Here is a 57,671-nt window from a genome sequence, read left to right as displayed (position 1 = left end):
ATGGAAGATTTCTCTGAGATCATCAGTTTTATATTTCATAAGACAATTAGCCAGACAGGAAAAAGAAGCTTAGAGTTTTCGAATGAGACATTGGACTACTTGAACAATTACCGATGGCCAGGCAATATACGTGAACTTCAAAACGTTATTCAGGCGGCTGTTTATTTAACAAGCGGTGATACGATTACACCGGATGCCTTGCCGCCACAAGTTAAACAGCGCAAGATTAAGTATTCCCCTAGCTCAAGGACACTTGCCGAATCCATAGAAGAAGTGGAACGAACGATTCTTCTCGATACGTTAGCACAATTTCCGAATAAAAAAGAGGCCGCACTCATACTAGGTTTGAGTAAAAGTACGCTTTACGAAAAATTAAAAAAATATGATATTTGAACTATTTTCCAACAAACCGGAATTTATTCCGATAATCCGGACTACCACTCTATTATTTTCAAGCTATAATTCCGAATATCCGGAATTCATTTCAATAAAAAACATGCAAACCTTGCTATTTAGCGGTTTGCATGTTTTTTTATAATCTGTTTTAATACATGAAAGCGCTTCACTTGTAACATTTTAGACAAACTATTAAACAAAATGGAGGTAGACGAATGGGCATATTAGGGATGATTGGACTTATCGGTGGTTTGGCCTTGCTTATTGTTTTAACGATGAGAGGTGTGAACATTTTAATCGCTGGACCGGTTTCTGCTTTATTTGTAGCATTAATGAGCGGTATGACATTATTTCCTCAACTTGCTGGCGAAGGTGAAGAGAACTTCGTCACTAGTTATATGACAGGATTCACAAGTTTTATCATGTCGTGGTATTTAATGTTCCTGCTTGGGGCAATATTTGGTAAAGTAATGGAAGATAGCGGAGCAGCAGACGCTGTTGCAAAATGGTTCGTAGAAAAGCTCGGTATGAAGTTCGCTGTACTCGCGATTGTGATGGCCTGTGCAATCCTGACGTATGGTGGCGTGAGCTTGTTCGTCGTAGCCTTCTCTGTATATCCAATGGCTATTTCATTATTTAAGCAAGCGGATTTACCAAGACGTTTCATACCTGCGACATTAGGACTGGGCTCCGTCACGTTCACGATGACGTCTGCGGGATCACCTGAAATTCAAAACTGGATTCCAATCGAATTCCTTGGAACCAATGCTTATGCAGGCTGGGAAGTGAGTCTCCTTGTCGCATTGTTCATGGCCTTCTTCGGCTACTGGTGGCTCAAGCGAATCATCACAAAAGCGGTCAAGAAAGGCGAACGTTTCATTGATAGATCATCAGACCCTACATTCGATACGACTCGTGCATTGCCGAACCCTTTCCTTTCTATGATTCCGTTGGCAATCGTATTGATCATTTCGTATGTATTCCATGATAAACTAGCACAATCTGCATTAATTATAGCTTTACTAGGCGGGATCATCTCCACGTATTTCGTTGGCAAAAAATATTCACAAAGCTACAGTGCAGCTGTTTCAGCGGGTACACTCGGTGCAATGGTCGCAATTGGGAATACAGCAGCTGTAGTTGGATTTGGTGGCGTAGCAAAAGCCGTACCGGCATTTCAAGACGCAGTCGCAGTGATGACCAATATCCCTGGATCTCCGTTGATCGGGGCAGCGATCGCAGTATCTGTTATCGCTGGTATGACAGGATCCGCTTCTGGCGGGCAAGCTATTGCTCTGCCGCTAATCGCACCACACTATATGGATATGGGGGTCGATCCGGAAGCACTTCACCGCGTCGTTGCCATTTCATCCGGAGCCCTTGATTCATTGCCACATAACGGCTATGTTGTCACGACGATTCAGTCCATCGCTGGAGAAACGCATCGTGCAGCTTACGGCGCAATGGCGGCTGTTACAGTCATTGTACCCGTCATCGGTGTCATCATCGCAATCGTTTTATTCTCACTAGGATTCGGTATTTAATAGATCAAGGAGGAAGTCATCATGGTAAAAGATCGAGTACTACTCATCACTGGCGCTGCTCAAGGAATCGGATTCGAAATATCAAAAGCATTCGCAGAAGCTGGCGCCATCGTCGTGTTGACGGATGTGAATGAAGAAAAAGTAAAAGATGCGGCTGTCACGTTGGGTGGCCGCGCAATCGGCTTGAAATGTGATGTGACGAAAGAGGAAGATATTCAACAAGCAATCGATGGAGCGATCTCCCACTTCGGCAGAATCGACATCTTGATTAACAATGCAGGCTTGCAGCATGTATCAAAGCTCGAAGACTTCCCTACTGCAAGATTTGAACTGCTTGTAAAAGTCATGCTCACTGCCCCATTCATTGCGACTAAGCTTGTCTTACCTCATATGAAGAAACAGCAATTCGGCCGAATTTTAAATATGGCATCGATCAACGGATTGGTCGGATTCGCAGGTAAAGCTGCTTACAACTCTTCCAAACACGGCGTCATTGGATTGACGAAAGTAGCGGCACTCGAAACGGCAGCTGACGGGATTACGGTTAATGCGATTTGCCCTGGCTACGTGGACACCCCCCTCGTCCGCAATCAATTTGAAGACTTAGCGGAAGTTCGTGGTGTGCCGCTCGAATCTGTACTAGAGGAAATTATTTATCCCCTAGTGCCACAGAAACGTTTGTTGGACGTAAAAGAAGTCGCGGATCTTGCGCTATATCTTTCAAGTGATAGCGCGAAAGGGATTACCGGCCAAGCCGTTGTGCTCGACGGTGGATATACCGTGCAATAAGGTCTAAATAAATATTTCGTGAATGAATACTAGCCAATAAAAACCAAAAAAGTTCTCAACCGACGACTCGTCACGTTGAGAACTTTTTTCTTACAAAACACTAAGCTCCGAATCTTTCCTATCACTAATAAACATACAACCCGGAGAATGCGTGATCATAATGGACGGCTTACTTTGCATCGCTACCGCTTGCGGCGTCACACCACACGCCCAGAACACGGGGATCTCGCCTTCATTAATCGTAACGGCATCTCCAAAGTCCGGTGCGGAAATATCGTCAATTCCAATCAAACTAGGATCTCCGAGATGAATCGGTGCCCCATGAACGTCAGGGAAACGCGTTGTAATTTGAATTGCTCGAATCGCGTCTTGCGCCTTCATCGGTCGCATGCTGACGACGGTCGGCCCTTCGAAAATACCGGACTTTGTGCATGCAATATTCGTCTTATACATCGGAACATTGCGATTTTCTTCGATATGCCGAATAGGAATTCCGCCCGCCAGTAACGGTGCTTCAAACGTGAAACTGCAGCCGATTAAAAAGCCCACCATATCGTCTTCCCAGTAGTCTGTGATATCGTTCACTTCTTCGGCCAGCACACCATCTCTATAAATACGGTAACTCGGTAGTTCACTGCGAATGTCTGCACCTTCAGCAAGCTTAGCCGGACGATACGAACCCGGCTCTGTAACATCTAGTAACGGACAAGACTTCGGATTACGCTGGCAAAACAGCAGGAAATCAAGGGCGTGCTCTTGTTTTAAGATAACCAAATTCGCTTGCGTAAAGCCTGTAGCCATCCCAGACGTCTGTCCTGTAATGACTTGCTCTCGGATCAACTTCCGAACTTCTTGCGCTTTCATGGAACGATACGCTTCCATCAATACAACCTCCTACCCATCAATCAAAGAGTAATGGAATCTGTTCAATCAACGTCATGACACTCAACACGCCCATTACGACGACAACGACCACGCCGCCAATCGTAAGCCATAGTGGATGCTTGTATTCACCGACAATATTCTTCTTATACGCCGCAACGAGCAACGTACCTAGTGCTAGTGGCAGAATCAACGCATTCAATGCCCCTACTAATAAAAGAATCGTGACTGGCTTTCCAACGAATGCGAACGTTGACGTCGAGACGATGATGAATAAAATAATAATCCAGTTGTGATATTTTTCGATGAATGGGTGGAATGATCGGATGAATGAAACCGATGTATACGCTGCACCGACAACAGACGTGATCGCTGCTACCCACATGATGACACCGAATAATCTCAACCCAAGTTCTCCTGCACCTAGCTGGAACACAGATGCTGGTGGATTGTCTGGATCAATCTGCAACCCTTGTGAAACGATGCCGAGTACTGCTAAGAATAATGCCACTCGGATGATGCCCGTAACGACAATACCTGTAACGGAACTTCTCGTAACTAATGGAACGGAATCAATTCCTTTAATGCCCGCATCTAACAAACGGTGTCCACCAGCGAACGTAATGTACCCACCGACTGTACCTCCGACTAACGTAACGATCGCGAAGAAGCTGATTTCAGAAGGATTAAACGTTCTGACGATTGCCTCTCCAACTGGCGGAGACGTTTTGAAAGCAACGAATACGACCAAAATAATCATGATCACACCCGCAACGGCAACGACCTTGTCCATCACCTTGCCTGCTTCTTTTACCATGAATATCAAAATCGCAAAGACCGCACTGATGACCGCACCCATGATTGGATCGATTCCAACCATCGCGTTAAGCCCTAAACCTGCACCTGCGACGTTTCCTATATTGAACGCAAGACCTCCCGCAACAATGAGGAAGGCCAGAACGAAACCTAGACCCGGCAACACTTTATTGGCAATTTCCTGTCCACGTAAGCCGGACACCGCGATAACTCGCCAAATATTCATTTGAGCAAAGACATCTAGAATTAATGAAATTAAAATAACGAAACCAAAACTTGCTGCGAGTTGCTCAGTAAATACGGTTGTCTGTGTTAAGAAACCTGGTCCAACAGACGAAGTAGCCATTAGGAAGGCGGCGCCAAGTAAGACGCCACGAGTTACTTTTTTCTGTTCCTGCTCATGAGTCAATCCTAACTTCTCATTTTTCATACAGAGCCCTCCCGATCAGCAATAGCCGTCACAGTAATCTCTTCACCGTTCAGCCGGTCTGTAATGTATTTTGCGAACTCGACTGCATGCTCTCCATCTCCATGTATACAGATTGTGTCTGCGCGTAGAGCGACATCCGTCCCTTGTTGAGAATGTACTTTTCCTTCTTTGACCATCATAATGACTTGCGCTGCAGACTGATCTTGATCGGTAATCATCGCATCATCTTGCGAACGAGAAGTGAGCATGCCGTTTGATTGATACGTACGATCGGCAAATACTTCATGCGCCGTCACGAGTCCAATCGCTTCCCCCGCTTTCGATAATTCACTATCCGCAAGGGCGAACAATACAAGTGACGGGGATACATCATAGACAGCTTTGGCGATCGCTTCTGCAATTCCTTGATCTCTTGACGCCATCTGATACAGTGCGCCATGCGGCTTCACATGCTGCATCGGTTCTTGATGTACAGCGAGGAAGGCTTGCAGTGCGCCGATTTGATAGACGACCATGTCGTACGCTTCTTCGGGAGTAATGTTCATATCTCTACGCCCGAATCCAACTAAATCAGGCAACCCCGGATGTGCGCCGATTCGTACTCCGTTATCGATCGCAAGTTGTACCGTCTCGCGCATCACGGAAGGATCTCCTGCGTGAAATCCGCACGCTATATTAGCAGAGGTTACATATTTCAATATCTCTTTTTGTTCCCCTAATGTATACCGACCAAAGCTTTCTCCTAAATCACTATTCAAATCTACTTTTACCATGTGTATGACCCCCTTTATTTTTTAAAATGAATCAAACCCATAAAAATCTGGATGATTCATCTAATTTACCGACGTGAAGTAAGCGTTTGCATATCGCTTAGTTTCGAAATTCGAAACCAAGGTTTTGAACTTGAAACTTAGTCTATCATAAAATTCTTTTATTGAATAGACCATTGTCGAAATATGGTGAGTATTTTTACTAACTGAATAATAAGCTTGTATTTTATTTTTAGAAATCTATAATAGAACTACGATTCGTTTTTCAGAATAACGGTTTCGAATTTCGGAATTTGAAGGAGATGTTACGATGAGTGATCAGAAATCTCTCGATATAAAAGTACTTGGCGATTCCGCCATCATTATAAAACTAGGGGAAGGCATCCATCCTTCCATTCACCAGCAAGTGAAAAACCTGTCTTTCCTTTTGGATGAATACCCATTTGACGGATTCATCGAGTCGGTTCCTGCCTATAATAGCTTGGCAGTATACTACTCTCCGTTTCTCGTCTATCAATCAAACAATGGATTTCAGATTGACGGCACACCTATTGAAAAAGTGACCCATTATATCAATACGCTAGCTGTGCAAATATCCGAACTTCCTGTTACCGAAGGAAGGTTAGTAGAAATTCCTGTTCTCTATGGTGGAGAATTCGGCCCTGATCTGCAGATTGTGGCGGAGACCCATGGCATGTCTATCGAAGAAGTAATTAAAATTCATACGACACCTGAATACCTCGTCTACATGATTGGCTTCGCACCAGGATTTCCGTTTCTCGGCGGCCTCGATGAACGAATTGCGACACCGAGAAAATTAACGCCACGGACATCGATTCCTCCTGGCTCTGTCGGGATCGCTGGCAAGCAAACCGGTGTCTATCCACTCGAAACACCAGGCGGATGGCAAATTATCGGACGCACACCAACGGATCTATTCGTTCCGGATATGTCTCCCCCGTCTTTATTGCAGTCGGGAGATAAAATTAAGTTTTGTCCGATGACACAAGAAGAGTATGATGAGCAAAAGAAGGTGACGACATGTCAGTAAACGTATTGAATGCTGGACTCTTGACTACTATTCAAGATATTGGTCGGACCGGTTCACAAAAGTTCGGTGTTCTTGTAAGCGGTGCCATGGATAGCTATTCCATGCGAATTGCGAACTTACTTGTAGGCAACGATGAGCGTGAAGGCGTTCTAGAAATCACGTTATTTGGAACGAAGCTGCAGTTTGAAGAAGATACATTAATCGCGATTACGGGCGGCGATCTTCAAACGACGATTGACGGGATACCGGTGGCGAATTGGCGGCCTCTCATTGTCAAAAAAGGCTCGATTCTAAAATTCGGCTTTGCAATTGAAGGTTGCCGAGCGTATTTGGCAATTGCCGGTGGGCTTGACATTCCTGTTGTGATGGAGAGTAAAAGTACGTATATGGTCGCGGGTATTGGCGGATTCAAAGGTAGAGCCTTGAAGCAAAACGACCAGCTTTCATTCGGTCAATTAACGGAATCAAACAAGAAAGTCTTTACGTTGATTGAACAAGAAGGCACGCCAGACTGGGCTGTACCGCATCATCCGTTAATCAGTCTAGAATCCACACAAACTATACGAATTATTGAAGGCACTGAGTATAAGCACTTTGATGATGCGAGTAAACAACTACTTGTACGCGAGCCGTATGTCGTCACGCCGCAATCTAACCGGATGGGCTTACGACTCGAAGGACAGGCACTTTCATTAACAGAAAAACTGGAACTACTATCGGAAGGCGTGACGTTCGGAACGATTCAAATCCCCCCTAACGGCAAGCCGATTATTTTAATGGCGGACAGACAAACGGCTGGCGGCTATCCGAAAATCGGACAAGTTATCACCGCCGACTTAGGCAGCCTGTCGCAAGTGAAACCTAACGCGAAACTCTATTTCAAGCTCATCACACATGCAGAAGCAGAACGTGAACTCATCGCAAAAGAAGAGCTGATTAATCAAATCAAAATTGGCATCCAACATACACTTCAGTATTGAAGCACAATAAAAAACCTTGCGTTTCAGTATCACTCTACTGAAATACAAGGTTTCATTCATTCTGTATATCCGAGCTGCCTGGAAATCTCCAAGGCAGCTTCTTTCACTTTTGGAACGAGTGTTTTCAAATTCTCTTCTTGATAATTGGCTTCAATACCCGCGATACTAATCCCTGCAATCACATCACCACTAAAATCAAAGATCGGTGCCGCAACAGCTGAAGTGAAATTCTCAAGCTCCGAATTACTAAGCGTATAGCCATTCCGTCGCGTCTCCTCAATAGAAGCGAGCAGCAACTTCCGATCCGTAAACGTACCGTTACCAAACCGCTGTAATTCCGTCTTATCCAAATACTCGGCAATATAGCTATCCGATTGATGGGACAAAATGATCCGCGAACAAGCCCCCGCATACAACGGACTACTTCTACCAATCGCCGTATACAAACGAACCTTCTGGAACGTATCGATCTTCTCCACATAAATCGCCTGATCCCCTTGCCGGACAATCAAATTAATCGCTTCCTTCACATCTTGGTGAAGCTCTTCCATAATCGGATAGGCAATCTTGCGAATATCTAACCGTTTCGAAACGAGACTGCCGTATTTCAAAAACAACAGACCTAGACGATACCGTGAATCCGCGCCCTTTTCGAGGAACTTCATTTCTTCGAGTGAAGACAGCATGCGGTAGACGGAGGATTTTGGGATACCGGATAGGTCGATAATTTCTTGGAATGTTAGGGCTGGATGATCGACGAATAAGTTTAGTATGTCCAGAGAGCGGACGACTGTTTTGTTGTTTGTGCTCATTTTGGCTCCTTTCCAAACGTAATAGTTTATATAGATTCTATGGACGAGTATACCATTATTATCCTACCTACGCATTACACTCTTTCGAACCTCTCATATCCTTGGATCTTCATTTTCCATTCATAATCGGCAGTCCTTCCACCTATCGTTCACATCATGTTATACTAGTACTTATTGTAAAAAAAGGAGGTTTCTTTATGCCATACGACGTATTATTATTCGATCTAGACGATACATTATTCGATTTTGCTGAAACAGAAAAACATGCACTCGGCAATACATTCAACACGTTCGGACTACCAAACGGCCTAGAAGCTTACCGCGATACGTACCGTGCGATCAGCTCCGTCATCTGGGATGATCTCGAACAAGGACGCATCACAATTGAAGAGTTAAAAGTAGAACGCTTCCGTCGGTTATTCGCACATCATGAACTACAACTTGACGCTGCACATTTCGGAGAGCTATACATCGAAAACCTAGGCTATGAATCTCATTTGATCGACGGCGTTGAAGAAATGATTTCAAAGCTATCTGAATACCGATTGGCAATCTTAACGAACGGCTTCACACTCGCTCAACACGCGCGCATAGCCGGCTCAACTTTACGCAATACGTTCGAAGCCATCATTGCTTCTGAAGAAACAGGATTCAAGAAGCCACAACCTGAAATTTTCGACTATACTTTTCAGAAACTAGGCATTACCGATCCTTCTCGTGTACTAATGATTGGCGATTCTCTAACTTCCGACATTCAAGGCGGAATCAACGCTGGTATCGACACGTGCTGGTTCAATCCAAATCGTCGCGAAAACCATACGGGAATTCAGCCGACATATGAAATTCATTCATGGGCAGAATTCAGCGTTGGCCGTACGACAGTAAAGAACAACTAATCTAAAACCAACACCCCCTCCAATACATTTCGTTGGAGGGGGTTTCTCATATACCTATTAAGCTAGCAATGAAATGACCTAAAGACTTCTGCAGAAAATCCCTTACCTTTTCTCGCTTGCCGCCTCAATAAACTGCTCAAATAACTTCAACGACAAAGGATCTTCCCTCTTCACCATCGCTTCAGGATGCCACTGAACGCCTACCACAAAACGATGCGCAGTACTCTCAAAAGCTTCAATGACACCATCCTTCGCAAACGCGGTCACAACAAGTGGTGCACGTACTTCCCTCACGGCTTGGTGATGCAGCGAATTCACGCGGACTTCCGAAGTGCCTGCCCACTCCACCAACTTACTATCTCCAACAATATCAATTGAATGAAAAGCAAATTCTAAATCGGTCAGTTGATGATGCTGCAACAAATCCTCTGATAGCTGCGCATATATGTCCTGATAAATCGTTCCACCAAACGCCACATTGATCAACTGATACCCTCGACAAATCCCAAACACCGGCTTATCCTGATCCGCCATTGTTTTAATTAACGCAAGCTCCGACTCATCTCGCTCTGGCAACACTTTCCCAAGCTGTCGATGCGGCTCTTCACCATACAAAAATGGATCCACATCTTCCCCACCGATTAGCAATACACCATCTAACCGATTGCAAACTTCTTCAATCGCTTCCAGTCCTACCGGCAACATGACGGGTACGCCACCTGCTTGCCGAACTGCTCGTACATATCTAGTCTGAACTAGTGTATCCCCGTTCTGATCTATATCTGACGTTACACCAATTAATGGTTTCATGTAGTACACTCTCCCTTTTACATTCCTACAAGTGATGAAATAGTGTATACCCGAATTTGCTGGAAGCTACTCAGGGATCGTTGCATTATTGAACAAGTAAATAGAAAACCCAGATCTCAATTCATGCATCGAATGGAAGATCTGGGATAGGTGGAGTATGGTTCTGTTCTGTTAAGAATGTTTTTGTGTATATGTGAATTAAATTAAAAATAAAAAATCAGCCGGATCCCTGTTGAAATGATTGGTCTGCGTTCTATTTTGTTATCAAACACAACGCTTTCACAAAGACGTTAATTACATAGTCTCTTCTAAAGAATTAATCGATATTTTTTCTTCTATTCTATAATACTAGCCACTAATTTGAAAGCGCATACAAATAGAACGTAAACATATGCTTATATAGTAGAGATTCAACACATTCTCATCAGGTACCCGTTACAGCAAACAGTTTTCTTTTACGACGTCTTCTTCCGGCAGAATAATTTTATATGGAATAGGCGACGACAATACAATAGAAGTCGTTAACGTACCGAATGGGATCAGCCGGTCGATTAGCTCACTCATTTTGCCCATGCTAGACGTTGCGGCTTTCAAGATATAATTTGTCGTTCCGGTCACACGGTGACATTCAAGAATCGAATTTTCTTCTTTAATTTGTTCCTCAAACTCGTTGGGCCTCTTTTTCAATTCACTTACTTGGATGAATAGTAATGTGTCCAGTCCGAGTGCCTGCAATGATATTCGCGCAGTAAATTCTTCTATAATACCTTTTTCCTGCAGACGCAGCAAACGTTCCGAAACACTAGGACGACTGAGAGATAATTGTTTAGAAAGATCGCTGATTGTCACACGGCTGTTTTCTTGCAATAGTTCCAATAATTTAATGTCCGTTTTGTCCAAAATCCCACCTCTTTCCAAAATGAAGGATAAATGCTCTAAAGTAATTCAAAGTTGTGTCTTTTTTGTGAAAACCACTTTTTTCTGACATGTAAATAAATTATAACTTACTCTATTATTAAGTCAAAGGGAAAACGGCAGACAAAGGAGGCATGAAACAGACTACATGTATCCCAAACCCAATGTATAAATAAATAGGTATTTTTTTCACACAAAAATGTAAGCGATTACAAAATCCCAAAATTCTTTTCCCATCAATGAAAACTATAACACAAAAGGAACGTGACGCATGCATACTAACAATCAGTGGTCTTCTAAATTAGGTTTTATTTTAGCAGCAGCGGGCTCTGCAATAGGTTTAGGTGCCATATGGAAATTTCCTTATGTAGCAGGCACAAGTGGCGGTGGAGCATTTTTATTAATCTTTTTACTTTTCACCTTCCTAATCGGACTTCCGCTACTCATGGGAGAATTCATTATTGGACGAAGTACTCAGAAGGATGCAATTGATTCATATAAAACAATCGCACCAGGTACATCCTGGCATCTGATCGGAAGACTGGGAATTGTTACGTGTTTCATCCTTCTATCATTTTACAGCGTGGTGGGCGGCTGGGTGCTCATCTACATCTGGAAAGCTGCAACGGGCAGTCTGAGTGGTCTAACGCAGGCTGACTATGGTGATTTATTCGGCAGCATTGTATCCAGTCCCTACGTGAGTGTAGGTGCTCAGCTCCTATTCATGATTATGACTACATTTGTCATAGCTAGAGGGGTTACAAGCGGTATAGAAAAGGCCAGTAAATATATGATGCCTGCACTGTTCGTATTATTCATCATCTTGACTATACGTTCATTCACTCTCGACGGAGCGATGGCAGGTGTCAGCTTCTTCCTAAAACCGGACTTTGGCAACATTACTTCTGAAACGATCTTGTTTGCGATGGGTCAATCATTCTTTGCACTCAGTATCGGTGTTTCCGTAATGGTTACATACAGTTCGTATTTATCCAAGAAGGAGAGTTTGCCACAATCCGCTATTTCCATCGTATTAATGAACCTACTCGTGGCCGTTCTGGCCGGATTGGTTATTTTCCCAGCGGTCTTTGCATTCGGTCTCGAACCGGACGCTGGCCCTACATTACTCTTTAATGTATTGCCCACCATTTTCGGGCAACTGCCGTTTGGCACATTGTTCTTCCTAGCATTCTTGATTCTGTTCCTGTTTGCCGCGCTGACTTCCGCATTTTCCATGTTGGAAATCATTGTAGCGGCTACTTCCAAAGGGGATCACAAGAAGAGGAAAAATCACGCCTGGTTGATTGGCGCGGCCATCTTTATCGTCGGTGTCCCATCCGCGTTATCGTACGGCATCTTATCCGACTTTACGATTTTCGGTATGATTCTGTTTGACGCCTTCGACTTTTTAGTAAGTAATATTCTCATGCCACTTGGTGCGTTGTTGATCGCTCTATTCATCCCAATAAAAATACCGAAAGAAAAGCTCTACGAAGAATTGAAGGCCGGCTCCAACATCAGCACAAAATTATTTTCTGCCTGGTTTTTATTAATTCGTTACCTTGCACCGGTAGCTATTCTCATCGTGTTTGCAGACGTACTTGGACTATTGAACTTCTTGAAATAAATAGAGAGATTGCTGATGCCCTCTTATAGGTTCACAGCAATAAAATAGAGGAGGAAATGATTTTGGTAACTTTTGAACAGACTTTACAAGACGACAAGGCAAGTGTATTGGATAAAATGGTCGAGCATGAACAAATTCTATTCTGTCATGATAAAGCAACCGGTCTTCAAGCCATCATTGCAGTTCACGATACGACTATGGGACCTGCACTCGGTGGATGTCGCATGGCGCCGTATAAAACTATGGATCTCGCATTAAAAGATGTTCTTCGCCTTTCTAAAGGGATGACATATAAATGTGCGGCAGCTGATGTAGACTTTGGCGGCGGAAAATCCGTCATCATCGGAGATCCGTTAACAGATAAAACTCCTGAGAAATTCCGTGCTTTCGGTCAATTCATCGAATCATTGAACGGACGCTTTTATACAGGGACAGATATGGGCACAACGCTTGAAGACTTTGTGCATGCCATGAAAGAAACAAACTACATCGTGGGCAAGCCGGTCGAATATGGTGGCGGCGGAGACTCATCGATCCCTACTGCACTCGGAGTCTTCTATGGCATTAAAGCGACAAACCAGAATCTGTTTGGCGACGACAAAGTAGAAGGCCGAAAATACAGTATCCAAGGTCTTGGAAAAGTCGGTTACAAAGTAGCTGAACATATTATCAATGAAGGTGGAAACGTGATCGTCACAGATATTAATGAGCAAGCGATTGCAGATATTCAGAAGCTCGGTGGAAACGCTGTCAAAGTCGTATCAAGTGAGGAGATTTACAGTCAGCAAGCAGACGTTTTTGTTCCTTGTGCATTTGGTGGCGTGATCAATGACGACACGCTCAAGGTGCTGAAAGTACGAGGAATCTCCGGTTCAGCCAACAACCAGCTCGCGGAAAGCCGCCATGGAGAGCTGCTACGTGAAAAGGGTATTTTGTACGCTCCAGACTATATCGTCAACGGTGGCGGTTTAATCCAAGTGGCGGATGAATTGTACGGAACGAATCCTGCACGTGTACTCGCTAAAACTGAAAACATCTATACCTCACTGCTTGAAGTATTCCATCAGGCAGAACAGGATCATATGACAACTGCCACTGCCGCAGACCGTATGTGCGAAAAGCGTATTGCGGATGCCAAAAATCGCAACAGCTTCTTCACACAGGCAAACCGACCGAAATGGAATTTTCATCAGTAATAAAAATAGCTGAATGAGGTGATGAATTCATGGAAGAATTATATCCAATTATACAATATGTGAATGAAGAAGGAACATTCTCGGATGACTCGATTAAAGAAGAGATCACAGCCGAATTAGTTCAGTCCTTTTACTATCATATGCTACGGATTAGAACTTTTGACCGCAAAGCGAAGAGCCTACAACGTCAAGGCCGCCTTGGAACATATGCCCTTTTCGAAGGGCAGGAGGCTGCACAGGTAGGAAGCGCTCTTTCTTTAAAGAAAGATGACTGGGTGTTTCCTACCTACCGTGATCACGGCGCCCTGTTGACATTCGGCGCGAATATGCCGAAAGTTCTGCTGTACTGGAACGGGCGCGCGGAAGGTAATTTGCACCCTGACCGCAATATCTTCCCTCCGGCCGTTCCCATTGCCACACAACTCCCGCATGCAGCAGGTGCTGCGTGGGCAGATAAGCGCAAGGGCAATAAAAATGTCTCTATCGCCTATTTTGGCGACGGGGCGACATCTGAAGGTGACTTCCACGAGGGCATGAACTTTGCCAGCGTATTTAAATTACCTGTCGTTTTCTTTAACCAGAACAATGGATATGCCATCTCGGTGCCAATCGAGAAGCAAATGAACTCCAAAACAATTGCTCAAAAAAGTGTCGCCTACGGCATGCCTGGCATCCGTGTGGACGGAAACGATATTTTCGCAGTGTATATTGAAACGAAAAAAGCATTCGACAGAGCGAGAAATGGTGACGGACCCACTTTAATCGAAGCCGTAACCCAGCGATTCGGTGCGCATACAACAGCTGACGATCCGACAAAATACCGCGATCAACACGAGGTGGATTCTACACGTGATCAACTGGATCCCCTGCTACGCTTAGAACGTTTCATGAAAGACCAAACATATTGGGACGAAAAATGGGTTCAAGAAATCAGTACACAGATCAACGAGGAGATCGAAGAAGCAATCGTTGAAATGGAAAACTTCCCGAAAGCGAATGTGGAAGATTTATTCGACCATGTATTTGAAGAGTTGCCGTGGCCACTACAGGAACAGAAAGAACAGTATCTACAATCAGTTAGGAGGGATCAGTAATGAATCCAGTCGCTGAAACATCAACAATGGAAACGAGTAAAACGACACGTTCATTAACGCTCGTTCAAGCTGTGACAGATGCACTTGGCACGATGCTTGCGGAAGACGACCGGGTCATGCTGCTCGGAGAAGACATTGGAAAAAATGGCGGTGTATTCCGCGCAACCGAAGGACTGCAGGAAAAATTCGGCGAAGACCGTGTCATTGACACACCGTTAAGTGAAGCTGGCATTGTCGGCTCCTCTGTCGGACTGGCAGTGAACGGGATGATTCCGATCGTAGAAATACAATTTCTCGGCTTTGTCTATCCGGCATACGAACAAATTGCCACGCATGTGACCCGTGTCAGAATGCGAACGATGAGCAAATATACGGTGCCGATGGTGATTCGTGCGCCGTACGGAGCGGGCGTGCGCGCACCGGAAATTCACTCAGACAGTCCGGAATCTCTTTTCACACATATGCCAGGCATTAAAGTCGTCTGCCCTTCATCCCCTGCCGATGCGAAAGGTTTGCTAATCGCAGCGATTAAAGATCCGGATCCGGTATTGTTCATGGAGCCAATGCGCTTATACCGCGCTGTTCGTGAAGAGGTTCCAGAAGGGATGTATGAAGTCGAAATCGGAAAAGGTAAGAAAGTGACTGAAGGTGATGATGTAACTGTCATCACCTGGGGCTCCATGGTACCTGTCGCGAAGAAAGCGGTTGAAAAAGCGAAAGCAAAAGGAATTCAGTGTGACTTAATTGATATCCGCACTCTGTTTCCTTTAGATAAAGACATCATTGCAGAATCCGTACAAAAAACTGGTCGCGTAGTAGTGGTGCATGAAGCACATGAAACGACAGGCGTCGGAAACGATATTCTGTCCATTATCAATAAAACTTCATTCTTATATATGAAAGCACCGATTGAAAAAGTAACAGGATTTGATGTACCAGTACCCTTCTTCGCACTGGAAGATGAGTATCTGCCAACTCCTAAACGGGTAGAAGAAGCAATCGAAAAAGTGTATACATTCTAAGGGGGTCTTCAATTGTTAGAGGTGAAACTGCATGATATAGGAGAAGGGATGACGGAAGCGGAAATTCTTCACTACTTCGTGAAGCCCGGCGACTCCGTTGTTGCTGATCAAGCACTTGTAGAAGTACAGACCGATAAAATGGTGGCGGAATTACCGTCACCCGCAACCGGAGTTGTAAGAGAACTATTAATCAATACCGCCTCTACTGTAGAAGTAGGGACCACAATCTTGCTGATAGAAGCAGAAAACCGATCCGGACTGGTGGATCAAAGCGTGGCTACCACCGAGACAGCGCCAGCAGCAAAGGTCGAACCTATAAAAACTACACCTGCCGCAAACATCAAAGGACCACGTCGCATCATGGCAGCTCCGTACACACGCAAAATCGCCAGAGAAAACGACGTCGATATTACACTAGTCAGCGGAACAGGTCCTGCAGGCCGTATTTTAGTACAGGACGTGTTCCACTTCATGGAAGAAGTCAATAACCAAACTTCCGTAGCGCAGGAAACGGCTGCAACGGACACCACCGAGCCCGCTCCCCCCTCCCCTGCAGCTAAAGTAGCATCGGTTCGGACAGAAGCGGAGACGATCCCTTTCACAGGCATCCGAAAGCACATCGCAAAGAAAATGACCCAGTCACTGACGACGATCCCGCATGTGACGCATTTCGAGGAAATCGATATGACGAATCTCCTTGCGCTACGCCAGGAATTAAAAGCAGACGGTGTCTCTGTTTCCGCGGTCGCATTTTTCATCAAGGCACTCGTCGTTGCCTTGAAAGACTTCCCTGTATTTAACGCTAAGTTGGATGAGGAAAATGAAGTCATCATTCTTGAAAAAGACTATCATATCGGACTTGCTGTCGATTCAACACTTGGGCTGATTGTGCCTGTTTTGAAAAACGCTCACAAGAAAACGTTGCTAGAAGTCCACGCTGAAATGAAAGAGCTGAATGAAAAAGCACGGCTCGGTACATTGTCAGGTAATGAAATGCGAGGTGGCACGATGACAATCACGAACGTCGGACCACTTGGGAGTACTGGAGCGACGCCAATCATCAACCATCCTGAAACGGCAATTATCGCATTCCATAAGACGAAGAAATGCGCAGTAGTCACGGATGATGACGAAATTGTGATCCGCTCGATGATGAATATTTCCATGTCATTTGACCACCGGGTAGCAGACGGTGCCACGGCGGTAGCCTTTACAAATCGCTTTGCAGAATTAATTGAAAATCCTAAGAAGCTTTGGCTGGAATTGATATAATCAATAGTAGATGAAATCATCCACGAAAAAGAGCTGATTATTGGTGGCGGTCCGGGCGGCTATACTGCTGCAATCCGTGCCGCTCAGCTCGGTGTGTATGCATCAAAAAACCTTTCCCGTGTTACCGAAAAAGGTTTTTAGAAAGCATTTTCACAAAGCAATAAAACCGCTTAAATAATCTGTACATAAACGCTAAGTGGACTTCTCTTTGCAGTACTGGTTCAACTTACTTAGCCAAGATCATGACAGAAGAAACGACGTCCCCGACTTTCTTATCATGTTGATACAGGCTAGCCACAACGTAAGCCATCTTGCGTCCGAGCCGCTCTACACGTGCTTCCACCTTTACCGTCCCCGCGAATACCGGTCGGTGGAACGTCGTATGTATATCCACAGAAGCAAATGTCTGATCTTCGGTAATTTTTGAAGCAATCGCATAAGCCATCATAATATCTGCCGCAGATGTTAAAAAGCCGCCCATCGACACCCCGTTTCCGTTCATGAACTTTTCATCCACTGTCCAAACACCACGTGCCACTCCATCCTCTGCTGACAATACTTCAATCTGCAATGTTACATCACAATTCGGTGGTGTCGCATTCCCCTTTACTACCTCCATCAAATCCACTGTCTTCGACTGTGCCATAAATTCATTCACTCCTTTCCACTAGTCTACTATCTAATTATTCCCATACACACGATAATACTGCTCTAACCCCTCGAGCAAGCGCTCCGTCCGCTTCGCTGTATACTGTTCAAACGAAGGATCTTCTATTTCTTTAACGAGCGACCATAACGACCAAAGAAAATCTGACTTCAACTTCTGCAGATCAAGCGACTGTTTCGAAGAAGCTGGCAAACCGTAATAACTGAGTAACTCTTGCTCTTGTTGCTCACTTAACTCACGCTCCAAAATAAATGCCGCCAAATCCCACTCCGGCAAATAATTCCCACTGTACTCCCAGTCGATCAACAGCAGCTGCTTCGCATCATTCAGAATAAAATTAGCCGACACCGTATCCATATGACACGGCACATACTCCTGCCGCTCCCCTTGCGTCAAATTCCTCAACCGCTCCTCCAACAACACATAAAGCGAAGGGATTTCCGTTAACGCAATTTTATACTTCTCAACCTCACCCCAATAATTAAAGCGATTCGGGAACTCCTTTTTCGACGAATGAAGTGTAGACAACACACCTGCAATCTTCTCCAAATATTCTTTCGTCACAATCAAATCTCGCGTTAAATTAGCCGTCGCATCATAATACGGAGTCATTTTAATGCCTTCATCGGTAAACACCACGTTGCCGACCGTTACTCCAATTTCTGCTGCAATGCGCTGATTTTCTTTTTCATGGTGGCGGTTAATAATATCTTCGAACTCATGCGCTGGAAAACGTAAGACGTATTTTTGTCCTTTGTGTGCGACGAGGAAGTTTAGATTAGTGAGACCGCCTAGTCTTTTTATGTATTTTAGATCTTCAATTAGAAACACTTTATAACACCCCTGTTTTTCGTACTGTAGTATGTACGGTTCTTCTAGTAAATTTCCGATTTCAACATACTTATTAATTATTCGGAAAATTAATCAGAAATCCGTAAATTCAAATCAATCGTTTTACCGAATAGATCTTTTCTTATCACTATATATATCAAGCATCCACTTACGAATAAGACACACCTATTACGTTATTATCTTTCAACGCTCCATTTAAATCAATAGTAATACTAGATTCACTATAGTCCATTGGAAATTGAATTGGCGAAATCTATTCACATAGTCTTGCAGTATCACCGCATCCTGTGTGGATTCGCTTTGCATGTCCTCTCTCATTTGTCATATAGAGCTTTTTTCCGAAAAGGATACACACTGTAGCAATTATTTTTGAAATCGATATGATTTCTAATTTCGTCACTCATGCACTGCATAAAGAAATGTGCAACGTCGAGATTCATCTCGACACTATTCTTATTTCTTAAGATTCTTTAAGTTCTTTAGTTATTGGCTTGGCGGTTTTAGGCAAGTGCACTTGCTCAATGTCGTCAGGTACACCTGTCGACTTTAGGCAGACCACCTGTAACTATTGGGCAATGCTTTTTTGTTTGCCTGTGCATCATACAACTCCAAAATAATTCAGAATTGCATCTAAACCGTTTGATGGACAGGTAGGCTACACTTTGACACATAATTCTTGACGATCTCATAACCTGCAACCAACCACTTTGATGCAACAACTGTTACATAAAGTGGTTGGCTTAAATAACCCCTAATTGGATATTCTTCGAAAATGTTATATGTGATATCATAATAACGTATGGAACAAAGGAATTTATTTTTAAAAGGAGGACTTCATCAACTTGGGCCTTATCGTAGCCATGATTCTCGTTATTATTGTTTTAGTTGTCGGATTGATTTTGACCCTATCCGTTGCCAATTCCAGTACTACTTCCAAGAATAAAAATTACAGTAGTAAAAAAAGTTTTTCCAATTTGCTGTGGATTTATGTTTTATCAGTACCCGTGATTATTATATTGACTGTTATCGCTATATTTATATTTTATTAAGACTGGAGGACGGTTTGGTAGTACTGAAGAAACACATGTTTTTTCGATTCTTAGTAACCGTCTAAACCACTTCTTGTTTACCTGTCCATCACACAATTCTGACACTATTTAGAATCGTTACTAAGTTGTGTGATGCACAGCGTTTAATGTGAAATAAGTCAAGCGCCACGTTATACGAATTTTAGCCGCACGAAACTAAAGCCTCAAGATACTATTTTTTTGAAACTCGACAATCACAGAACACTCTATGATGGCGTCTTTCCGCAGCGGGAAAGGTCTCGCTTTTTTCATTCCACAGGGATACATCCTATTAAATCCAAACTATATGCTTTTACGTTTTATCCGTATTTGTGGAACTAGACCCATAACGCTGTGCACCGAGGTCCTCTACGGCCTCAAGGTAGGTTTCTTTGTGATCTACGCTCCGGAGAGACGCCTTTTTTAGGAAGAGAGATACATTTCGTCTTTTATACACTGACAAAGTGATTGAAGAAGACCGCTTGTTTCGCTTTATTTCTCAATTTCCCGGCAATTACTGTCAGTAAGACATAATCCGGATTCGTGCTCTGGTAAAGTGATTGATGTTTTCTCATCGCATAGGCAAGGCGTAAGATTCGATTCCCCAGTGCGATATAGGCTTGGCCTGAAAGCTTTCCCTGCTCTTTCATCTGTTGATACCGGGCGTTCATTTCAGGATTATGGGTAGCTACACACTCTCCTGCTTGGTAGACAACGCTTCGAAATGCCGCTCGCCCCTGCTTCGAGATAGCGAAATGCGAGGCTTGTTTACCACCCGATTGCTTCACTACGGGATTTGTACCGGCCATCTTAATGAGTTGACCTGAATGGGTGAACGCGTTCAGGTCTCCCATTTCCGCTGTCAATTCCGCTGCCAGTGTCACGCCGATTCCCGGGATACTTAATAAGATTCCGCCGTCGGTTTCCAAAAGCAGTTCTTCAATGACTTCCTTTAATTCAGCTGTGTGCCGGGAAAGGAGTTCGTATTCATCCAACTTGAGCCTCAGAAGAAAGAGTTCGGCAGCTAATGCCTCTTTCGGCTTGGAGATACTTTCTTTTGCGTATGCCAACAGTCGATCAATCGTGGCGTCACGCAATTTTAGGTTGTGTTCAATAGACAGGTTGCGCAGTCCATCGGCCCCGAGCTCCAAGATATCTGTCGTATGCGGATAATACCTCATGAGGAAGAGGGAAGCATTGGACGTGAATTCAGAAAATACCTTCACCACTTGGTTCTTTCCGTCTTTTCGTACATTCTTGCCCTGAAATTCACGAAAGATGTGATCCATATACACACTCATCACATTCATACAGCGGGTCTGCTCATTAATCAACCGCCTTCTTGCCCGAGTCAGTGTTTGAAGCCTTTCTAGGTCGTGTGCCTTCTTCTTGCTGCTTTCTCCACGCCCTTGGAGGATAGATTGTACTATCGCCTGTAAATCCACTCGGTCGGTCTTGGTATAGTTCAGCATCTTTTTACGTTCTTCCGCTGTAGTCGCCGCATTAATTACGCGCACCATATAGCCTTGCTGATCACATACTCTAACCAGGTCTTCATAGTAATGGGCAGTAGTTTCAATGCCCAAGATAACACGAGTTAATTGATAGGCTTCTCGCGTCTGGTCAATTTCCTTCTTTAATACTTGAAACCCTGTTTGAGATCCGTCAAATTCGAAAGGTCCTCTTAAAATATCTCCAAAAATGGTACAGATCATCGCCGTATTCACATACTTGGCAGCGTCAATCGCTACGATACAGTACTTGTCTGCTTTTTGGCTCCTCATCAAGTGACTCCAATTACTTCCGTTTCTTCCCTGAATATGATTAAATGTTGACATAACCATTGTTTTCAGCTCCTCTTTTACTAGTGAGGTTGGGTAGGAAGTTCTGTGATTGGTACTCTCCTATACCCTGAAAACAATGGTTTCTTCGCGTTTTACTAAATCTATTTCATATAATAGCTCAATATTGAAATGGAATAAAGATAACTTTGATATAAAAGATTTTTAGGCGGCACAAAACTTTCCATTCCTACTTTATAACTCAAAGTGCCGTAAGATGAATTGAGCATCATTACAGCATGCTCTCTATGCCATTTCAGTGAATAAGGCCGCTGTCCTTCCATATGTTGATCTAAGAGCCTTTCATCCATACAAACAGCCCCTTAGTGTAATTTGTTTTTTCATTTGTTTTTTCATTCATTTATCCTACGGTAATAGAAAATTAATATCCAGAAACCACAAAAACAGGTAATCCATTTGAATAGTCAATGTTTATTTTTGTATTTGCAATAATAACTTCGTCCTCATTTTTAAACTCTCTTTTCATTTTTCTCATTTTATCTTTTTCGTCAAATACTTTATACGCGAATTTAAACATTTCAAGAAAATCAGCATTTAAGCCATGAGTATTTGACTTATACTTTATTCCATCAACATCTTTTTCATCTATTAAAATAAATTTAGTATTTGGAATGGAAGAAAATATTTTCTGTTTGTATTCATGATCTATTAAGTTATCATTTGTGCCTTGAAAAGTAAGTATGTTGGCTTGGTTTTCAAAGTTATTATACAACTTGTCCAGACTAAAAATCATTTCGGTAGGGACAATCCTTTTTGCTAAGTAATCAAATTCTATTTGCAAAGTCATTTCGCTGAATTTCTGAAATAAATATCTATTCGACTTTAGATAAGCGGGCTCTATCCATCCAGAATTGTCTATTATATTTGACAGGAGGTTAGGAGCAATACGATTTACTAGATGTAATAGATAGGCTCCATGGGAATGCCCATAGCCAATAATCTGATCAGAATTATACTCCAAATCATTTCCATCCAATAGTATTTTTACAGCTTCTAAAGTAGTAATTAAATCAATCGCTTGCATAATACCCATATCATTAAATATATTTTCTGTTTCTGTTAATTTCGCTTTAACTGGTAAAATGAAATCTATTGTTGATAACCGCTGAATCATTTTATCTGTATTGCCTACTACATAAGCTTTCTCTTCTTCAGTTAAATATTTTTGGGCATACGCTTCTATATCCTCAACGATAAAATCCTCTGAACTTTGCATGAATTGATCTCCAAAGAATGCAGATTGGACAGTCAGCATATTGAAGCCATCGGACAATTCTTCACGCATTTTCTTATAAACCTTGGAATCAATATTCCCTCCAAACCCTGGAACTAATAGTATTATACCGGTTTGTGCATTCATACCAGCGGAAGGTAACGAAAAATCTATTCTTAGTTCTCTACCTATGTAGCCATTGTAAATTGTGGGATGCGCCCCTATTAATATGCTTTGATTTTCCGCCATGATTTCCGCCCTTTACTAATTTAATTTTAAATATTTGTACCTTATGTATACTGCCTATGTAATCCACTATTTGCTGCTTACTCACATCTAGTTCTGCAAACGTTTAATATACTCTTTAGTATGGAAGATACGGAATTGCATGTAGGTATTATATCGGTTTTAATTGGAGGAGTTTCACTGGTAGAAAATCTTTCATGGAGTAATTAAATACGTGATATGTAGAAGCGTATATTTTATTAATATGATATAAGTCGCTTGATACAAGATTCTCTTAAGAAAATAAGTTATAATAAGAACAAGCATTCGTAAGGGGGGTAGTACAATGGATCAACAATTTAATTTCTACGCACGAATTTGCGGAAAATTATTAGGAGACGGTTGCATAGTGAAGCAAGGTAACCGAAAACCAAGATTTCAATTCATGCATCGAACAGAGGACTTTGGCTTGGCACAGTACTGTCATGAACGCTTACAAGATTTCCTGCCACTCTCGCCGCCAACCTACTCGAGAGTCGTTGATATGCGTCTGATTAAACAATACTCGGAAAGATATATAGTGCAGTCCAAAACGCATCCAACCATCACTAATCTATACGAGACATGGTATCCACAAGGAAAAAAAGTCATTCCATTCGATTTCCTTGAATCTTATTTAAATGAGGAAGCATTATCCTGGTGGTACCAAGACGACGGTCACGTGAAAATAGTTAATGGAACCATGAACAAAGTTATACTTTCCACTGACAGCTTTACCGCACTAGAAAATGAACAACTGATCCAACTGCTATTCAAGAAGTTCAAACTGCGTTTTTCAATAGATGGACAGAACCGGCTCATACTCTATGATCAGTTCCAAATTATCTACTTTCTCAAACTGGTTTCTCCATGGCTGAGCCCTGCGATGAAACGCAAAGCTGCTGTCACGTTGCCATTAAAACCTATCGCCAAAAGAACGACTGTATACCTGCCATCCGCAATCAGCTTACGGAGGCCGACTGCTGAAATCAATGAAAAACTAGTCAACCTTCATTCACTTTTGTGTGAAGAGAAGAAATTAGTCTGCCTTCATACGGTTTTCAACGACTTTGAGCAACTCGCTTCAGTTAAAAACACGACGACAGTTGGATATCAGATTGTTATTCAAGAGCCATACCGGAAGTTATTAGCTAGGGTTCGTCAGCAGACTGGATTTTCCGTTAGCTTGTTAGTGAGTTATTGTTTTATCGCTTAAGTCTGCGAATCTTTTCCATTTTTCTTCATGCTTGCCTTGCCATATTTGTTGAAAACCGTTGACTCTAGTTTAACGTTTACAATATTAAATTCATACTAGAGTCGTTGGTATATCGGACTGTTTTTTGTAATGGATCAAGCAACATTTACGAGTAAATCATTTGTTTAGCAACTCTCCTAAAGGCATTCGGAATCAAATGCTAATCACGTTGATCAAGTTTGCACTGATTGAAATCATACGTTTATACATCAACCGCGAAATTCTTCGGAATTTTCTTCTTAAAGTCCGCCATATATTTTTAGCCATTCAGTCACTTACTGAGAACTTGTGACCTCAATTCAAGGAAAAGCAAAGCTAGGCGGAAGCTTCAAGAATACCTTTCCATCATGATTCGATATGGCGAGGACTTTGTCATCGTAATACTTAAAAGTAAGGAATATTATTTGAACGAGAAAAAAATATTGCTAAAAAGCAATCATCTTATAATTAGCGGAGTGATAGACTACTTGTTTTGTGAGAGTATTATCTTGCATTAAATTGACTTTATTGTAATCTCTGCAATGCTAGTGGGTAGACCGTTATTTGAACGTAGCAATATCGATTTTCAATCAGCTACACTGTACAACTAATACAGATGCATTGAGTTACAATTTAATTTTTTTGATTATTTTAGCTGGGTTTCCACCAACAATAGTAAAATCTATAACATCTTTCGTAACAATACTACCGGCAGCAACTACAGCATTTTTCCCTACTGTAACTCCAGGTAATATTATGGAATTAGCCCCAATCCAACTTCCTTCTTTAATCAATATAGATTTAGATGGCGAATGTCCCTGATAGTATATCGGTTGTGTAATATCATCATATTTGTGATTACTAACATACATATGTACACCAGATCCTATCAACACATTTCTCTGAATATTAATTTCTCCCGTCTCAGTTGCGATTAATACACTTGCTGGCCTTATTACTACATTATCTCCTAATTTTATATTAGAACATTTGACTGCAGTTGCTCCCATCCTAAATTCTGCATTTTCTCCAAAAAACTTAAACTTTTCTTTACATATCTTCTTTTGCATAGTTGGTAAAAAGAATAATATATAAGTAGCCAAGATATCTGATCCCAATCTATCTGACTCTTTAGACCACTTCCAGCGTACTCTAAACTCATTTAATAATTTGAGCACTTTAAACATTTCATCCCTAGTCCTTTCATATTTAGAATAAAGGTATCACTTTACATGGTAAGTGAATTATCCCAAGGCCTCTCTTAACTGTTTCACTCAAAAATCACCAAGCATTCAATCCACCATCAATAATTATATTCTGTCCTGTAACATAGCTAGACGCATCAGATGCTAAGTAAATAAGCGCCCCGACCATCTCCTCTGCTTGAGCCATTCTACCCATAGGGATACGGTTGCTATAATTCTTTTTAAATGTATCGTTCTGTCCACTCTCTACACCACCTGGAGTAATAGCATTCACACGAATACCATCTTTCGCCCAGTAAGTAGAAAGATACTTTGTTAAGCCTAGTACACCCGACTTAGAAGCTGAATATATCGCAGGAGAATTTATTTGTCGATCTAAGTAATGAGATCCTTCATAAATACGTTGGTCTGGAGCCAACACACCATAAATGGATGATGTTTGAATAATAGATCCACCAGTAGACTGACGTTTCATAACTTTCCCAACATGTTTTGCCATTAAAAACATACTGTCTAAATTACTACTCATAATTTCTTTCCATTGACTAAGTTCATAATCTTCAAAATCAGCGAAAAACGCATCTAGATCACTTGATTTTCCAGCTGCGTTATTATGTAGGATGTTAATCTCACCAAATTTATTCACAACTTCTTGAACCATCTTCTTTACAGAGTCTTCTGAAGTTAAATCACAATACAGAGCAATAGCATTTCCAGAATACTCTTGACGTATAATAGACGCTACTTTCTGTGCCTCATCAATATTAATATCTACGACCATGACATTTGCTCCCGCATCAGCTAAACCAAAGCAAAAATGTCTGCCTAAAATACCTGCACCGCCAGTAACTACTGCGACCTTCCCATCCAATTTAAACTTATCCAAGTAACTTTGATTCATAATAATTCTCCTCTTTTTGTAGCTATAAAGGAAACAAATTCAAAATCAAGTTCTGAATCTATATCAATTGAACGTTCTTCAGGCATTTCATATAAAATCGTATTCGATTGGAACAGCTTTTCCGAATTCATTAACGCTCCTCTTTTCCACACATAAATTGAAGCATTCATATCATAGCACTTTGGAGCATCTTGCCTTCTACTAACCGACTTTTCTAACGACTTAGATAGTGACACTATTCCATTAGAATCAACTTCTACAAGATTGAAATAAGGGCTTCTTCTAGATGGCATACCAGTAATTAAGTTCGTTGCATCAGATGTTTCCTCTAATAGCTGAACAGATTTCAAAATGTCATCTACCAACCTGAGCGGAGATGTTGCATCCATGTCTACTATGACATCATAACGTTCATTCCTATTCTCTTCTGCAACTCTAACACAATGTTGTATAGCCGGTAGTTTAGCAGCAAAATCCGTTGACATTTCCTTTGGTCTATCAATTAACAAATCAGCTCCATACTTTTTTGCGACCGCTAATATCTCAGCACTATCACTACTGACAGCAATACAATCAAACAAACCACTTATTTTAGCTTGGTTAATAGTATGTGCTATTAAAGGTTTTCCCAGTAACAATCGAATGTTTTTGTTTTTAACCCCCTTTGATCCACCTCTAGCACAAATCGTACAAATTCTACTCATTAGTTATCCACTCCTTATCATTGGATGCTTTTTCAGCTTTTTCAATCATAGTCACAACTCTTAGTCCGTTTTTTAAATCACACAACTTTGTTACATCATTATTTAATACTGCTAAATGTTGTAATCGATAAGTATCATTTCGTTCAGTTTCAAAATGAATTACTTCATCATTAATTTGTAGAGTATTTTGAATAAAATCTGCTTTATAAGTTTTCTCATTACTATTTACAATAATAAAGCGTTGAGTTATAAAGTCTAAATAATTCATTTGTACAGTAACTAAAGGAACTTTCTCTGTATTAAACATAATCGAAAAATGATCATCTGTCTCAACATCTAGGCTACTAAACTTACCGCCAATCGCTGTCATCGTCTCCCAGTCACCGAATAAATACTGCAAATAATCTAGTTCATGACTTAAATCACGTAATACACCACCACCTAATACTTTACTAGAAGAATAGGTTTTTCTGTAATCTGTACCCGGCCGCCATGATGGTAAATACTGACCGACATACGCTTGTACGGATACTACTTTTCTGCCTTGTAATTCAGTAGATAGCTTCTGAATCAATGGATGAAATCTTAAATTATAAGCTACATATACATCATCAAATAAAAAATTAGTATCTTGTTTCTTATTAAATAAAGGTTTTTCTATTAATATTTTTTCATTGTATCCTGTACTCTTAATTTCAAGCAGTGTTTCATAATGTTTGTTGGTTTCATTTGCCACAATTATATAATCAGGATTCAGCTCTTTAATTGCCTCTTTGACGTTAGGAAAAGTAGATGGATAATCTATTTTACGCTTCGTAACTACAGAAACGTCTTGTCCAAGTAAATTCAATATATCTGTATGTCTTTTTCCAATAGAACCATAGCCTACAACTACACATGTGTACTTATTAATTACGCATCAATTCCTTCATTAAATTCAACTGTGTAATCCCAATTAGCCTTCTCGTAATCCGCAATCCGTCCAATATCCAACCAATATTCTCTCAGTGGAAAAGCAGAAACATTTTTCTTACTGTCTATAAGATATTTATATAATTCCGGCATATCAAAGAAATCATCTGTCGGTATATAATCTAATACTTCCGGACTAAAAACGTAAATTCCTGCATTGACATAACTTTTATGTATAGGTTTTTCAATAATTGAAAGCAACTCATGGTCATTTGTTTCAATGACCCCATAAGGAATCTGATACTCATGTTCTCTGACACACATCGTCGCACAAGATTCAGTCTCTAGATGAAACTCGAGTAGTTGCTCGAAATTTACCTTTGTGAGCAGGTCTCCGTTCATTACAAAGAATGGTTCTTTCAATTTGTTATTAATTAAAGATAAAGCTCCAGCGGTTCCCAATCTCTTAGTTTCTTCGATGTATTCAATATTTACACCTAAATGCTTACCATCTTGAAAGTAATTCATGATCATTTCTTTTTTATAATTCACGGAAATTATAAAGTTCGTGAAACCATAGTGTTTAAAGCCTTCGATGATAGTTTCTAATATAGGTTTATTTCCTACGTTTAACATTGGTTTCGGTAGCGTGTCGGTTAGTGGTCGCAGTCTGGTTCCAAGACCACCCGCCATCAGCACAACTTTGTTTGGTTTGCTAATTACCGAATCCAAATCATCTGAAAACAAAATATAAAGTAATCTATTATCACTAGAGATAATAGGTAGCTGTTTCAACTTTTTTTTCTTCATATATTGTTTATAATAATTAATGCTTTTCCCTTCAGATTCGTAGTTAGGTGTCGTATTCATCACCACACATATAGAACTGTCTAAAGGTAAGCCCTTTAAAATTCCTCGTCGGATATCTCCATCGGTTACTGTTCCAAGTAAATATCTATCATGATTGACTACTGTGGCAAACTGCATAGAAGTTTCATCAATCAATTTCATCGTTTGAATAATCGTCATTTCCGGTTTGATTAAGATGTCTTCATATTTATTCATCGACTACACTTCCTTTGCTGGGACTCCATAAGCTTTTTTATTGCTTGCTATATCAGTTATCACGACCGAGCCTGCTCCGATTAAAGTATTGTCGCCAATAGCAACCCCTTGTATAACGGTTGCACCTACTCCTATATGGCACGACTCGCCAACATAAACATTGCCTGACAAAGTAACACCAGGAGCTATATGTACATGACTTTTAACATTACAATCATGATCAATAATAGCTCCAGTATTGATAATAATATTGTCTACTAGCTTTACATTCGTTTGTACTATAGCACCAGCCATTATCTGCGTACCTTCCCCTAAACAAACAGAAGGAGATAGAGTCGCACTTGGATGGATAACATTTGTAAAGGCATAACCTTTGTTCTTAAACTTTTCGAATAAGCCTTTACGATGGGTAGTCACATTTATTGTGCCAAGCCCAATTACCAGTTCTACTTCATCGGAAGCTAAATCATTGATAACTTCATCCGTACCTAGATATCTAATATGAGTTAATTCAATTCTTTCTTTTGGGGAGGTATAGCCTATCACTTTTCGTTCCATAGCATGTAATATCTCGAGTAAGACAGAGGCGTGACCACCGTCACCTATTATTATTATCGGCTTATTCATCAAGTAATTCATCCTCTACATAATCTTTCGAAGCTTTCTTACCGATTAAAGTCCAATACGTATTAGGTGACATACCGTTACCAGGTCTTTTAATACTTAAATGGGCTTTTGATATAATTTCACCTGCAGCAATAGGAACTTTTGCAACAATACTTTTTCTGGCAACATTGCGATTTTCCAGTTCGATTTTAGTAGGTATTTTCAATCCACTTCCCAAGGATTTTTCTACAGCGCGAATTCCACTTACCATTTCAGCTAACTCTTGCGGTTCTAGCGAGGCTATATGGTCAGGTCCAGGCAATGCTCTATCAAGTGTAAAGTGTTTCTCTATGACAGCCGCTCCGAGTGTTGCAGCCGCTATCGGCACGGCAATACCTACTGAATGATCTGAGAAACCGATAGACAATTGTAATGCATTTTTCATTTTATTGATTGCATCTAAATTAATCGTTTCATAAGGTGCAGGGTATTCAGTAGTGCAATGTAAGACAGTAACATACCTCTCCAAATAAATCTTTGCCTCATTAGTGCTATAAAACCTTGTCACTTCGTCTAACTCAATTATTTGTTCAGGAAACGCTAAGCCAAATGCCAAAAAAGCCAGTGCTTCATGTATATCATCCATAGTCGCCATACCCGTTGAAATAATAATTCGCTTTCGCTTCGTAGCAATATAATGAATAAAAGGGCTATTGGTTAACTCTCCTGATGGAATTTTCACAGTGGACATATTTAAATCATCTAGTAAAAAATCGACACTTTCAAAATCAAAAGGCGTCGATAGAAATTCTAACTCTTTAGTTTCGCAGTAACATTTCAACTCATTAAACACTTCATATGATAACTCTAAGCTTTTTAACATATCGTATTGTGAAGTGGCTTCTCCCATGTTATTCACTTGGTAAGCAGCTTGCTCTGCGGTTTTCGTAACTAAGTTTTCAGTTTTATACGTTTGAAACTTTACGGCATCTGCACCAGATTCTTTTGCTACATCAACAAGTTGTTTTGCTAATTTAAGTGAACCATTATGATTTACACCAGCTTCTGCAATGATGTATGTATGATTCCTCATATATCATAAAACTCCTTTCTAATTGAAAGCGAGGGCAATTCCTTTATGATGTCCACTATTTTAGCTGCTACTTCACCATCCCCAAATAGTTTCTGGTGAGTTCCTTTAAAGTTTAAAGCCTTTCTAATCTGGCATTGTATTGAACGTTTTACAAGTTTCGCATGAAAGATGGTAGTAGGACTTTCCCTTCCCGCTTGTCTATCGCCACAATTCACAGTTGGCGTCGATAGGTAGGGCACTTCTATTAAACCACTAGAGGAATTTCCGACAACTACTTCGGCATGTGCAACAGCACTTAAGTAGTTTAATTGACCCAATGAATCAAATAAATATGCATTGTTATGTTTTAAAGTGAAGCTTTCTATCAACTCATTGATTAACCTTCCACCATTATCTGCATTAGCTTTTGTAAATATAAAATTAAACTCTGAATAATGCTCTAATGCTGCAAGTAATGGATAAATACCATCAGTCTGTCCATTGGTTTCAGGGTGATAAGTGATTAAAATATATGGCTTATCGTTGTCTATGGCTAATTTTGAATAAAGTTCGTCTTTGGAAAGTAAAGGGATTTTCAATATGTTTTCAATCCCAGGTGCACCGACATTCCAAACTCTTTCTGGCGATTCTCCTAACTGAATAACACGATTCCGGTGTGACACAGTACTTGTAAAATGCCAAGTAGACATCTTAGTGATTGAGTGACGGATGGCATCATCGTATGCACCGTACGTCAATTCTCCTCCGTGAATATGAGCAATAGGGATACTTGAAATTAAGGCTGTCTGTGCTGCTGCAAACATTTCAAAACGATCTCCGAGTATTATTAGCAAGTCTGGCTCTAATCGCGCAAATGCGTCAGCAAGCCCAATTACTCCTAACCCCATTGATTTAATTACTCCCGAAGCTCTATCTGATGATAAAAGCATCTCTACTTTCACATCAATCTTAAAACCATCTTCCTCAATTTGTTTATAAGTAAGACCAAACTCCGGTGAAAGATGCATTCCTGTAACGACTAATTGTAATTCTAGTTCATCATCCTGCTGTATTGTTTTCATAAGCCAGTACAGCAAGCCGTATTCAGCTCGAGTACCTGTGACGACACAAATTTTACGCTTCGTTATAAAAATGCATCTCCTTTCAATGGATTAGATGGAATGTTGACAATACTCTTCTTTAATTCTTTAGTTACAACTAGTTCCGATTTGGGACAATTACTATATTCCTTTAATTCGTTTAAAGGCTTCCAAATGGGACGTACCATTACTCCTACATTATTTAAGAGAGTCAATACATCATCTCTTCTATGTAGATCAGCATCTAAAATCACCGTCTGCAACCAATAGTTACTAGTAGCAAAATCAGGTTCCATGAATAATTGACCCCCATCTATCTTCTTAACCAGCTCTTCATAACGTTTGGCTAGTATTCTTTTAGAAGCTAGAAATCCTTCAATCTTTGTTAACTGAGCACAACCAAGTGCAGCATTTATATTCGGCATCCGGTAATTATAACCGATTTCATCATGTACATATTCCCATTGGTGTGGAACCTTTGCTGTTGTCGTAATGTGCTTGGCATAGTCGGCTAACTTATCATCGTTAGTTAATATAGCTCCACCGCCACCTGTAGTCATAATCTTATTACCATTAAAACTTAAAGCCGCTGCTACACCGAAACCGCCCGTATGTTTACCTTTGTAATAAGAACCTAAGGATTCTGCAGCATCTTCAACAAGTGCCAGATTGTAGCGTTCACAAAGCTCCACTAGTGGATCTAAGTCTACTGGATGCCCAAATGTATGCATAGGAACTACTGCACGGATGATTCTACCAGTCTGTTTATTTATTAAATTTCCATCTTTCATTAAACCGATTTCTTTAATATGTTCTTCTAATTTCGATGGATCTAATCCAAGTGTCTTTTCACTTACATCTACAAAATGTGGGATCGCTTGTAGATACGATGCTGCATTCGCTGTTGCAATAAAAGTTAATGCCGGCATAAAGACTTCGTCATTCGGCCTTACTCCAGCGATTTTCATTGCAATCTGGAGTGCTGCAGTACCATTAACAACAGCGACAGCACGTTTCACACCTGTAAACTCCGCTAACTCTTTTTCAAAACGACCTACATATTTGCCAACAGATGACACCCATCCAGACTTAACACAATCTGTTACATATTCAATCTCCGAGTCGTCAAATGTCGGCTCATGCAAAGGCACAAAATCTTTTGCATACATCTTCTTGATTTCATTCGCGAAATTTATCCATTGCTCATTCATTTGTTATACACATCCGTTTTATAGGAAGCTAAGTTTACCGGATTTGTAAACCATTCAATCGTCTCTTCCAAGCCTCGTTTAAATCCTTCTTTACCGCCATATGATGGCTCCCAACCGATCAGTTGTTTAGCTTTCTGATTATCTGCCCACAAACGTTCTACTTCACTTTTATCTGGTCGCAATCGCTGTTCGTCTGTTTCAATTTTAAGATCAACATTCATAATGTTTGCAATCGTTTCTGCCGTCTCGCCTATAGACACTTCAAAGTTAGAACCTATATTTATGACTTCTCCGACCGAACTCTCACTATTCATGACTGAAATAAAACCATTCACCGTGTCTTTAACGAAGTTAAAATCACGTGTTGGAGTGATCGAACCCAGTTTGATAGTAGTAGTTCCTGAAGCGATTTGACCAATGATTGTTGGAATCACTGCACGGGCGGATTGGCGTGGTCCGTACGTGTTAAACGGTCTGATAATAGACACAGGAGTATCAAACGATTTATAGAACGACAATGCCATTTGATCTGCTGCTATTTTCGTTGCAGAATATGGGGACTGTCCCTGCAACGGATGGTTTTCATCAATTGGAACATATTGAGCTGTACCATAGACTTCACTTGTCGATGTATGCACTACCTTCTCGATTCCTAGCTCTCGGGCTGCTTGAACTATATTCAATGTGCCCTTAATATTTGTATCTACATACGTATCCGGTGAGTGGTAAGAATATGGAATCGCAATAAGTGCAGCTAGACTCAACACATGTGTGCAGCCCTTCATTGCTTCTTTAACACCGTAGGGATCTCGAATATCGCCTGCGAACACATCAAGATTACGCTTAATATCGCCCGGCAGACTATCTAGCCACCCCAATGAATTAAACGAATTATAATATACAAAAGCTCGTACATCGTAACCTCTTTTGATTAGTTCTTCAGTTAGATGTGAACCAATAAAACCATCAGCTCCAGTTACGAGAATTTTTCTGTTTGACTTCATATCAGCTTACACCTCTTTGCTAATCAATCTTACAATTTCATCATGCATTTCTTTTACATAAGGAGAAACCGATTGAATATGCGATTTACAATCCAATATGTAATTCATAAAAATATGTGCAATTCGTTCACCTTTTTTCAGTAAATTCTTCTCATACCGTACTTCTCGCGTCAATTCTATCATTCTCTCTTGATGCACTCTCAACATAGGTTCTATAAATGCTGATTGATAGTGATTAATTCTTATACTATTAATTTGGTCGTCCAGTTGGTTAAACATCTGATCAAGCTCATTAGTTTGCTTCGATTTTACCGCTGAATTCATTCTTCTTAAAATATTGAATGCTAATTGCAAGTTTCTTTCTAATTGTTTTTTATTTCTTTCCATTTGAATAATACGATCTTTAATATACAGTAAGTTATAATTTTTACTATTATCTATTTGAATATCTTTTACTACATTTTCTTTCAGGTTTTGTTCCAACATGCTTTTTAGCTCAACAAATACTGAACCTTCTATATGCGCACCATGTTTCGTAGTATTAAATACTTTTATATCCCGATAGTGACTGATGTACATCTCAATTTGTTGACGCATACGAATAAATCCTTCATTTGTTTGAACAGAATTACCATACACATCTTTAACGAGCATGGTATTTTTTTGCTCTATTTCGCTTAACTCATTTTGTACATGGTCATATTGAATTCCCTCCGCATAACGTCTATTATCTTGATATGCTAAATTCTGACCTACTAAAATAATTTGTGCGCAACCTAACTTCGCTAGTAATTGAAACGTCACTACTGCTATAGATGGTGCATCTGATACTACATTAATTTGGTCGGAATGCTCTAAGTAGTTAGGTGAAATGGTGTCCTGATTTGTCAACATATGAAATAAATTTCCGGGATAATCCACAAGAGTCTCATACCCAACCGAACTACCAAATATTAAAGGTATTTCTTTAATATCTTTTTCTTTTAACTTAGCAAAGACTATTTGATTTAATTCTGTAGGATCATACGTACAAGCTGCATCTGGATAAATCCCCTGCTCAATCAACGCATTAATCGCCGAACCAACCGAAAATATATAAGCCAAGCCATGTTCTTTAATATACCGCAAGTTTTCAAATTCCTCATTTAACGAAGGACCGGCTGCTACAATGATAGCTGGCTTCCCTTCAAATGCACTGCGATCGATATCATGCAGGATGTTCGGTGTTTGCAGTACTGTAGGAAAGTTTTTAATAGAATTGATCGTCCAACGTTTTTGAAATGCTACATTCGTCGCAAGAGAACTGTGCTTATGTTTGATGGCTTCCAAAGCTTTTTCCAGAATACTATTCACCTGGTCTCCGTATATTTTTTCGTATACAGGCAACGTAATGATTTTTAGTACATTATTCGATTGAGCCAGCAGTTGCTGCACTTCCACTGTCACTTGCTCTTGATCCATTCCTGTAAATAGCTTCAACAAATTCCGAACGGGTAACTTGTCCATTCTAAAGTTCGATAAATAAGCATGCAGCACTTCTTCATTCGGCTCGTAAATCGCAAACTTGACATCTGGGTGGTCTTCTATAAATGCTTCGATATGATACGCTGTGCCGATTCCTACGAACAATACATAGTTAATCGATTCTTCAGCAAATTTCCCTGCAAAGCGTTGCGCTTCTCTTTGTGGGTCATACTTACTTTGCAGATATTGCGTTTTGCCGTCTTGAACAATTTTTATAGTTGGAACACCTGTCTTCGCCTGCTCGACTATTACTTGTCCTGTCGGCTGTTGAAGATCCCATTCTGATATTATATTCAACAGCTCGCGGTCTTTCATACGTAAGACGTTTCGATTATCAGTTAAAATCATAGCGTGTTCCCTCATTGTCTATCGTCTGTTTCACTTGTTCGTTAAGCGCTTCGAAATTGGAAATCAGTTCATATTGAATAATATCACCAGCTAGTACATGGTCTTCATTTTTGAGCGCTTCCGCTAGGTTACGTATCTCTTCCTGCATAGCAGATGACACACTCAAATAGCCCTCCCAGTTAGACGGTATGGCTTCGGTCTTGCCGATTGTCATTAGCATCTGATTGATCCACTGCAAGCCTCCAAGTAATTGGTCCATTTTTGTCCACGAATCCGCTGTCGGGTTATCATAGAATTCTTCAGCGAGGCCCCCGAGTTCTGGTAATGCCCCCTCGACATACATTTCCGTTTCAAGCAGTAGTTCATTTACAAACTCCTTGACCGTTTTCGCGTACACTTCAAGTACGATAATGTTTCCTGCATGCTGTTTCAAAAATTCTTCATGTTCGTCAAATATACTTTTACCATCCGCTATAAAGTGGCTGAAATAATATCCTTTATCCAAGAGTTCATTCATTTTCGCAATAATATCGTCAGCGCTTGATGCGTTATGAAGCTGTATCTTTTGATCTTGAAAAATCAATTCCATGGAGAACGCCTCCTATTATGTATTTATATAAAGTGTATCATAGTCATATTGCTTATATCGGTTACTTTTCAATAAAATGAAACCCAAAACACGGTTCAATTACTCGGATCGTTAGCTAATTTCATAGTACTAAACATTCATTTTGAATAGATGTAAGCGCTAAGTAAAATCAATATTTTTCATAAAGTAATTCTTAACAGTTTTTCTTCATACGCCGTATTTGTATATTAGTTCTTCTATCATTTTATAATTAGCAATCTATCCTCCATTATTACACAATAAGAACATATATTCTTATTTTATAGGAGGGCTCTCTATGACGATTGGAACATTGAAGTACTCTACTCATTCACAATCTTACGGCTTTTTACTAGAGGATGGTAAAGCTGCAAAGGAGCAATACATCGTAAATTGTAAGAATAGTAATATAAAAACAAACTCGCTGCCTTCTTCAACAGAAAAATTAAACAGCCTGTTTTGTGCATTGTTGCTCGGCAGTGGACGTATTATTTCTCCCTCAACTAGCCACAAGTATTTCCGATTCACTTTCAATACAAAGCATACAGAATGGGCTCATTCCTGTTATCAACAGCTGCAAGCCTGTTTGCCGAGCTTTGTTATAGAGAAAGAGCAGACTACGGATACACGAAGTAAACTAGGCTTTACAGAGCGCGTGGCGATTGAATCTGCTCCTTGCGAAATCGCTGACACATTATACTCCGCTTGGTATCAAAACGGCTCCAAGGGCATACCTCTCGAGTTTGTCGAACAGCATATGACTGATCAGACTCTTGCGTGGTGGTACCAGGACTGTGGTCACTTGAAAGTGAAAGATAATGGGACGTTGGAGAAGCTGATCCTTTCTACTGAGCAATGGACTGACGAAGAGCTTCGATTACTGCAATATGTAATGAATAGTAAATTTAATTTGCTGTTTACGGTAGATGGTCAGAGGAGACTTATACTCTATGACCAATTGCAAATCAAATACTTTCTAAGCGTAGTAACGCCTTGGATCCATCCTTTGTTCACTTATAAAATTAAAGACCTAGCAGTTCACAAGCCGGTCGCGAAACGAACTACCATACGACTGCCCAATCAAATTTCTATCCCTGCACCTACTAAAGAAATTAATCAAATGATTCAGCAATATGTCTCTTCTATTCAAGTAACAGGAGACAACTTTCAAAGATTGAATTATGCCAGACAAGAGAACAATGAAACGACACGCTTTCAAGTGAGCTTGACTAAAGAAAATCAACACTTATTATGTTCTGTCCAAGCATCGACAGGTTTAACGTTAGGCGAGATTGTGCAGGAGTGTTTCCAGCAGCATAACAGCATTTCACCGCGCCCCCTGAATACATTGGATGATCTTTCAACTACACAGCAAAATATCATGCTAGGTTCTATTATTGGAGATAGCATGCTGACGCATAAAAAGTCCAAATACAAAGGTATACGAAGCAGTTATCATGAGCACTTTTCAATCAAACAACAAGAATATCGTGCCTGGGAAGTAATGAAATTGAAGCCTTATTTGAGTTTCATTCCAAGAGGGGATCATATTATTTCAAAAACAGGAGACTTGTGGAGCAGTCTTGAAGAGGTGATTTACAGTGAAAAATTAGAGGGGAAGAACAGGATTAAACAGCTGCCTCTCAGTATTCTGGAAAAATTAGACGATTTGCACAGCTTGGCTACTATCTATATGGATGACGGGTCGCTGCTGCTAACTACTCGTGTAAATCACAATCATAAAAAGATTTACATCACTCCCCATATCGCACTTTATTTACAAAGTTTCACATACGAAGAATTGTTGCTCTTACAAGAACAAATGAAAAAGTTAACCACAGTTAGTTTCCGACTGACTAAACTGCCAAGCGGCAATGGTTATTATTTACGAACTAGCCGGACAGCCAATACTCTACAATTCCTTCAAGACTTAGAACACGTTGTAGTTACCTGCCCCTCAATGAGTTACAAAACCAACTGGCAGTATCGATTTTACTTAGAGAAACAAAAATGGTGTCAAAAGTACCCGAATTATCAGTTGATTGTCAGCGACAGAAAACGAATGCGCGCTTATACTGAAGATGAAATAAGTGATTTACGGCTTATGAAGCAATCCGGCAAGACGGATCAACAGATAGCAGATACACTTGGTCGAAGTTATTGGTCGGTGGTCTATAAAATCAGTGAGCTACGATCGCAAAATTTATTATAGCACCATTAAAAAAGAGACTCCCATTAGGAAGTCTCTTTTTACGAGCCTAAAGTTCTATTAACGTAGTAATTGTAGAACGCCCTGCGGCTGTTGATTGGCTTGCGTCGCCTCTAATTGTTTCCAATTTAGTCTAGACTACATCTCCATCCTTGTATCTAAATACCTAGGATGCTGGGCACTTCGAACGTCAGTTGACGCCCTACGGATTTCATCGTCATAGCTTGTTTGCCTTAGACGGTATATCCTAGTCGTTGAACCTTCTCCAGAGTTTCCTCACAGGAGCTTGGCTGCTGATTGTCCAATTCCACTTTTTTTCAACCGTTCACGTTTGCCGTTTCCAGCTACGTTGTCGGAAAGTGGACTTCAGGAGGTTCCAGCAATTCACCCAGTTATGCGTCCTATCCGTTACCGAATAGGCGTCCCTGAACCGTTTACCGTAGGAGTTGTAATACTCCATTCGGAAGCTGATTCGATTGAGATAGCATTGCTTGTGCTGCTTGAGTTAAGATGTTGTTCTTCGTAAAGTCCATCATCTCTTTCGCCATCGTGCGAACATTAGCTTTCACTAATGACTAGACTATATCTTCACCCTCCACTTTCGGTAGGGGCCGGGCACTTCGGATTTACAAGATACTCAACCTTGTGTTCCCTACGGATTTCATCACCTTAGCTTACGCCTTAGATGGTCTATCCTAGTCGTTGAACCTTCTCCACTCTTTCGAGACAGGAGCTTGGCTGCTGATTGCCCAATCTGTTCTTTTTTCAAGCGTTCACGCTGACCGTTTCCAGTTACGTTGTAGCAAGAACAGTTTCAGGGGTTTCCAGCAATTCACCCGGTCGTACTCTCTAACCGTTACCAGTTAGGACGACTGTGTCTGTCACTGCTTACGCAGCTAAGACATAATCCACGTCGCGGATACGTGATTCCGCGGCTGTTAAGTTCTCGGAAGAAGTTCCAAGGTTGTTGATTGTGTGTTCTAGACGGTTTTGATTTGCACCTAGTTTAGAACGTTCTGAAGACACATTATCAATAGCAGTTTGAATTTTAGTAATTGCTTTATCTGCTGAAGTTTGGCCAGAAATACTTAAGCCGCTAATTCCCAATCCTGACGCTGACATACTCTTAATTTCTAGTTCCATTTTCTGACCTGAATTAGCACCGATATGGAATGTAAGTTTTGCACCGCCAGAAACAGACCCGTCAATTAACTTTTTAGTATTAAATTCAGTGTTTTTAGCAATTCGATCAATTTCACCGCTTAATTCCTTTAATTCCGCTTGCAATTCTTTTCTATCATTATTTGTGTTAGTATCATTGGATGATTGAACAGCTAGTTCACGCATACGTTGAAGAATATCGTGCGTTTCATTCAATGCACCTTCAGCAGTTTGAATTAAAGAAATTCCATCTTGTGCATTTTTAGCTGCCATATCCAAACCACGAATCTGGCCTCTCATTTTTTCAGAAATCGCTAGACCTGCCGCATCGTCTCCAGCTTTATTGATCTTCAAACCTGAAGACAATTTCTCAATATTGTTAGCTGCCGCCGCGTTGTTTGAACCTAGTTGGCGGTGTGTGTTCATTGCTGCCATGTTGTGGTTAATAATCATGTTAATTTCCTCCTTGAGTGTTTGTTGGGTACACGTCCTTGTGTCCCTTATTTGTTTTACGGTTTTGAGTACCGGCCGGACGCTCTCTGCCGCTTACACTACTAATATCGGATGAGTGACCAGAGTGTTTAGTAGTTTATTGAAATCTTTTTTCTATTTATTTGAAATGTCGGGTTCAAGTGACTTCTACTAGCTTTTGTGATGATGTTAACACGATTCACTTGCTATCTTTCAAGTTTTTATACCAGTCAAGATCTAACGTCAATGATTCAGTATTCGTATCCTTAATAGATTGAATGAGTTCACCGCGTACAATTTCCACTGATTTAGGCGCCTCAATCCCTACCCGTACCGTATCACCTTTTACTTCCAAAATCTTTACTTCTATATCATCTGCGATTTTAATCGTATCGCCCGCTTTGCGTGAGAGTACTAACATCTTATTCACTCTTTCCGCTAGTTGTTTTTTCTTTCATTTCATCCAATTTCTTTTCATCGATTGGATGTTTGATAAGATAGCGCTTATCATTCAACACCACTTGTTTGGCTTTTCTGTTATTTGTTTGGAATAGAAGGGGTGCTTGTAAGTTAATTGTGGATTCTTCAAATGGTTCTTTGATGAAGACAATACCAAGTACCATCAATTCTTCTGGACTTTTCACTTCTAGTAAATCTATTGTTGGATCGTCTATTTTGAAGTCATACTCTTCTACAATTTTGTATGGATTCGCTACGACGAATGCTACAGCGGCTTCTTTCGTAGACTGCAATACTTGAAATTGTTGATTCTCTCCGATTGGCAAGATGACGAATTCTTCTTCCTCTTCGAATCCTGGAAGTCCTTTCGGGAAGTTCCAGGATTTCGATAGGTCTACTTCTATTTTACCGTGGAATTTTGTTGCAATTTCTTTTAGTGTTTGTGTCACTAGGTCTCTCTCCTTTTCAACGTTTTGCTAGTTTACTACTCAACGTACTTTTTATTAAGCTTTCCAATCAATTTGTATCGATCCGTACTGCTGCATCTCTACAGCTACTTTCCCAGGTGTGTAACGATGAATCGGTTTATTTATTTGCGCATCAATTTTCGGCTTTTGTGGTGTCACATTGATATCCAGTGATCCTTCAGAAAAACTCATTTTGATTTTGGTACGGTCGCCTACGAATTTCACTTGAAGTTCGGCCATTGGTTTTTCCGTATTTTGTTTCACGATATCCGCTATAGTTGAACCATTTTCAATTTTCATGAGTTGCATACCTTCTTGCGCGCGACGAGCTGTGCCTTCTTGTACTTTTTGTAATCCATACTGAGCATTTTCTGCCGTTCGACGAAACACACTTTTCATATCGATATCTGCACGATTCTCTGTGGTGTCGAGTGATAGTTGTGGTCTGGTCGTCGACATTTCCAAAATGGCTGCTGGTTGTTCAATACTAAGAGTGGCTTTGGGTTGCTGGATTTCTTGAACAGGTTTCGTCACTTGCAGATCAATCTTTGCCGGTGTGGTTTGGATTTGAAGCTGTGGAATGTTCACTTCTATCACTCCCTTACTTTCTTATATAAAAATAGCGGACACTTGCTTAGTGTCCGCCACATCTTTTAGCGTAGGAAATCCATTAAAGAAGGCTGCATAATTCTAGCGCCAACTGATAATGTTGCACGATGGATCGATTCTGATGTAATCAAATCCGTAATCGTTTTTTCATAATCGACGTCTTCGTTTTGAGAGCGTTGTTTCTTCGCTGCACCTTCTTGCATTTCCAAGCGGTTATGCATCAGTTCTGCGCGATTGGAACGGGCACCGATGTCTGCGCGTTTTGAAAGAACATTATCCAAATGGCCATCGATATCGCCAATCATCTTACCAAAACTTTCAGTACCTGAAGAACCTGTTGCCGTTAGATCTTTTACCTTAACAAGCATATCATCTATTTCTTTAAACATAGAGCTTACATCGGTACTGACTCGTAAGCTTATGCCGTCGAATACTTCTATTTCTACGTTTTTAGAAAAAGCATCTCCATCTTCAAACGTACCTTTATCCTTATTAAACAGTGGTTGATCCGTCATACTGCCGCTGAATATATGCTTATCGCCAACTTTAGTATTGGCCATATCTTGCAAGTGTTCACGGAGCTGACCGATCTCTGTTTCAATCGCTTTCCTGTCTGTTTCCGTCATCGCACCCGTGTTGGAAGCATTCGTAGCCAGCTCTTTCAAACGATGTAAAACTTGTCCTACCCCATCCAACGCATCATCCGAACTATCGAGCCAGTTATTGACTTCGCCCATGTTCTTTTGGAATTGCTCCACCTTGTCGACTTGCATGCCATACCCCATGCCTTTCATGACGACAACAGGATCATCGGATGGACGAGTGACTTTTTTCCCTGTATTGAGTTGTTCTTGTAATTTCCCCATATTATTATAGCTGCTTGATAAGTTACGCAGCATATTTTGGGATAGCATAGATTGTGTTACACGCATGAAGATTCCTCCTAATTTATCTGCCGACCGTACCCATCCCGTTGATGATTTTATCTAACGCTTCATCCATCACGGTGATCATACGGGCAGATGCGTTGTATGCTTGTTGGAAACGGATCATGTCGGTCATTTCTTCGTCTAGTGAGACCGTACTGATTGAGTCACGTCTGTTGGATACTGCTAACAGCAATACGCCTGAGCTATCCGTCATTTTAATGGCTTGTTGTCCTTCTACCCCTAGTTGGCCGATTGTTTGAGCATAATAGCTCTGAACGCTTGAACCGTCTAGTCCTGGTAACTTCGCAAAGAATACATCGCCCAATTTTTTCGCGTTTTGGCCGTTACCGACTTCCGCACCTGTTTTTGAATCCGAGGCAGCCAGTTTATTCGGATCTTTTCTGATTTCATTATTTACTGCTATTGTACTCGCAGTAAACTCAGGACTTGGATCTGTATTTGGACCGAAGAAAGGCTGGCCTTTTTTACCTTCTAGATCAGTTCCGGACTTATGAACTGCATTAAACGCTTTCGCGAACTCATTCGCCATTTTGTCTAACTTAGCAAGCATCTCAGGATACAGTCCTTTTACTTGATTACCGTCTTGATATCCATACGAATCCACAAGTGATTTCAATTCACCACTTTTGACCATGTCAGTGACTGACAGCTTACCGTCTTCTGGTTTCTCAATCGGTCCACCTGTAAACGTGAAACCTGTCATAGGATCTGGAAACGGTTTATCTGGATCAGTGCCGTCTACAGTGAGCTCTGCGACTTTGTCTTTTTGTACTACAGTTACCGTTTTTCCTGGAACATTCGTTTTGATTTTAACGGTCACCGTACCTTCTGAAATAGCAAGAGCACGTCCGCCAGATTTTTTATAGCTCGTTTCAATCGGTACATAGCTAGACAACTGGTCTAGTAAACCGTCACGCGCATCATAGAGATCGTTCGGCAAGTAGCCATTCGGTTCTACCGTGGCAATTTGTTTGTTTAATTCTCCAATTTGACTCAGCAACAAGTTAATATCGTTTGTGCTAAAGTCAATTTGATCGCCTAGATTTCCTTTAATTTCAGAAACGGACTTATGAATATAGTTAAACGAGTCGGCAACCGCCACCCCTCGCTCCACAACGACCGCACGCGCTCCACCGTTCTCCGGATTCGCCGCAAGTGTCTGCAACGATTGCCAGAAGTCACTCATCGATTGTTGTAAACCATACTCGGAAGGCTCACCAATCGCGTCTTCCATTTGTGCAACGGCATTAGTACGCGATTCCCAGTACCCAAGCTTCGTCGATTCACTACGAAACTGATGATCCACAAACGTATCCCGAATCCGCTGAATACTTCCCGCTTCTACACCTGTCCCAAGAAAGCCAGGAGTCGTTCCAGCGTTCAATCCTACCCCAGGAAATCCAGAAGTCGCTTGCATGTTCACGCGCTGACGTGAGTAGCCGGGTGTATTCGCGTTTCCTACGTTATGCCCTGTCGTATAAAGAGCGGATTGCTGTGTGTACAATCCGCGTTTGCTTGTTTCTAGTCCCATGAATGTCGAGCGCATGTTGTGTCCTCCTTATGCTTGGGAGTCGAATGAGGAGAGCTTCGTTTTGGCTCTGCTTTGTGACTGCCCTTGTACTTCGTTTTTCGAATAGTTGACGGTTTCCGGACGCGGACGGACCATGTCCAGCGATAGATTCACAAATTGAAGAGATTGATAAGTCAGTTGCTGATTGAGTTCATTCTGCTGTTTCAACTCATGAATCGCATGCAGGAGACGGTCCCTCGCCTCTGCTAACTGTTCTTTGTCCGGTTCGTTCGCTACTTCGATCAATTGCGTCATCGTCGGTTCAGCAGGCATTGCACGTCCTTGTGCGGTTATATACTGCTTCACTTCCTGCAGGCGCTTCTGGTCCATTTGTACAATAGCTGCTAGGTGAGCTTGCTCCTCCTTCAACAGCTGGTCAATCCCGTCGACGTCACCGCTTTTTAGCAGTGCGGTCTTGTCGTTCGACAGACGGAGCAAGCTCGTATGCAGTTTTTCTAGGTGATTGAGCGTTGTCAAAATTGGTTCAATGGACATGTGTAACCCTACTTTCCTTATTGCTTATTGAAATACGACAGCATACTGGAAGCGAGTTTGCTCGCATCTACTTGATATTCTCCAGATTGCACTTGCGCTTTCAGTTCCTGTACACGCTGTTGTCTTGCGGATTCAATCGGTGAAGTGGCGGATAATTTTTTCGCTTCTGAAGAAATTTCGAGCTTATCCGTTTTCACTTGCGCTGCTTGCTTGGTTTGATCTACTTTCATTTGCTGATTGCGGTACGGGTTGACGGCTTGTGGTTTAAATCCATCTATTTTCATACGTCTCGCTCCTTTCAATTCTTCTGGCAGATTTGGGTCCTACTCTTTACTTCGGCAGATTTCAAGAAGTTTTTAGAGGCTTTTGTACGAAAAAACGAGCAGTACGAACTGCTCGTTTCGTATTTACTCATTTACCGTCTTTTTGAGTGTAGTATGTGCCTCGATCATGTGCCTTTACGGCCTCACGGAGCTCTTGCGCAGCATCAAATGTCCGTAAATCGGATTGAATCTCCTCCGTACATTTGGCACAGAGCTTACCTGTTGATGTTAATGCGCCACATTTATCACATGGATAGCCAAGGTTCGGGAACAATGCCGGTTGCAGTCTTCCTTTACGCACCCAGCGATACAGTAATTCCTTTGTCACACCTGTCACTTCCACGATTCGGTCGATATTCGCCGCACGGTTTTCCCGTTTGCGTAAAAATCGATAGACCGTTTCATACATTTGCTCTTCCGCTTGCGCACACGTTCCACACACATCCCGAAGGCCCGTGTAATTAAACATACCGCCACATGTCGGACAATTTCTTACTTCCGCCATTTTGATCACTTCTCCCTAATAGGTCTGAACAACGTCACAGCTTCCACCCGTTGTACGCCGCGCTGTTTCAACGCCTCTGCTGCGTGACGCAATGTCGTGCCAGTCGTATAAATATCGTCAACGAGCACATACACTGCTTCATTACGTTGTATATCGGCTGTTACGCGGAATAGTTCAGTCATCGCGAGACGTTCGCTACGAGATTTTTCTCCCATGACCGATTCCGTCGTTTTTTCAAGTAGCGACTGATACGGAATCTTCGCTGCTTCTAACAACGCATCCACTTGAGAAAAGGTTCGTTTCCTTTTATTGATTGGATGCATCGGAATCGGTACGACAATCTTTTTAGAATCATTCAGTACGCTACGTAATGAAGGCGCGAAGATTTGTGCGAGCGCAACGTCTTGCATGAACTTGAACTGATGCAAGTACTCTCTCGCTGCTTCATTATATGCATAAAGCGAATCAACAGAATCGAGTACATCGCCTTCTATGACACGGTCGATACGTTCGAACTTCTCAAAACAAATTGAACAGGCGAAAGCGTCTTTTTGAATGCCGAGGAAGTGTTGCCAAGTGGGCTGGTCGTGTAGGGTTTTATCGCATAGCAAGCACGTCAATGCTGCACCTCGGTGTGGTTCAGCTTGCGGATTTCTCGTTTCGCCTCGTCCATCGCATGTGTGATCCCTTGATGAAACAGTACGAAGTCTCCTGACGTGTTCGGTACAGAGCGCCCCACTCGTCCACCAATTTGAATTAAGGCGCCTTTATTGAAAATGGCTTGCTCCGCTCCCACAACCGCCACTTGCACGTTCGGTATCGTAATCCCCCGCTCAAGAATCGTTGTCGTCAGCAAGCCGGGAATTTCTTTTCGCCTTAGTAACTGCACCCGTTCTTTGCGATCATCATGTTCCGCATGGACTGCACAAATTCGCTCATCGAGTTTCTGAAATAACGGTTCTGCCAATTCCATCAGTTCAATCTGATGAAAGAAAATGAGAAACGGCTGCTGTTTGTCGAGACGTTCGGTTGTCCAACGCAACAATTTCTCTGGAATCCGTTTCTTTTTCAGCTGCTTCTCGTAATTCCACAGCGCAACGCTCCGCGGTATAGGTAGTGGCTGACCGTGATAACGTCTCGCAAGAATAGATATGTTGCCTTGCTTTTTATTCATCGCAAGCAACTGACTAGAAGGCGTCGCCGTGACGAAATGGATCGGTGCGTTAGGTTTCGCTGCTTTCCTGACGGCTCGCTGTAACGTTTCATCCGCTGTATACGGAAACGCATCGGCTTCATCAACGAAAATCACGTCGAACGCCTCGTGAAAGCGATAAAGCTGATGGGTCGTCGCAAGAATTAATTGTGCATCGAAATGTTCTACCTCTGCTCCACCATATAATGCTTCTATTTTAGTATCAGGAAAGGCAGTCGTTAACCGCGGCAATAGTTCCAAAACAACATCCACTCGAGGCGCTGCGAGACACACCCGCTTGCCTTCATTCAATACATAATGAATCGGCTGAAACAACATTTCGGTCTTGCCCGATCCGCACACCGCATAGAGTAAATGAGATACCCCTTGTTTCGTACTGTCGAGCAATTCACGCGTTGCTTTCTGCTGAGAAGGCGTCAAATTCCCTTGCCAGTTCATACAGTGGTCAGCTGGGAATGCGGGTGGAGTGCCTGTCCATGTGAGTAATTCTGAACAGCATGAAACGCGCCCCATGTTGAGACAGTTTCTACAATAAGCGCACGGTGCTTCACATTGCGCACACGTAAATACAGTGAAGCGTGTTGGATTTTCATTATGGCAACGCTGACAAGCATAATGCGTTCCGTGCCACGTCTTTTTTGTCGTAACGCCTTGCTCTATATGGATCTCACCTTGACGAATCGCTTCGTCAACGGCTTCTTCCGGGAATGGCAAAAGATGACGCAACCAAATGCGCCCTGCTAAAAATTGCTTGAGTTGGTCTCGTTCGGACATGCAGTTCCCCCTGTTCAGGTTCCGCGTCGTTTCACCCAACCGAGTCCCATGGCCCCTTCGCCAAGATGCGTGCCGATGACCGGGCCAAAATGGCTGATCGTGAAATCGACGTTCGGATGTTTTTCTTCTAAATGTTTCTTCCATTCTACTGCGTCGTCATAGCGATTAGCATGGATCACTGCTGCGTCGAGCAATTGATTCTTCGCATCTTCCGACAATAAATCTGAAATACGCTTCATCGCTTTTCTCGCTGTACGGATTTTTTCGAACGGTACGATGACTTTGTCTTCGAAATGCAAGACGGGCTTCACTTGCAGCAGTCCGCCAACTAGCGCCTGTGCTCCGGATAAACGACCGCCACGTTGCAGATGCGATAAGTCGTCCACCATGAAATACGCTTTAACGTCTTTCTGCATTTCTTTCAATTCCTCAATGATCGCACGTGGATCTACGCCTTCATTCGCAAGTTGCGCGGCACGGATCGCGTAAAAGCCTTGGGGATAGGCCGAAATTTCAGAATCAAACGGTAGCACTTCTAGTTCTGGCACGAGCTCGGCAGCTTGAATTGCGCCCATATACGTTCCGCTGATGCCGCTCGATAGATGAATTGTAATGACCGCGTCGTAGTCTTTTGCGAGTTCGCTAAATAGCGCCTCGAAGTCGCCGATTGCGGGTTGTGATGTTTTCGGTAGTGGGCCTTTGCCGCGTACCATGTCGTAGAATGCTTCGGTTGTGATGTCGGCGTCTTCTTTGAATTCTTTGCCGTCTATTGTTACGAGTAACGGGATGGTATGGATCCCGAGTTCTGCTTTTATGTCATCCGGCAAATACGCCGTCGTGTCTGTCACAATCGCTGTTTTCAATATGATCAACTCCTGTTACTTATTCTACCTGAAATTGGCGGAGTTGGCATCTGTGAAGGGGGAATTGGAGTGGTTAGGCTGAAATGCTGTACGTGGGGGATTTGCGCTCTGGGCGGACGCTTTCCCATGAGCTCGGCTTGAGCCAAGCGAACAGCGAAGGGTTCGCTTTGCCGTATTTCTGCGTACTTTGCAGAAATTAAGGCACCTGTCCAGGGTCTCAAGCTCTCGCTGATCCATCGGGAGTCGCCGCCCTCCGCTCCAATCCTACATTCAGTGGGGTGGCAACTATTGTCGTTCATTGAAATCAGGCTTGTCTTCTAGTTTGAGTTCAAGTGCATATATCAAGAGATTAAGTATGAACGGCAATGTTCATACTCACTATCGTCACAATGAAACTCACCAATAATTTAAAAATCGGCAACCAGTAAGGGATGGGGGTGGAAGATGGTCGACTCTGGGAGGATCAACCCGACAGGTGAGACCGCTGAAGGCGCGCAGCGACTAGCGGGCTCACCGCGGGTCCTCCAGAAAGCGTACCATCTGGAACCCCCATCCCCTTGCACTATCCCACGTGAAGCTACTCTTTAATTATAGAATTCACACTAGTGAAGCGGAGTGGAAGGCGGCGACTCGGGGAGGATCAGCCCGACAGGTAAGACAACTAAGAGAACGCAGTGAACAGTTGGCTTACCGCGGGCCCTCCCGAACGCGTCCGCCTGGAACGCAGCGTAACGATGCCCTTCAACTCTCTAAAACTGACGAAGTAACTCTTTCATGCTATCTTGTAACTAGACTGAACACTTCAAGGAGGCGTTTGATTATGCAGGAAATTATCTATGAACAGCGAGACGCGGTAGCGTATGTGACGTTAAACCGACCGGAATCGATGAATGCGTTTAACTTTCAACTGCTACTAGAGCTTGGGCAAGTAGTCGAAGGTATTCGAATCGACCCCGATGTGCGGGCTGTCGTATTTACAGGCAGTGGCGATAGAGCTTTTAGTGTAGGGGCTGATTTGAAAGAGCGTAAGACGTTGACTGAATCGATGGTGCGAAGGAATTTGAATAAGATTGGCGACGTCTTTACGATGATTGATCAGTTGCCACAACCTACGATTGCGGTCATAAATGGCTTTGCGTTTGGTGGCGGTATTGAGCTTGCGCTAGCTTGTGATTTCCGGATTGCGGCGGACAGTGCAGTAATGGGACTGACAGAGACGGGGCTGGCGATTATTCCGGGGGCTGGCGGGACGCAGCGGTTGCCTCGGTTAATTGGTGAATCAAAAGCGATGGAATTGATATTGACAGCTCGACGCGTGTCCGCTGAAGAAGCGTTACAAATTGGCATGGTAACGCAGAAAGCGCCTGTCGATTCATTGGATGAAGTGGTGAATGCGTTTGTCGATTCATTGCTCGCTAACGGGCCGATTGCGATTCAGCAGGCAAAGTTTGCGATCAAGCAAGGGATGATGGCGGATTTGCAGACAGGGCTTGCGATCGAGCGTAAGGCATATGAAATGACGCTGCCCACGGAAGATCGTGTGGAGGCATTGATTGCCTTTTCGGAGAAGCGGAAGCCTATTTTTAAGGGGAAGTAAGTGTTTTTTGGGGGTAAATTGCGATGGATTGAGGTTCATAGCGTAGTGAATTGGGCGTTCGATCGGCTGGGTAGAGCGGTTGGACGTCTTTATTGAGCGGTTAAATGGATGGATAGAGCGCTCACGGTAAAGTATGAGCGGATAACACGCTAGATAGAGCGGATCTTGCCCAACTATGAGCGCGGCCCGACAACCACCCTCTCTATAAGCACTGAATTCGTCCTAAGCTTCACGGCGTGGTCGATAGAGCGGATAATCGTCTTCATTGAGCGGTTAAACGGTTGGATAGAGCGCTCACGGTAAAGTATGAGCGGTTAACACGATTGATAGAGCGCTTGCCTAGCTAGATAGAGCGGATCTAGGCCAACTATGAGCGCGGGCCAGCCATTGCCCTTTCTATAAGCAATGAATTCTTGCTGAGCTTCACAGCATGGTCGATAGAGCGGATGAACGTCCTTATTGAGCGGTTAAATGGTTGGATAGAGCGCTTACGATAAAGTATGAGCGGATACCACGCTAGATAGAGCGCTAACCAAGCTGGATAGAGCGGATCTCGGCCAACTATGAGCGCGGGCCAACCATTGCCCTCCCTATAAGCAATGAAATCCTCCAATAGCGTGAGTTTTCCAAAGAAAAAATCCTTCCGAATCACTCGGAAGGATTTTTCATATTGTCGCATCGCGGGTTTTGCCCAACAACTCCAGCAGCCCACGCAACTTTCGTCAAAACGGCAGTAGCCCCTTGACGATCCGCTTCATGGACAGCGCGGATATACGCACTCTTTGCTTCATCAACGACATATTGAGGTTTGACATTGTTCAACGTCATCGCCAGTACATCATTAAGACAATGCTCACACGTACACGGCAAATGCAACTCGTTTTGATATTTGGAAATCACGTCGCGTACCACAACTTCCATAATATTATGCACTTTCATAGTCAGATACTCCTTCTAACACAGAGTAGGTAGATATTGGAGATATGAATTGCTTGGAAAGTTATCGTTCAATATGTGCTCTATGACTTCAGTACAACTTTCACCTAGTATGCCAGTGTATTCTTATAGTCTCCTCCACTATGCACCTAGGGAATGGGGCGGAAGACGGGCGACTCCTGGGGATTAGAGTGATCTTGAGACCCTGGACAGATGCCTTAATTTCTGCAAAGTACACAGAAATTAAGGCAAAGCGAACCCTTCGCTGTTCGCTTGGCTCAAGATTGCTCCCCCGGAAAGCGTCCCGTCTGCAGCTCCATTCCCCAAACCACTAGCCCCAGTCAAGCCTCTGCAAAGTAAAACCTTACTTAGAAAGAATAATCTTCTTCTTCAACAACTCTTTACCCGAAATACCAGGCTTCGTCATCTCGAACGGATGCAAAATCGTATCCAACTCTTCTTTCGACAAAATATCTTTCTCGATACAAATCTCACGAATAGACTTGTTCGTTAACAACGCCTCTTTCGCGATCTCAGACGCCACTTCATACCCGACGTGCGGATTGATTGCCGTGATGATCCCAATACTCTTCTCCACATACTCATTCAAGTGCTCGACGTTTGCAGTGATTCCATCTAAACAATAATCGCGGAATGCGCCGAAGACGTTCGTCATGATTTTCAATGACTGCAGCAAGTTGAATACAAGCACTGGCTCCATCACGTTTAATTCGAACTGTCCTGCTTCAGATGCCAATGCGATCGTCATATCGTTACCGACTACTTGGAACGATACTTGGTTCATGACTTCTGCCATTACCGGGTTCACTTTTCCTGGCATAATAGAAGATCCTGGCTGTCTTGCAGGTAATGCAATTTCAGATAGGCCTGTACGTGGACCAGAAGCCATCAAGCGCAAGTCATTACAGATCTTAGACTGGTTCAGCATCGTGCCGCGTAGTGCTGCAGATACTTGAACGTATGAGTCTGTATTTTGTGTTGCGTCTACTAAATGCGTAGAAGACTTTAATTCGAAACCACTGTTTTCTGACAGATAGCTCGCTACTTTTTTAATATATAGTGGGTCTGCGTTCAAGCCGGTTCCGACAGCTGTTGCACCCATATTGATTTCATATAAATAAACACGTGATACACGAACGCGTTCGATGTCGCGGCGTAGTACCATTGCGTACGCTTCGAATTCTTGTCCAAGACGGATTGGAACTGCGTCTTGTAAGTGTGTACGGCCCATTTTCAAGACCGATTGGAACTCGATGGACTTTTTCAAGTAGGTTTTATGAAGGGATTCCATAACACCGAGTAATTTATCTACTTTCATTAATGTTGCGATATGAATCGCAGTCGGGAACGCGTCATTTGTCGACTGCGCCATGTTGACATGCGTGTTCGGGCTAATAATATCGTATTCGCCTTTTTTGTAACCGAGAATCTCCAGTGCACGGTTGGCGATGACTTCGTTTGCGTTCATATTTACTGACGTTCCTGCTCCCCCTTGGATTGGGTCGACGAGGAACTGGTCGCGCAATGCGCCATTGATGACTTCTTCAGATGCCTTAATAATCGCTTCTGCAAGAGTAGCGTCCAATTGACCAATGTCGCGGTTAGCTTGTGCTGCAGATTTTTTGACGATTGCAATCGCACGAATTAAGTCGCGGTTGACGCGGTAGCCCGTGATGGGGAAGTTTTCTGCTGCGCGTAATGTTTGTATGCCGTAATACGCGTCTTGTGGCACCTTCTTCTCTCCGATAAAATCCGACTCTATTCTGTACAGTAATTGTTCTTCCATCATGCAGAACCTCTTCTCAAGTAGTTTTTATAAGTTTAATTCGTATCCCATTATACACACAATATGTTCCATGTATAGCCGTTCGGGCATACAAATTCATCTTACCTTATAGATAACGTTTAAACCACCCGGTAATCTCTTCTAATCTCGCAATTCGTAGGTTTGGTTTCCCTGTTCTTGACATATTATGATCGGATTCGGGGAAGCGCACAAATTCTGTCTCTTTGCCTAAATCTTTTAATGTAATAAAGAGTTGTTCCGCTTGCTCGATCGGACAAACGAAATCTCGTTCTGCATGAAGAATCAATAGTGGTGTCTCGACATTCTCTGCATATTTTAACGGCGACTGCTTCCATAGCGTATCGACATCTGTCATCCCTGCTTTTAAATGCCAGTCGGTGAAGTAGTAGCCGATATTGGATACACCGAAAAAGCTAACCCAGTTGCTGATGGAACGTTGTGTAACGGCTGCTTTGAAACGGTTCGTATGCCCGACAATCCAGTTTGTCATGAAGCCACCGTAGCTACCACCCGTTACGCCTAGGCGCGTTTCATCGATCCAGTTTTCGGTTTTCAATACTTCATCCAGCCCCGCCATAATGTCTTCATATCCACCGCCACCGTAATCGCCACGTACTGCGTCAACAAATGCTTGACTATAACCGTGACTGCCACGCGGATTGAGATAGAGAACACCATAGCCTTGCGCCGCTAGCACTTGCATCTCATGGAAATACGTATAGCCGTACATCGCATGCGGTCCGCCATGAATTTCCACAATGAGCGGATACGATTTACCTTCTGTAAATTTTGCTGGCTTCATGAGCCACCCTTGGATATTTTCATTGCCATTCGTATAATAAATCGTTTCCGGTTCAACTAACTCGACTTTCTTCAACCAGCCTTCGTTGAATGAAGTCAATTTTGTCCGTTCGCCCGTCGCAATCGTTTGGCGATACAGTTCTCCAGGATTCGTCATCGTGCTTACGGTGAGCAATGCGAATTCAGCGTCTCCCGCAACGTCATAACCATAAACATGTTCTTCTTCGCCGGTTGCAGGATAAATCGCGCCGTCAAGTGTAGCCGCATATAATCGTACTTCCCCCATACTCGATAATTGGAAATACAGTTGCTCGTCTTCTGTCCAAACTACACCTGGCGCAATCGTTTGTTGCAAGTGATCAGAAATACTTTCGTCTCCGATCGGTGCGTCAATTCCCGCTGTCAGGTTCAGCGTCTGGCCATTCGTTTGGTCATAGACGAAGACATCTGCCTGCGTAACGTTTTGGAACGTCATGTCATACCCTGTATACGCGATATAGCGGTCGTCTTTAGAGAAAGCGACATTGCCGAAAAAGCCTTGTTCATCGAGAATGACGGTTTCGTTTTTCGTTTTAATATCCACTAGTATTAACGGAACACTGAAGTCATGATCCGTCTGCGCGTTTCGATTGACACCAATAACCAATTGCTTGCCGTCATGCGAAACCGCTTCTAATGAATGATTAAATGGTTCCTTTGTGAAATTACAAACAGTGCACGTGGCCACATCGACATAGCCGACTTGTGTGTATTCGTCTTGCGGTAAGACACCAATGAAGTCTTCTTTGTATTTCATTTTCGTCACACGGATCGGTTGCGGAAATCCTTTTTGCTTTTGTACCGTAGTAGAAAATGTTTCGCCTGTTTTAAGCTTGCCCGTAAACCAGATTTTCTTGCCGCATGGCGACCATTCGAATGAATCAATTCCTTCTTTACAGCCCGTCAGCGCGCGTGCTTCCCCGCCTGCTGTTCGCATCATATATAGTTGATCCGCTCCGCTACGATTCGATAAAAACGCTACTTGCTTGCCGTCTGGAGACCATTTTGTTGCGCCGACTCGTTGCTTGCCATAAGTCCACCGCGTTACCTCACCCGTCTGTAAATCGATATGATGGATGGCTGAATGATACGTATTATCCTCTTTATTTAATTCCGTCACCGTACACACCGCTTCTTGATCGTTAGGTGCCAATACCGGGTTCGTTACCGACTTCGTTTCAAATAGATCGTCCATCGTTACACATCGTTTATTCATCTAATCCCTCCTATTTTCTAACTTTTCTCTCTAAACCATAACAAGACCGCACTTGCTTTGGCAATACATGCGTAAAAAAACGAGTGACGGGCGATCATTCCCCATCACTCGTTCTTATGAACTTTAACTCTTAACTTGATCTTTCAATGAACGTCTTAAAATCTTACCTGTCGTATTTTTCGGCAACTCATCAAGGAACTCAATCGATTTCGGTACTTTATACTTCGCGAGACGCTTCGCACAAAATTCATGCAGCGATTGTTCCGTAGCATCTGAACCTTCCTTTAGCACAACATAGGCTTGTACTTCTTCACCGAAGTTCGTGTCTGGTACTCCAACGACTGCGGCTTCCACAATATCGCGGTGGCTAAACAGCACTTCCTCTACTTCACGAGGATACACGTTAAATCCGCCGACGATGATCATATCTTTCTTGCGGTCTACGATATAAAAGTAACCGTTTTCATCTCGTCGCGCCAAGTCGCCTGTATAGAGCCAACCGTCACGAAGTGCAGCTGCTGTTTCTTCAGGCATTTTATAATACCCTTTCATGACATTCGGCCCGCGTACAATCAATTCACCGACGTGATTATCAGGAACCTCTTCGCCCATTTCGTCGACAACTTTATTCTCGACATTCATGATATTCGTGCCGATCGATCCTGGTACACGCTCGCGATCTAACGGGTTGAAACACGTAACCGGCGAGGCTTCAGATAAGCCGTAACCTTCCGAAACACGCACATTAAATTTCTCTTCGAAGTTATGAAGCAAGGAGACAGGCAGTGAAGATCCACCTGAAATCGCCAGTCTAATGGACTCGAAGTCTTCTGTTTTACCTTCCGGGTATTGATAGAGGAAGTTATACATAGTAGGAACACCCGCAAATACTGTCGCCTTCTGCTCGCGAATCATTTGGAATATCTCGCCCGGACTAAAGCGTGGTTCAAGTAAAATAGTAGCGCCTTTCACGAGTGGTGCATTCGCTACAACCGTTAATGCGAATACATGGAATAAAGGCAATGCGGCTACGATTCTATCACTCTCGGAGAAGCCTAAATAGTCTCCTACGTCACGCGCATTCGAGTAAATATTCTTATGTGTTAACATCGCACCTTTAGGATGTCCAGTCGTTCCAGACGTATAAAGAATGATAGCGCTTTCATCATCGTCAACTTCAACCGCTTCCGTCATCGGTTTAGATTTCTTAATGAGCATGCTAAATGAATGCACTTTTTCCTTCACCGCTTCGTTCAGCGCAGCTAATTTCTGTCCTGCATCTGGACTCATTTCACAGATGACATAGTTCTCAATTGTCGGGAATGACTGGCTTGCTACTTCTACCAATGGCAGTAATGGGTCGATCGCAATAACGGCTTTGGCGTCACTGTTTTCTAGAATGTATGAAATTTCGTCAGGTGTATAAAGCGGATTGATCGGCACAGCTGTCGCCCCGATCCGCATAGTAGCATAGAGTGAGATTAAGTAATGCGGCGTGTTGCCGAGTAAGAATGCCACTTTGTCCCCTTTGTTGACCCCTAGGTTTTGTAGTGCGTTGGCGAACATGGATACGGACATGTCGAACTCTGCGTACGTCGTGTCTTTCCCCATGAAGTGATAGGCGATTTTACTTGGCTTGGTCTGTGCGGTTTGCTGAACACTAGTAACTAAATTCATGCTTTCATCTCCCTAACAAGTGAATGAATAACCATTCAGTAATTTGTTCATTATACTGATAAAACAATTAATTGGCAAGAGTTTACTGGGAATTTTGTTATTTTAGTTTATTAGGGTAGGCTGGACGAGCTTTAGGGGTGGGGATTTGCGCTTCGGAGGGGACGCTTTCCTGCGGGCATGGCTTGAGCTTCCTCGTCCGCTTCGCTACCTGCGGGATCTCAAGGCTCATGCTATTCCCGCGGGAGTCGCCCCTCCTACGCACAAATCCCTGCAAAGTATGGATAGTTACCTACTGTCGTGCATTGAAGTTAGTCTTGTAATTAATTTGAAATCGAACTACATAAAGTGTAAAGAGAACAACAGTTCGTGGACTATCTACAATGATCGAACTACCTACCTCCACTATAAACGTAGGATTGAAGCGGAAGCTGACGGCGACTCCCGATGGATCAGCGAGAGCTTGAGACCCTGGACTGAACGAAGTGAGGGAAGCGGCTCAAGCCGAGCCCATGGGAAAGCGTCCGGCAGCTGGAGCTTCAATCCCCACCCACTTACTCCTTCCACTTACACTTGAATTCAAATTCAACTAACACATCACTACAGAAAGTGATTTAAGTACCTCCACCTCCCACGTAGGGATTGAAGCGGAAGCTGGGGCGACTCCCTCTTGGAAATACGATAGTGACAAGGTTTATCGAGTTTTGAATAAGACTAAAAATTATTTTTCGGATGTATCTGTAGTATGCATCCCCTAAAAAATATATGACTTTACGTTATCTGTAAGTAGA

53 protein-coding genes and 1 pseudogene (1 of these 54 running past the window's edge) are annotated in these 57,671 nt (G+C 42.3%); 15 read left to right on the top strand and 39 right to left on the bottom strand.

Translation table 11 applies throughout. The features are described from left to right. The 3 genes from CSV74_RS13665 to CSV74_RS13655 form a co-directional block, all read left to right on the top strand. Positions 1 to 393, top strand: the end of a protein-coding gene (locus CSV74_RS13665; RefSeq protein WP_099692116.1) for a sigma-54 interaction domain-containing protein. 948 nt of this gene lie to the left of the window's left edge; only the last 393 of its 1,341 coding nucleotides appear in the window; the start codon falls outside the window, past its left edge; it ends in the stop codon at positions 391 to 393. 224 nt (positions 394 to 617) lie between these two features. Further along, the gene (locus CSV74_RS13660; RefSeq protein ID WP_199170356.1) at positions 618 to 1,940 is read left to right on the top strand and encodes a GntP family permease; all 1,323 of its coding nucleotides are present in this window, start codon (positions 618 to 620) and stop codon (positions 1,938 to 1,940) included. A gap of 21 nt (positions 1,941 to 1,961) precedes the next feature. Further along, complete coding sequence (locus CSV74_RS13655; RefSeq protein WP_099692114.1) at positions 1,962 to 2,729, top strand: 3-hydroxybutyrate dehydrogenase; 768 nt, start codon at positions 1,962 to 1,964, stop codon at positions 2,727 to 2,729. A 90-nt stretch (positions 2,730 to 2,819) separates the two neighbouring features. Here the strand turns inward: CSV74_RS13655 and CSV74_RS13650 are convergent, their stop codons facing one another. From CSV74_RS13650 to CSV74_RS13640, 3 genes are read right to left on the bottom strand one after another with little or no spacing between them, the layout of a single operon-like run. Next, complete coding sequence (locus CSV74_RS13650; protein WP_099692113.1) at positions 2,820 to 3,611, bottom strand: putative hydro-lyase; 792 nt, start codon at positions 3,609 to 3,611, stop codon at positions 2,820 to 2,822. Between the two features lie 19 nt (positions 3,612 to 3,630). Continuing rightward, a complete protein-coding gene (locus CSV74_RS13645; protein WP_099692112.1) occupies positions 3,631 to 4,857 on the bottom strand; it encodes an NRAMP family divalent metal transporter in 1,227 nt (408 codons plus the stop codon). After that, a complete protein-coding gene (locus CSV74_RS13640) occupies positions 4,854 to 5,630 on the bottom strand; it encodes a LamB/YcsF family protein (protein WP_099692111.1) in 777 nt (258 codons plus the stop codon). Before CSV74_RS13640 ends, CSV74_RS13645 begins: the two co-directional genes overlap by 4 nt. A gap of 307 nt (positions 5,631 to 5,937) precedes the next feature. Here CSV74_RS13640 and pxpB point away from each other — a divergent pair, with 307 nt between their 5' ends. Then, complete coding sequence (pxpB, locus tag CSV74_RS13635) at positions 5,938 to 6,678, top strand: 5-oxoprolinase subunit PxpB (RefSeq protein WP_099692110.1); 741 nt, start codon at positions 5,938 to 5,940, stop codon at positions 6,676 to 6,678. Next, entirely contained in the window at positions 6,669 to 7,658 is a 990-nt protein-coding gene (locus tag CSV74_RS13630) for a 5-oxoprolinase subunit C family protein (protein WP_099692109.1), read from the top strand. Before pxpB ends, CSV74_RS13630 begins: the two co-directional genes overlap by 10 nt. 56 nt (positions 7,659 to 7,714) lie before the next feature. Here the strand turns inward: CSV74_RS13630 and CSV74_RS13625 are convergent, their stop codons facing one another. Beyond that, a complete protein-coding gene (locus CSV74_RS13625) occupies positions 7,715 to 8,470 on the bottom strand; it encodes an IclR family transcriptional regulator (RefSeq protein WP_099692108.1) in 756 nt (251 codons plus the stop codon). Between the two features lie 197 nt (positions 8,471 to 8,667). Here CSV74_RS13625 and CSV74_RS13620 point away from each other — a divergent pair, with 197 nt between their 5' ends. After that, positions 8,668 to 9,366, top strand: coding sequence for a YjjG family noncanonical pyrimidine nucleotidase (locus tag CSV74_RS13620; RefSeq protein ID WP_099692107.1), 699 nt, complete (start codon positions 8,668 to 8,670; stop codon positions 9,364 to 9,366). A gap of 102 nt (positions 9,367 to 9,468) precedes the next feature. Here the strand turns inward: CSV74_RS13620 and CSV74_RS13615 are convergent, their stop codons facing one another. Both CSV74_RS13615 and CSV74_RS13610 read right to left on the bottom strand, forming a co-directional pair. Further along, the gene (locus tag CSV74_RS13615; protein WP_099692106.1) at positions 9,469 to 10,176 is read right to left on the bottom strand and encodes a gamma-glutamyl-gamma-aminobutyrate hydrolase family protein; all 708 of its coding nucleotides are present in this window, start codon (positions 10,174 to 10,176) and stop codon (positions 9,469 to 9,471) included. A gap of 435 nt (positions 10,177 to 10,611) precedes the next feature. Next, positions 10,612 to 11,076 carry an Lrp/AsnC family transcriptional regulator gene (locus CSV74_RS13610; RefSeq protein ID WP_099692105.1) on the bottom strand — a complete coding sequence of 155 codons (465 nt, stop codon included), beginning with the start codon at positions 11,074 to 11,076 and terminating at the stop codon, positions 10,612 to 10,614. A 286-nt stretch (positions 11,077 to 11,362) separates the two neighbouring features. On the opposite strand from CSV74_RS13610, the gene CSV74_RS13605 reads away from it, so the two are divergent. The 5 genes from CSV74_RS13605 to CSV74_RS13585 all read left to right on the top strand — a co-directional run bounded on the left by CSV74_RS13605 (position 11,363) and on the right by CSV74_RS13585 (position 17,302). Further along, positions 11,363 to 12,718, top strand: a complete 1,356-nt coding sequence (locus CSV74_RS13605) for a sodium-dependent transporter (protein WP_099692104.1) — start codon at positions 11,363 to 11,365, stop codon at positions 12,716 to 12,718. A gap of 116 nt (positions 12,719 to 12,834) precedes the next feature. After that, positions 12,835 to 13,914 (top strand): Glu/Leu/Phe/Val dehydrogenase dimerization domain-containing protein, encoded by a 1,080-nt coding sequence (locus CSV74_RS13600; RefSeq protein ID WP_233190960.1) that lies wholly within the window; start codon positions 12,835 to 12,837, stop codon positions 13,912 to 13,914. Positions 13,915 to 13,943: 29 nt separating this feature from the next. After that, positions 13,944 to 15,008: a pyruvate dehydrogenase (acetyl-transferring) E1 component subunit alpha gene (gene pdhA, locus CSV74_RS13595; RefSeq protein ID WP_099692102.1), complete on the top strand. Its 1,065-nt coding sequence runs from the start codon at positions 13,944 to 13,946 to the stop codon at positions 15,006 to 15,008. A gap of 26 nt (positions 15,009 to 15,034) precedes the next feature. Then, a complete protein-coding gene (locus CSV74_RS13590; protein ID WP_099692135.1) occupies positions 15,035 to 16,030 on the top strand; it encodes an alpha-ketoacid dehydrogenase subunit beta in 996 nt (331 codons plus the stop codon). A gap of 12 nt (positions 16,031 to 16,042) precedes the next feature. Beyond that, complete coding sequence (locus tag CSV74_RS13585) at positions 16,043 to 17,302, top strand: dihydrolipoamide acetyltransferase family protein (RefSeq protein ID WP_099692101.1); 1,260 nt, start codon at positions 16,043 to 16,045, stop codon at positions 17,300 to 17,302. A gap of 226 nt (positions 17,303 to 17,528) precedes the next feature. Here CSV74_RS13585 and CSV74_RS13580 read toward each other — a convergent pair whose 3' ends face one another. Then, positions 17,529 to 17,948 (bottom strand): PaaI family thioesterase, encoded by a 420-nt coding sequence (locus CSV74_RS13580; RefSeq protein ID WP_099692100.1) that lies wholly within the window; start codon positions 17,946 to 17,948, stop codon positions 17,529 to 17,531. 33 nt (positions 17,949 to 17,981) lie between these two features. Continuing rightward, the gene (locus CSV74_RS13575; RefSeq protein ID WP_158231806.1) at positions 17,982 to 18,800 is read right to left on the bottom strand and encodes a choline kinase family protein; all 819 of its coding nucleotides are present in this window, start codon (positions 18,798 to 18,800) and stop codon (positions 17,982 to 17,984) included. 863 nt (positions 18,801 to 19,663) lie between these two features. Between CSV74_RS13575 and CSV74_RS13570 the strand changes: the two genes are divergently transcribed. Then, a complete protein-coding gene (locus CSV74_RS13570; protein WP_099692098.1) occupies positions 19,664 to 19,870 on the top strand; it encodes a BshB3 potential contributor to bacillithiol synthesis in 207 nt (68 codons plus the stop codon). Between the two features lie 467 nt (positions 19,871 to 20,337). On the opposite strand, the gene CSV74_RS13565 is transcribed toward CSV74_RS13570, so the two are convergent. Together CSV74_RS13565 and CSV74_RS13555 are read right to left on the bottom strand one after the other, a co-directional pair. Next, entirely contained in the window at positions 20,338 to 21,672 is a 1,335-nt protein-coding gene (locus tag CSV74_RS13565) for an IS110 family RNA-guided transposase (protein WP_233190954.1), read from the bottom strand. 439 nt (positions 21,673 to 22,111) lie between these two features. Next, positions 22,112 to 23,212, bottom strand: a complete 1,101-nt coding sequence (locus tag CSV74_RS13555; RefSeq protein ID WP_099692095.1) for a DUF2920 family protein — start codon at positions 23,210 to 23,212, stop codon at positions 22,112 to 22,114. A 322-nt stretch (positions 23,213 to 23,534) separates the two neighbouring features. Between CSV74_RS13555 and CSV74_RS13550 the strand changes: the two genes are divergently transcribed. Beyond that, on the top strand, positions 23,535 to 24,443 hold the full coding sequence (locus CSV74_RS13550; RefSeq protein WP_099692094.1) for an endonuclease: 909 nt from the start codon (positions 23,535 to 23,537) through the stop codon (positions 24,441 to 24,443). A gap of 644 nt (positions 24,444 to 25,087) precedes the next feature. On the opposite strand, the gene CSV74_RS13545 is transcribed toward CSV74_RS13550, so the two are convergent. From CSV74_RS13545 to CSV74_RS13490, 12 genes are all read right to left on the bottom strand, one after another. After that, positions 25,088 to 25,648 carry an acyltransferase gene (locus tag CSV74_RS13545; RefSeq protein ID WP_099692093.1) on the bottom strand — a complete coding sequence of 187 codons (561 nt, stop codon included), beginning with the start codon at positions 25,646 to 25,648 and terminating at the stop codon, positions 25,088 to 25,090. Between the two features lie 94 nt (positions 25,649 to 25,742). After that, entirely contained in the window at positions 25,743 to 26,567 is an 825-nt protein-coding gene (locus CSV74_RS13540; protein WP_099692092.1) for an SDR family oxidoreductase, read from the bottom strand. Further along, positions 26,564 to 27,271 carry an acylneuraminate cytidylyltransferase family protein gene (locus CSV74_RS13535; RefSeq protein ID WP_099692091.1) on the bottom strand — a complete coding sequence of 236 codons (708 nt, stop codon included), beginning with the start codon at positions 27,269 to 27,271 and terminating at the stop codon, positions 26,564 to 26,566. The genes CSV74_RS13540 and CSV74_RS13535 overlap by 4 nt, the downstream gene beginning before the upstream one ends. Beyond that, the gene (locus CSV74_RS13530) at positions 27,264 to 28,184 is read right to left on the bottom strand and encodes a Gfo/Idh/MocA family protein (protein ID WP_099692090.1); all 921 of its coding nucleotides are present in this window, start codon (positions 28,182 to 28,184) and stop codon (positions 27,264 to 27,266) included. Before CSV74_RS13530 ends, CSV74_RS13535 begins: the two co-directional genes overlap by 8 nt. Beyond that, positions 28,184 to 29,248, bottom strand: a complete 1,065-nt coding sequence (locus CSV74_RS13525) for a nucleotidyltransferase family protein (protein WP_099692089.1) — start codon at positions 29,246 to 29,248, stop codon at positions 28,184 to 28,186. Before CSV74_RS13525 ends, CSV74_RS13530 begins: the two co-directional genes overlap by 1 nt. A 3-nt stretch (positions 29,249 to 29,251) precedes the next feature. After that, complete coding sequence (locus tag CSV74_RS13520) at positions 29,252 to 29,875, bottom strand: acetyltransferase (protein WP_099692088.1); 624 nt, start codon at positions 29,873 to 29,875, stop codon at positions 29,252 to 29,254. Further along, positions 29,868 to 30,947 carry an N-acetylneuraminate synthase gene (neuB, locus tag CSV74_RS13515; RefSeq protein ID WP_099692087.1) on the bottom strand — a complete coding sequence of 360 codons (1,080 nt, stop codon included), beginning with the start codon at positions 30,945 to 30,947 and terminating at the stop codon, positions 29,868 to 29,870. The genes CSV74_RS13520 and neuB overlap by 8 nt, the downstream gene beginning before the upstream one ends. Next, entirely contained in the window at positions 30,944 to 32,074 is a 1,131-nt protein-coding gene (gene neuC / locus CSV74_RS13510) for a UDP-N-acetylglucosamine 2-epimerase (RefSeq protein ID WP_099692086.1), read from the bottom strand. Before neuC ends, neuB begins: the two co-directional genes overlap by 4 nt. Continuing rightward, entirely contained in the window at positions 32,071 to 33,237 is a 1,167-nt protein-coding gene (locus CSV74_RS13505; protein ID WP_099692085.1) for a LegC family aminotransferase, read from the bottom strand. The genes neuC and CSV74_RS13505 overlap by 4 nt, the downstream gene beginning before the upstream one ends. Then, the gene (locus CSV74_RS13500; RefSeq protein ID WP_099692084.1) at positions 33,234 to 34,241 is read right to left on the bottom strand and encodes an NAD-dependent 4,6-dehydratase LegB; all 1,008 of its coding nucleotides are present in this window, start codon (positions 34,239 to 34,241) and stop codon (positions 33,234 to 33,236) included. The genes CSV74_RS13505 and CSV74_RS13500 overlap by 4 nt, the downstream gene beginning before the upstream one ends. A gap of 6 nt (positions 34,242 to 34,247) precedes the next feature. Then, positions 34,248 to 36,113, bottom strand: a complete 1,866-nt coding sequence (locus CSV74_RS13495; protein ID WP_158231805.1) for a motility associated factor glycosyltransferase family protein — start codon at positions 36,111 to 36,113, stop codon at positions 34,248 to 34,250. After that, complete coding sequence (locus tag CSV74_RS13490; RefSeq protein ID WP_099692082.1) at positions 36,100 to 36,702, bottom strand: DUF8042 domain-containing protein; 603 nt, start codon at positions 36,700 to 36,702, stop codon at positions 36,100 to 36,102. Before CSV74_RS13490 ends, CSV74_RS13495 begins: the two co-directional genes overlap by 14 nt. Positions 36,703 to 37,018: 316 nt before the next feature. On the opposite strand from CSV74_RS13490, the gene CSV74_RS13485 reads away from it, so the two are divergent. Further along, positions 37,019 to 38,932: a hypothetical protein gene (locus tag CSV74_RS13485; protein WP_099692081.1), complete on the top strand. Its 1,914-nt coding sequence runs from the start codon at positions 37,019 to 37,021 to the stop codon at positions 38,930 to 38,932. 431 nt (positions 38,933 to 39,363) lie between these two features. Here the strand turns inward: CSV74_RS13485 and CSV74_RS13480 are convergent. The 13 genes and pseudogenes from CSV74_RS13480 to CSV74_RS13420 form a co-directional block, all read right to left on the bottom strand. Then, positions 39,364 to 39,480 (bottom strand): annotated as a pseudogene (locus tag CSV74_RS13480) (flagellin); the annotation flags it as partial. Between the two features lie 337 nt (positions 39,481 to 39,817). After that, positions 39,818 to 40,543, bottom strand: a complete 726-nt coding sequence (locus CSV74_RS13475; protein ID WP_099692080.1) for a flagellin N-terminal helical domain-containing protein — start codon at positions 40,541 to 40,543, stop codon at positions 39,818 to 39,820. Positions 40,544 to 40,760: 217 nt separating this feature from the next. Further along, positions 40,761 to 40,982 carry a carbon storage regulator CsrA gene (gene csrA / locus CSV74_RS13470; protein ID WP_099692079.1) on the bottom strand — a complete coding sequence of 74 codons (222 nt, stop codon included), beginning with the start codon at positions 40,980 to 40,982 and terminating at the stop codon, positions 40,761 to 40,763. Position 40,983: 1 nt separating this feature from the next. Next, on the bottom strand, positions 40,984 to 41,469 hold the full coding sequence (gene fliW / locus CSV74_RS13465; RefSeq protein WP_099692078.1) for a flagellar assembly protein FliW: 486 nt from the start codon (positions 41,467 to 41,469) through the stop codon (positions 40,984 to 40,986). Positions 41,470 to 41,523: 54 nt separating this feature from the next. Further along, entirely contained in the window at positions 41,524 to 42,075 is a 552-nt protein-coding gene (locus tag CSV74_RS13460; RefSeq protein WP_099692077.1) for a DUF6470 family protein, read from the bottom strand. A 65-nt stretch (positions 42,076 to 42,140) separates the two neighbouring features. Beyond that, complete coding sequence (gene flgL, locus CSV74_RS13455; RefSeq protein WP_099692076.1) at positions 42,141 to 43,028, bottom strand: flagellar hook-associated protein FlgL; 888 nt, start codon at positions 43,026 to 43,028, stop codon at positions 42,141 to 42,143. A gap of 16 nt (positions 43,029 to 43,044) precedes the next feature. Beyond that, positions 43,045 to 44,592 carry a flagellar hook-associated protein FlgK gene (gene flgK, locus CSV74_RS13450; RefSeq protein WP_099692075.1) on the bottom strand — a complete coding sequence of 516 codons (1,548 nt, stop codon included), beginning with the start codon at positions 44,590 to 44,592 and terminating at the stop codon, positions 43,045 to 43,047. A 12-nt stretch (positions 44,593 to 44,604) separates the two neighbouring features. Next, entirely contained in the window at positions 44,605 to 45,111 is a 507-nt protein-coding gene (locus tag CSV74_RS13445; protein ID WP_099692074.1) for a flagellar protein FlgN, read from the bottom strand. Positions 45,112 to 45,128: 17 nt separating this feature from the next. Next, positions 45,129 to 45,395 carry a flagellar biosynthesis anti-sigma factor FlgM gene (flgM, locus tag CSV74_RS13440; protein ID WP_099692073.1) on the bottom strand — a complete coding sequence of 89 codons (267 nt, stop codon included), beginning with the start codon at positions 45,393 to 45,395 and terminating at the stop codon, positions 45,129 to 45,131. 127 nt (positions 45,396 to 45,522) lie between these two features. Further along, positions 45,523 to 45,939 (bottom strand): TIGR03826 family flagellar region protein, encoded by a 417-nt coding sequence (locus CSV74_RS13435; RefSeq protein ID WP_099692072.1) that lies wholly within the window; start codon positions 45,937 to 45,939, stop codon positions 45,523 to 45,525. Positions 45,940 to 45,944: 5 nt separating this feature from the next. Next, the gene (locus tag CSV74_RS13430) at positions 45,945 to 46,559 is read right to left on the bottom strand and encodes a ComF family protein (RefSeq protein ID WP_099692071.1); all 615 of its coding nucleotides are present in this window, start codon (positions 46,557 to 46,559) and stop codon (positions 45,945 to 45,947) included. Further along, the gene (locus tag CSV74_RS13425) at positions 46,556 to 47,926 is read right to left on the bottom strand and encodes an ATP-dependent helicase ComFA (RefSeq protein WP_199170355.1); all 1,371 of its coding nucleotides are present in this window, start codon (positions 47,924 to 47,926) and stop codon (positions 46,556 to 46,558) included. Before CSV74_RS13425 ends, CSV74_RS13430 begins: the two co-directional genes overlap by 4 nt. Before the next feature lie 14 nt (positions 47,927 to 47,940). Then, positions 47,941 to 48,789: a DegV family protein gene (locus tag CSV74_RS13420; protein WP_099692070.1), complete on the bottom strand. Its 849-nt coding sequence runs from the start codon at positions 48,787 to 48,789 to the stop codon at positions 47,941 to 47,943. Between the two features lie 820 nt (positions 48,790 to 49,609). Between CSV74_RS13420 and CSV74_RS13415 the strand changes: the two genes are divergently transcribed. Next, the gene (locus tag CSV74_RS13415) at positions 49,610 to 50,386 is read left to right on the top strand and encodes an enoyl-CoA hydratase-related protein (protein ID WP_099692069.1); all 777 of its coding nucleotides are present in this window, start codon (positions 49,610 to 49,612) and stop codon (positions 50,384 to 50,386) included. Positions 50,387 to 51,034: 648 nt separating this feature from the next. Here CSV74_RS13415 and CSV74_RS13410 read toward each other — a convergent pair. From CSV74_RS13410 to CSV74_RS13395, 4 genes are all read right to left on the bottom strand, one after another. Then, on the bottom strand, positions 51,035 to 51,325 hold the full coding sequence (locus tag CSV74_RS13410) for a late competence development ComFB family protein (protein WP_099692068.1): 291 nt from the start codon (positions 51,323 to 51,325) through the stop codon (positions 51,035 to 51,037). Between the two features lie 361 nt (positions 51,326 to 51,686). Continuing rightward, positions 51,687 to 53,132, bottom strand: coding sequence for an aspartate ammonia-lyase (gene aspA / locus CSV74_RS13405; RefSeq protein ID WP_099692067.1), 1,446 nt, complete (start codon positions 53,130 to 53,132; stop codon positions 51,687 to 51,689). Positions 53,133 to 53,235: 103 nt separating this feature from the next. Further along, entirely contained in the window at positions 53,236 to 55,206 is a 1,971-nt protein-coding gene (locus tag CSV74_RS13400) for a S9 family peptidase (protein ID WP_099692066.1), read from the bottom strand. A gap of 123 nt (positions 55,207 to 55,329) precedes the next feature. Further along, positions 55,330 to 56,883 (bottom strand): fatty acid--CoA ligase family protein, encoded by a 1,554-nt coding sequence (locus CSV74_RS13395; protein ID WP_099692065.1) that lies wholly within the window; start codon positions 56,881 to 56,883, stop codon positions 55,330 to 55,332. Positions 56,884 to 57,671 lie beyond the last annotated feature (788 nt).

The organism is Sporosarcina sp. P19, assembly GCF_002743165.1.
Lineage (GTDB): Bacteria > Bacillota > Bacilli > Bacillales_A > Planococcaceae > Sporosarcina > Sporosarcina ureae.
Note: the sequence above shows the minus strand (reverse complement) of the source record. Positions and strands in the feature narration are given on the sequence as shown.

Bases quoted from the DNA above. Each gene is read 5' to 3' on its own strand.
- flgL (WP_099692076.1), bottom strand. From the start codon at position 43,028: ATGCGTGTAACACAATCTATGCTATCCCAAAATATGCTGCGTAACTTA.
- CSV74_RS13490 (WP_099692082.1), bottom strand. From the start codon at position 36,702: ATGGAATTGATTTTTCAAGATCAAAAGATACAGCTTCATAACGCATCA.
- CSV74_RS13500 (WP_099692084.1), bottom strand. From the start codon at position 34,241: ATGAAGTCAAACAGAAAAATTCTCGTAACTGGAGCTGATGGTTTTATT.
- CSV74_RS13445 (WP_099692074.1), bottom strand. From the start codon at position 45,111: ATGTCCATTGAACCAATTTTGACAACGCTCAATCACCTAGAAAAACTG.
- CSV74_RS13525 (WP_099692089.1), bottom strand. From the start codon at position 29,248: ATGAATAAATATGAAGACATCTTAATCAAACCGGAAATGACGATTATT.
- CSV74_RS13655 (WP_099692114.1), top strand. From the start codon at position 1,962: ATGGTAAAAGATCGAGTACTACTCATCACTGGCGCTGCTCAAGGAATC.
- CSV74_RS13615 (WP_099692106.1), bottom strand. From the start codon at position 10,176: ATGAAACCATTAATTGGTGTAACGTCAGATATAGATCAGAACGGGGAT.
- CSV74_RS13580 (WP_099692100.1), bottom strand. From the start codon at position 17,948: ATGGCACAGTCGAAGACAGTGGATTTGATGGAGGTAGTAAAGGGGAAT.
- CSV74_RS13600 (WP_233190960.1), top strand. From the start codon at position 12,835: ATGGTCGAGCATGAACAAATTCTATTCTGTCATGATAAAGCAACCGGT.
- neuB (WP_099692087.1), bottom strand. From the start codon at position 30,947: ATGAGGAATCATACATACATCATTGCAGAAGCTGGTGTAAATCATAAT.
- CSV74_RS13545 (WP_099692093.1), bottom strand. From the start codon at position 25,648: ATGTTTAAAGTGCTCAAATTATTAAATGAGTTTAGAGTACGCTGGAAG.
- CSV74_RS13410 (WP_099692068.1), bottom strand. From the start codon at position 51,325: ATGAAAGTGCATAATATTATGGAAGTTGTGGTACGCGACGTGATTTCC.
- CSV74_RS13505 (WP_099692085.1), bottom strand. From the start codon at position 33,237: ATGAATGAGCAATGGATAAATTTCGCGAATGAAATCAAGAAGATGTAT.
- CSV74_RS13495 (WP_158231805.1), bottom strand. From the start codon at position 36,113: ATGATTTTAACTGATAATCGAAACGTCTTACGTATGAAAGACCGCGAG.
- pdhA (WP_099692102.1), top strand. From the start codon at position 13,944: ATGGAAGAATTATATCCAATTATACAATATGTGAATGAAGAAGGAACA.
- CSV74_RS13400 (WP_099692066.1), bottom strand. From the start codon at position 55,206: ATGAATAAACGATGTGTAACGATGGACGATCTATTTGAAACGAAGTCG.
- flgK (WP_099692075.1), bottom strand. From the start codon at position 44,592: ATGCGCTCGACATTCATGGGACTAGAAACAAGCAAACGCGGATTGTAC.
- csrA (WP_099692079.1), bottom strand. From the start codon at position 40,982: ATGTTAGTACTCTCACGCAAAGCGGGCGATACGATTAAAATCGCAGAT.
- flgM (WP_099692073.1), bottom strand. From the start codon at position 45,395: ATGAAAATAGATGGATTTAAACCACAAGCCGTCAACCCGTACCGCAAT.
- CSV74_RS13555 (WP_099692095.1), bottom strand. From the start codon at position 23,212: ATGGCGGAAAATCAAAGCATATTAATAGGGGCGCATCCCACAATTTAC.
- CSV74_RS13550 (WP_099692094.1), top strand. From the start codon at position 23,535: ATGGATCAACAATTTAATTTCTACGCACGAATTTGCGGAAAATTATTA.
- CSV74_RS13590 (WP_099692135.1), top strand. From the start codon at position 15,035: ATGGAAACGAGTAAAACGACACGTTCATTAACGCTCGTTCAAGCTGTG.
- CSV74_RS13640 (WP_099692111.1), bottom strand. From the start codon at position 5,630: ATGGTAAAAGTAGATTTGAATAGTGATTTAGGAGAAAGCTTTGGTCGG.
- CSV74_RS13620 (WP_099692107.1), top strand. From the start codon at position 8,668: ATGCCATACGACGTATTATTATTCGATCTAGACGATACATTATTCGAT.
- aspA (WP_099692067.1), bottom strand. From the start codon at position 53,132: ATGATGGAAGAACAATTACTGTACAGAATAGAGTCGGATTTTATCGGA.
- CSV74_RS13415 (WP_099692069.1), top strand. From the start codon at position 49,610: ATGCAGGAAATTATCTATGAACAGCGAGACGCGGTAGCGTATGTGACG.
- CSV74_RS13520 (WP_099692088.1), bottom strand. From the start codon at position 29,875: ATGAATAAGCCGATAATAATAATAGGTGACGGTGGTCACGCCTCTGTC.
- pxpB (WP_099692110.1), top strand. From the start codon at position 5,938: ATGAGTGATCAGAAATCTCTCGATATAAAAGTACTTGGCGATTCCGCC.
- CSV74_RS13645 (WP_099692112.1), bottom strand. From the start codon at position 4,857: ATGAAAAATGAGAAGTTAGGATTGACTCATGAGCAGGAACAGAAAAAA.
- CSV74_RS13605 (WP_099692104.1), top strand. From the start codon at position 11,363: ATGCATACTAACAATCAGTGGTCTTCTAAATTAGGTTTTATTTTAGCA.
- CSV74_RS13435 (WP_099692072.1), bottom strand. From the start codon at position 45,939: ATGGCGGAAGTAAGAAATTGTCCGACATGTGGCGGTATGTTTAATTAC.
- CSV74_RS13395 (WP_099692065.1), bottom strand. From the start codon at position 56,883: ATGAATTTAGTTACTAGTGTTCAGCAAACCGCACAGACCAAGCCAAGT.
- CSV74_RS13630 (WP_099692109.1), top strand. From the start codon at position 6,669: ATGTCAGTAAACGTATTGAATGCTGGACTCTTGACTACTATTCAAGAT.
- CSV74_RS13535 (WP_099692091.1), bottom strand. From the start codon at position 27,271: ATGAGTAGAATTTGTACGATTTGTGCTAGAGGTGGATCAAAGGGGGTT.
- CSV74_RS13425 (WP_199170355.1), bottom strand. From the start codon at position 47,926: ATGTCCGAACGAGACCAACTCAAGCAATTTTTAGCAGGGCGCATTTGG.
- CSV74_RS13540 (WP_099692092.1), bottom strand. From the start codon at position 26,567: ATGAATCAAAGTTACTTGGATAAGTTTAAATTGGATGGGAAGGTCGCA.
- CSV74_RS13625 (WP_099692108.1), bottom strand. From the start codon at position 8,470: ATGAGCACAAACAACAAAACAGTCGTCCGCTCTCTGGACATACTAAAC.
- CSV74_RS13475 (WP_099692080.1), bottom strand. From the start codon at position 40,543: ATGATTATTAACCACAACATGGCAGCAATGAACACACACCGCCAACTA.
- CSV74_RS13485 (WP_099692081.1), top strand. From the start codon at position 37,019: ATGACGATTGGAACATTGAAGTACTCTACTCATTCACAATCTTACGGC.
- CSV74_RS13650 (WP_099692113.1), bottom strand. From the start codon at position 3,611: ATGGAAGCGTATCGTTCCATGAAAGCGCAAGAAGTTCGGAAGTTGATC.
- CSV74_RS13565 (WP_233190954.1), bottom strand. From the start codon at position 21,672: ATGAGGAGCCAAAAAGCAGACAAGTACTGTATCGTAGCGATTGACGCT.